At 60.8% G+C, this 57,671-nt stretch carries 51 protein-coding genes and 2 pseudogenes (1 of these 53 running past the window's edge); 28 read left to right on the forward strand and 25 right to left on the reverse strand.

Annotated features, from left to right (window positions below; genetic code table 11):
• The 5 genes from OKW26_RS22585 to OKW26_RS22605 form a co-directional block, all read left to right on the forward strand.
• On the forward strand, positions 1-1,253 hold a 1,253-nt coding region (locus OKW26_RS22585), incomplete at its 5' end, for a class I adenylate-forming enzyme family protein (RefSeq protein WP_429355281.1).
• 560 nt (positions 1,254-1,813) lie between these two features.
• Positions 1,814-3,430: a flavin-containing monooxygenase gene (locus OKW26_RS22590; protein ID WP_429355282.1), complete on the forward strand. Its 1,617-nt coding sequence runs from the start codon at positions 1,814-1,816 to the stop codon at positions 3,428-3,430.
• A gap of 24 nt (positions 3,431-3,454) precedes the next feature.
• On the forward strand, positions 3,455-4,420 hold the full coding sequence (locus tag OKW26_RS22595) for an NAD-dependent epimerase/dehydratase family protein (RefSeq protein ID WP_184063076.1): 966 nt from the start codon (positions 3,455-3,457) through the stop codon (positions 4,418-4,420).
• Positions 4,421-5,014: 594 nt separating this feature from the next.
• Positions 5,015-5,725, forward strand: a complete 711-nt coding sequence (locus OKW26_RS22600; protein ID WP_429355283.1) for a TetR/AcrR family transcriptional regulator — start codon at positions 5,015-5,017, stop codon at positions 5,723-5,725.
• 806 nt (positions 5,726-6,531) lie between these two features.
• Positions 6,532-7,656, forward strand: coding sequence for a porin (locus tag OKW26_RS22605; RefSeq protein WP_429355284.1), 1,125 nt, complete (start codon positions 6,532-6,534; stop codon positions 7,654-7,656).
• A gap of 44 nt (positions 7,657-7,700) precedes the next feature.
• On the opposite strand, the gene OKW26_RS22610 is transcribed toward OKW26_RS22605, so the two are convergent.
• Positions 7,701-7,940, reverse strand: a complete 240-nt coding sequence (locus tag OKW26_RS22610; protein WP_429355285.1) for a hypothetical protein — start codon at positions 7,938-7,940, stop codon at positions 7,701-7,703.
• A 1,180-nt stretch (positions 7,941-9,120) separates the two neighbouring features.
• Here OKW26_RS22610 and OKW26_RS22615 point away from each other — a divergent pair.
• The 12 genes from OKW26_RS22615 to OKW26_RS22670 all read left to right on the forward strand — a co-directional run bounded on the left by OKW26_RS22615 (position 9,121) and on the right by OKW26_RS22670 (position 22,741).
• Complete coding sequence (locus tag OKW26_RS22615) at positions 9,121-9,807, forward strand: GntR family transcriptional regulator (protein ID WP_429355286.1); 687 nt, start codon at positions 9,121-9,123, stop codon at positions 9,805-9,807.
• Between the two features lie 315 nt (positions 9,808-10,122).
• Positions 10,123-11,016, forward strand: coding sequence for an alpha/beta fold hydrolase (locus tag OKW26_RS22620; protein WP_429355287.1), 894 nt, complete (start codon positions 10,123-10,125; stop codon positions 11,014-11,016).
• Entirely contained in the window at positions 11,009-11,965 is a 957-nt protein-coding gene (locus OKW26_RS22625) for a flavin reductase family protein (protein ID WP_429355288.1), read from the forward strand. Before OKW26_RS22620 ends, OKW26_RS22625 begins: the two co-directional genes overlap by 8 nt.
• Positions 11,966-12,203: 238 nt before the next feature.
• Entirely contained in the window at positions 12,204-13,235 is a 1,032-nt protein-coding gene (locus OKW26_RS22630) for an ABC transporter substrate-binding protein (protein WP_429355289.1), read from the forward strand.
• Between the two features lie 80 nt (positions 13,236-13,315).
• On the forward strand, positions 13,316-14,200 hold the full coding sequence (locus tag OKW26_RS22635) for an ABC transporter permease (protein WP_027194702.1): 885 nt from the start codon (positions 13,316-13,318) through the stop codon (positions 14,198-14,200).
• A gap of 1 nt (position 14,201) precedes the next feature.
• Positions 14,202-14,996, forward strand: a complete 795-nt coding sequence (locus tag OKW26_RS22640) for an ABC transporter permease (protein ID WP_429355290.1) — start codon at positions 14,202-14,204, stop codon at positions 14,994-14,996.
• Positions 14,997-15,021: 25 nt separating this feature from the next.
• Positions 15,022-16,110, forward strand: a complete 1,089-nt coding sequence (locus tag OKW26_RS22645; protein WP_184063068.1) for an ABC transporter ATP-binding protein — start codon at positions 15,022-15,024, stop codon at positions 16,108-16,110.
• A gap of 12 nt (positions 16,111-16,122) precedes the next feature.
• Complete coding sequence (locus OKW26_RS22650; protein WP_184063065.1) at positions 16,123-16,830, forward strand: GntR family transcriptional regulator; 708 nt, start codon at positions 16,123-16,125, stop codon at positions 16,828-16,830.
• A gap of 185 nt (positions 16,831-17,015) precedes the next feature.
• Positions 17,016-18,146, forward strand: coding sequence for a porin (locus OKW26_RS22655; protein ID WP_429355291.1), 1,131 nt, complete (start codon positions 17,016-17,018; stop codon positions 18,144-18,146).
• 114 nt (positions 18,147-18,260) lie between these two features.
• Positions 18,261-19,721, forward strand: coding sequence for an NADP-dependent succinate-semialdehyde dehydrogenase (gabD, locus tag OKW26_RS22660; RefSeq protein WP_429355292.1), 1,461 nt, complete (start codon positions 18,261-18,263; stop codon positions 19,719-19,721).
• A 37-nt stretch (positions 19,722-19,758) separates the two neighbouring features.
• Entirely contained in the window at positions 19,759-21,138 is a 1,380-nt protein-coding gene (locus OKW26_RS22665) for an MFS transporter (protein WP_429355293.1), read from the forward strand.
• A gap of 28 nt (positions 21,139-21,166) precedes the next feature.
• Positions 21,167-22,741, forward strand: coding sequence for a methyl-accepting chemotaxis protein (locus OKW26_RS22670; RefSeq protein WP_429355294.1), 1,575 nt, complete (start codon positions 21,167-21,169; stop codon positions 22,739-22,741).
• 86 nt (positions 22,742-22,827) lie between these two features.
• Here the strand turns inward: OKW26_RS22670 and OKW26_RS22675 are convergent, their stop codons facing one another.
• The 6 genes from OKW26_RS22675 to OKW26_RS22700 form a co-directional block, all read right to left on the reverse strand.
• The gene (locus OKW26_RS22675; protein ID WP_429355295.1) at positions 22,828-24,240 is read right to left on the reverse strand and encodes a purine-cytosine permease family protein; all 1,413 of its coding nucleotides are present in this window, start codon (positions 24,238-24,240) and stop codon (positions 22,828-22,830) included.
• 107 nt (positions 24,241-24,347) lie between these two features.
• On the reverse strand, positions 24,348-25,817 hold the full coding sequence (locus OKW26_RS22680) for an aldehyde dehydrogenase (RefSeq protein WP_429355296.1): 1,470 nt from the start codon (positions 25,815-25,817) through the stop codon (positions 24,348-24,350).
• A gap of 12 nt (positions 25,818-25,829) precedes the next feature.
• On the reverse strand, positions 25,830-26,867 hold the full coding sequence (locus OKW26_RS22685; protein WP_102633969.1) for an LLM class flavin-dependent oxidoreductase: 1,038 nt from the start codon (positions 26,865-26,867) through the stop codon (positions 25,830-25,832).
• Between the two features lie 11 nt (positions 26,868-26,878).
• The gene (locus tag OKW26_RS22690) at positions 26,879-27,802 is read right to left on the reverse strand and encodes a flavin reductase (RefSeq protein ID WP_128598349.1); all 924 of its coding nucleotides are present in this window, start codon (positions 27,800-27,802) and stop codon (positions 26,879-26,881) included.
• Position 27,803: 1 nt separating this feature from the next.
• Entirely contained in the window at positions 27,804-28,622 is an 819-nt protein-coding gene (locus OKW26_RS22695; RefSeq protein WP_429355297.1) for an alpha/beta fold hydrolase, read from the reverse strand.
• Positions 28,591-29,193, reverse strand: coding sequence for an amino acid synthesis family protein (locus OKW26_RS22700; RefSeq protein ID WP_184063051.1), 603 nt, complete (start codon positions 29,191-29,193; stop codon positions 28,591-28,593). Before OKW26_RS22700 ends, OKW26_RS22695 begins: the two co-directional genes overlap by 32 nt.
• Before the next feature lie 250 nt (positions 29,194-29,443).
• Here OKW26_RS22700 and OKW26_RS22705 point away from each other — a divergent pair, with 250 nt between their 5' ends.
• A complete protein-coding gene (locus tag OKW26_RS22705) occupies positions 29,444-29,737 on the forward strand; it encodes a DUF1330 domain-containing protein (protein WP_429355298.1) in 294 nt (97 codons plus the stop codon).
• Positions 29,738-29,973: 236 nt separating this feature from the next.
• Here OKW26_RS22705 and OKW26_RS22710 read toward each other — a convergent pair whose 3' ends face one another.
• From OKW26_RS22710 to OKW26_RS22730, 5 genes are read right to left on the reverse strand one after another with little or no spacing between them, the layout of a single operon-like run.
• Entirely contained in the window at positions 29,974-31,641 is a 1,668-nt protein-coding gene (locus OKW26_RS22710) for an electron transfer flavoprotein-ubiquinone oxidoreductase (RefSeq protein ID WP_429355299.1), read from the reverse strand.
• 11 nt (positions 31,642-31,652) lie between these two features.
• Positions 31,653-32,327 carry a HutD/Ves family protein gene (locus tag OKW26_RS22715; protein WP_429355300.1) on the reverse strand — a complete coding sequence of 225 codons (675 nt, stop codon included), beginning with the start codon at positions 32,325-32,327 and terminating at the stop codon, positions 31,653-31,655.
• Positions 32,327-33,259 (reverse strand): electron transfer flavoprotein subunit alpha/FixB family protein, encoded by a 933-nt coding sequence (locus OKW26_RS22720; protein WP_429355301.1) that lies wholly within the window; start codon positions 33,257-33,259, stop codon positions 32,327-32,329. Before OKW26_RS22720 ends, OKW26_RS22715 begins: the two co-directional genes overlap by 1 nt.
• On the reverse strand, positions 33,256-34,029 hold the full coding sequence (locus OKW26_RS22725) for an electron transfer flavoprotein subunit beta/FixA family protein (RefSeq protein WP_429357120.1): 774 nt from the start codon (positions 34,027-34,029) through the stop codon (positions 33,256-33,258). Before OKW26_RS22725 ends, OKW26_RS22720 begins: the two co-directional genes overlap by 4 nt.
• 22 nt (positions 34,030-34,051) lie before the next feature.
• Entirely contained in the window at positions 34,052-35,239 is a 1,188-nt protein-coding gene (locus OKW26_RS22730) for an NAD(P)/FAD-dependent oxidoreductase (RefSeq protein WP_429355302.1), read from the reverse strand.
• Between the two features lie 202 nt (positions 35,240-35,441).
• Between OKW26_RS22730 and OKW26_RS22735 the strand changes: the two genes are divergently transcribed.
• Together OKW26_RS22735 and hutG are read left to right on the forward strand one after the other, a co-directional pair.
• Positions 35,442-36,407, forward strand: coding sequence for a LysR family transcriptional regulator (locus tag OKW26_RS22735; protein ID WP_184063043.1), 966 nt, complete (start codon positions 35,442-35,444; stop codon positions 36,405-36,407).
• A gap of 24 nt (positions 36,408-36,431) precedes the next feature.
• Positions 36,432-37,226 (forward strand): N-formylglutamate deformylase, encoded by a 795-nt coding sequence (gene hutG / locus OKW26_RS22740; RefSeq protein WP_184063041.1) that lies wholly within the window; start codon positions 36,432-36,434, stop codon positions 37,224-37,226.
• A gap of 231 nt (positions 37,227-37,457) precedes the next feature.
• Here hutG and OKW26_RS22745 read toward each other — a convergent pair whose 3' ends face one another.
• A complete protein-coding gene (locus tag OKW26_RS22745) occupies positions 37,458-38,060 on the reverse strand; it encodes a helix-turn-helix domain-containing protein (protein ID WP_184063039.1) in 603 nt (200 codons plus the stop codon).
• Positions 38,061-38,250: 190 nt separating this feature from the next.
• Between OKW26_RS22745 and glnT the strand changes: the two genes are divergently transcribed.
• From glnT to OKW26_RS22770, 5 genes are all read left to right on the forward strand, one after another.
• On the forward strand, positions 38,251-39,639 hold the full coding sequence (gene glnT / locus OKW26_RS22750) for a type III glutamate--ammonia ligase (RefSeq protein ID WP_429355303.1): 1,389 nt from the start codon (positions 38,251-38,253) through the stop codon (positions 39,637-39,639).
• Between the two features lie 11 nt (positions 39,640-39,650).
• Positions 39,651-40,559 carry a class II glutamine amidotransferase gene (locus tag OKW26_RS22755; RefSeq protein WP_429355304.1) on the forward strand — a complete coding sequence of 303 codons (909 nt, stop codon included), beginning with the start codon at positions 39,651-39,653 and terminating at the stop codon, positions 40,557-40,559.
• Entirely contained in the window at positions 40,547-41,236 is a 690-nt protein-coding gene (locus OKW26_RS22760) for a protein glxC (RefSeq protein ID WP_342960322.1), read from the forward strand. The genes OKW26_RS22755 and OKW26_RS22760 overlap by 13 nt, the downstream gene beginning before the upstream one ends.
• Before the next feature lie 49 nt (positions 41,237-41,285).
• Positions 41,286-42,647 (forward strand): FMN-binding glutamate synthase family protein, encoded by a 1,362-nt coding sequence (locus OKW26_RS22765; RefSeq protein ID WP_184063031.1) that lies wholly within the window; start codon positions 41,286-41,288, stop codon positions 42,645-42,647.
• A gap of 291 nt (positions 42,648-42,938) precedes the next feature.
• A complete protein-coding gene (locus tag OKW26_RS22770) occupies positions 42,939-44,300 on the forward strand; it encodes an ammonium transporter (protein ID WP_429357121.1) in 1,362 nt (453 codons plus the stop codon).
• Positions 44,301-44,550: 250 nt separating this feature from the next.
• Here OKW26_RS22770 and OKW26_RS22775 read toward each other — a convergent pair whose 3' ends face one another.
• On the reverse strand, positions 44,551-45,486 hold the full coding sequence (locus OKW26_RS22775; RefSeq protein ID WP_429357122.1) for a tyrosine-type recombinase/integrase: 936 nt from the start codon (positions 45,484-45,486) through the stop codon (positions 44,551-44,553).
• Between the two features lie 227 nt (positions 45,487-45,713).
• On the opposite strand from OKW26_RS22775, the gene OKW26_RS22780 reads away from it, so the two are divergent.
• On the forward strand, positions 45,714-46,040 hold the full coding sequence (locus OKW26_RS22780; protein ID WP_184063025.1) for an integrase core domain-containing protein: 327 nt from the start codon (positions 45,714-45,716) through the stop codon (positions 46,038-46,040).
• Between the two features lie 315 nt (positions 46,041-46,355).
• Here the strand turns inward: OKW26_RS22780 and nodU are convergent, their stop codons facing one another.
• The 3 genes from nodU to OKW26_RS22795 all read right to left on the reverse strand — a co-directional run bounded on the left by nodU (position 46,356) and on the right by OKW26_RS22795 (position 50,925).
• The gene (nodU, locus tag OKW26_RS22785; RefSeq protein WP_429355305.1) at positions 46,356-48,077 is read right to left on the reverse strand and encodes a nodulation protein NodU; all 1,722 of its coding nucleotides are present in this window, start codon (positions 48,075-48,077) and stop codon (positions 46,356-46,358) included.
• A gap of 13 nt (positions 48,078-48,090) precedes the next feature.
• Entirely contained in the window at positions 48,091-48,720 is a 630-nt protein-coding gene (gene nodS / locus OKW26_RS22790; RefSeq protein WP_429355306.1) for a nodulation methyltransferase NodS, read from the reverse strand.
• A gap of 192 nt (positions 48,721-48,912) precedes the next feature.
• Positions 48,913-50,925 (reverse strand): carbamoyltransferase family protein, encoded by a 2,013-nt coding sequence (locus OKW26_RS22795; protein ID WP_429355307.1) that lies wholly within the window; start codon positions 50,923-50,925, stop codon positions 48,913-48,915.
• A 515-nt stretch (positions 50,926-51,440) separates the two neighbouring features.
• Between OKW26_RS22795 and OKW26_RS22800 the strand changes: the two genes are divergently transcribed.
• Positions 51,441-52,388 carry a LysR family transcriptional regulator gene (locus OKW26_RS22800; RefSeq protein WP_429355308.1) on the forward strand — a complete coding sequence of 316 codons (948 nt, stop codon included), beginning with the start codon at positions 51,441-51,443 and terminating at the stop codon, positions 52,386-52,388.
• Positions 52,389-52,446: 58 nt separating this feature from the next.
• On the opposite strand, the pseudogene OKW26_RS22805 reads toward OKW26_RS22800, so the two are convergent.
• The 5 genes and pseudogenes from OKW26_RS22805 to nifV all read right to left on the reverse strand — a co-directional run.
• Positions 52,447-52,634: pseudogene (locus OKW26_RS22805) on the reverse strand (IS3-like element ISBvi4 family transposase); the annotation flags it as partial.
• A 192-nt stretch (positions 52,635-52,826) separates the two neighbouring features.
• Positions 52,827-53,312 carry a hypothetical protein gene (locus OKW26_RS22810; RefSeq protein ID WP_184038138.1) on the reverse strand — a complete coding sequence of 162 codons (486 nt, stop codon included), beginning with the start codon at positions 53,310-53,312 and terminating at the stop codon, positions 52,827-52,829.
• A gap of 172 nt (positions 53,313-53,484) precedes the next feature.
• Positions 53,485-53,971: pseudogene (locus OKW26_RS22815) on the reverse strand (electron transfer flavoprotein subunit alpha/FixB family protein); the annotation flags it as partial.
• Complete coding sequence (gene nifW / locus OKW26_RS22820) at positions 53,968-54,324, reverse strand: nitrogenase-stabilizing/protective protein NifW (protein ID WP_260321329.1); 357 nt, start codon at positions 54,322-54,324, stop codon at positions 53,968-53,970. The gene nifW and the pseudogene OKW26_RS22815, both read right to left, overlap by 4 nt.
• Before the next feature lie 42 nt (positions 54,325-54,366).
• The gene (gene nifV / locus OKW26_RS22825) at positions 54,367-55,503 is read right to left on the reverse strand and encodes a homocitrate synthase (RefSeq protein WP_429355309.1); all 1,137 of its coding nucleotides are present in this window, start codon (positions 55,501-55,503) and stop codon (positions 54,367-54,369) included.
• 139 nt (positions 55,504-55,642) lie between these two features.
• On the opposite strand from nifV, the gene OKW26_RS22830 reads away from it, so the two are divergent.
• A complete protein-coding gene (locus OKW26_RS22830; protein ID WP_429355310.1) occupies positions 55,643-55,954 on the forward strand; it encodes a hypothetical protein in 312 nt (103 codons plus the stop codon).
• Between the two features lie 322 nt (positions 55,955-56,276).
• Here OKW26_RS22830 and OKW26_RS22835 read toward each other — a convergent pair whose 3' ends face one another.
• The 3 genes in view from OKW26_RS22835 to OKW26_RS22845 are tightly spaced (each overlapping or abutting the next) and all read right to left on the reverse strand, a layout consistent with a single transcriptional unit that may run on beyond the window.
• Positions 56,277-56,720: a glycosyltransferase family 2 protein gene (locus OKW26_RS22835; RefSeq protein WP_260321328.1), complete on the reverse strand. Its 444-nt coding sequence runs from the start codon at positions 56,718-56,720 to the stop codon at positions 56,277-56,279.
• A complete protein-coding gene (gene nodB, locus OKW26_RS22840) occupies positions 56,708-57,400 on the reverse strand; it encodes a chitooligosaccharide deacetylase NodB (protein WP_429355311.1) in 693 nt (230 codons plus the stop codon). Before nodB ends, OKW26_RS22835 begins: the two co-directional genes overlap by 13 nt.
• Positions 57,397-57,671: the final stretch of a NodA family N-acyltransferase gene (locus OKW26_RS22845; protein ID WP_187611948.1), read on the reverse strand. It continues 319 nt past the right edge of the window; only the last 275 of its 594 coding nucleotides appear in the window; the start codon falls outside the window, past its right edge; the stop codon is at positions 57,397-57,399. Before OKW26_RS22845 ends, nodB begins: the two co-directional genes overlap by 4 nt.

Consider the following 57,671-nt stretch of genomic DNA (forward strand, 5'->3'; position numbering starts at 1 on the left):
AGCACTCCGATTCCGTGCTGCTGTTCAGCGACGAGTCGTTCGAGGAGTTCGGAGCGCGGATGGCTGAGGTTCTGCCGTCTCTAAAGGAATTCATCCGCTTCGACGACGCGCGGTATGCGGCGATGCTCGAGCACCCGCGTGTTGAGGATGCTTGCGGTGACCTCAATTCGCTAGCCGGGATCTGCTACACAGGGGGGACGACCGGACTGCCCAAGGGAGTGGAGTTGACGCACCTGAACTTCAGCTTCGCCGCGATGAGCCTGCATCGCGAACTCGGGTACAACCGGGACACGGTCTATCTCCATTCGACGCCGATGTTCCATTTGGGAGACCTTGCAAATGGGCTGGCTGTGACGCTTGGCGGCGGCACGCACAGCTTCATAGCGCAATTCAAGCCGGAGATTTTCTATCGGCGCCTGCGCGACGATGGTGTCACGCACGTTCAACTCGTCCCAACGATGGTTGCGATGGTCCTGGACGGGCCCGAGCGCGATGACGAACTTCTATCGCGAATTCGCTCGATCCAGTACGGTGCTGCTCCGATATCGCAGGCGTTGCTTGCTCGAATGCTGCAGGCCTTTCCCAATGCGCGGATCAACCAGTTCTATGGAATGACCGAGGCATGCGGAGGCATTTGTAGCTTGCCCCCCGACCGGCATGTCTTGAGCGGCCCCAAGGCGGGAAAGCTGAAATCGGCAGGGCAGGCGTTGCCCGGCTTTGAGATCCGTATTGCAAACGATCAATCTCGCCCATGCAAACCGGGGGAAGCGGGCGAGATCCTGCTGCGCGGCCCGGCTATCATGCGCGGTTATTGGAAGGCGCCCGAGAAGACTGCCCAGACGCTCGTTGACGGTTGGCTCTATTCCGGTGATGCGGGCTATCTAGACGAGGACGGTTTTCTGTACATCGTCGATCGGATAAAGGACATGATCATCAGTGGTGGCGAGAACATCTATTGCGCCGAAGTCGAGAACGCGTTGGCTTCGCACCCTTCGGTAGACGCCTGCGCAGTCTTGGGTCTGCCCGATGAGCGCTGGGGAGATCGGGTGCATGCCGCGGTTGTTCCGAAACCTGGCGCGAGTTTGAGCATCTCAGAACTGGACGCACATTGCCGGGCGCAGATTGCCGGCTACAAGGTTCCACGCAGCTACGACATCCGCAGCGAGCCGTTACCACTTTCAAGTATCGGCAAAGTTCAAAAGAACCAACTGCGGGAAGCGTGGCTTGCCGCTGAAAAGAGCAGAGCCGGTTAGCCGGAAAACCGCATCGGACGGAATTTCTCCCACTGAAGTTACTTGTCCTCAGACCTTGGTTGGCTGCGGCGTATGACGCATTGCTGATCGACTCCTTCATCTTGAAATAGTAGGACCACCGGGGGGTGAATCCGCCTGCGCCATGACGTCCGCGGCCTTCGCGGCGGCAAAGCCATCGATGTCGCGCGCATGGCGCGCTGCTTGATCGCCTCTCGCTTTGGTCTGCACGCATGGCCGCGTCTCTCCCGCGGTGAAGGGGCGGCATGGTCGGCTAACCAAGCGCCAGTTCGACGAAGCTACCATCACTTCAAATAAGGGTTTCCGATAAATGAATCTGGATTTACTTTTTGTGCGCCATGCATTGTAATACGTTTCATGGGCCGCGCTGGACCCATCACCGCGCACCGAAATCGGAGGATTTCAGGACAGATGTTTAGGCACCGCGTGGGGAGGGCTGCTCGAAGATATCACCGCGCGCGGGCTGCATCGAACGCCCGATGCTCCTGAGGTGCGATCGCAGCGCGCTACTGCTTTGTCAACCTGAATCGGAAGACCCCGGAATGAATGCATCAAATCAACAAAAGTCGCTTGATGTCGTCATCGTCGGGGCCGGCTTCGCCGGCCTCTACCAGTTGCACCGCGCCCGCAAGGCGGGCCTGACTGCCCGCGTGATCGAGGCCGGCGAGGACGTCGGCGGCACCTGGTACTGGAACCGCTACCCCGGCGCGCGGTGCGACGTAGAAAGCCTCGACTACTCATTTTCCTTCGACCAGGAGCTCGAACAGGAATGGACCTGGAGCGAGCGCTACGCGACACAGCCGGAAATTTTGCGTTACATCCACCACGTCGCCGAGCGATTCGACCTGCGGCGGGACATCCAGTTTCGCACGCGTGTGACGCGGGCAGTATTTGACGAACGGGCAAAGCGATGGACCCTGGAGACAGACGCGGGTGAGTCATTCGACGCGCAGTTCTGTGTTATGGCCACTGGATGCCTTTCGATCGCGCAAGCCCCGAATTTCAAGGGCCTGCACAGCTTCGCCGGCACCTGGTATCACAGCGCCGATTGGCCGAAACAGGGCGTGGATTTCGCTGGCAAGCGGGTAGGGGTGATAGGCACCGGTTCTAGCGGTGTGCAGATGATTCCGTTGATCGCGGAGCAGGCCGACCATTTGACAGTCTTCCAGCGCACCGCCAACTTCAGCGTGCCGGCGCAGAACGAGCCGCTCGACGATGAGGCCGTCCGCCATGCCAAGGCCCACTACCGTGAGCGGCGGGCTCGCGCGAGAGACGCCAACAACGGCCTGTATCTGGAGGCAGTCGACAAATCGGCCCTCGAGGTTTCAGAAGAGGAGCGGCTGCGCGAGTTCGAGTTCCGCTGGCACGGTGCCGGTGGTGGATTCCGGATGCTCCGCGCATTCAATGACCTGCTGGTCAATGAAAAAGCCAACGAGTATGTCTCCGACTTCGTGCGCTCCAAGATCCGTGCGATCGTGCGCGATCCGAAGGTGGCCGAGCTGCTTTGCCCCAAGAAGGAGCTGCGCTTCGGCACGAAGCGCCTTTGTGTGGACTCCGGCTACTACGAAACATTCAACCGCCCCAACGTGACGCTGGTCGACGTGAAGGCTGCGCCGATCGAGGAAGTGACACCGCGTGGGCTGCGCACGAGCGCCCAAGCGTATGAGCTGGACATCCTCGTGTTCGCGACCGGTTTCGACGCCATGACGGGTGCGCTGCGTGCCATCGACATCCGCGGAGTCGGAGGCGTGACGCTGGGGGAAAGGTGGCAGCACGGTCCACGCACCTACCTGGGCGTATCGTGCGCGGGCTTTCCGAACATGTTCATCATCGCGGGGCCCGGCAGCCCATCGGTGCTCAGCAACGTCGTGCACTCCATCGAAGAGCACGTCGATTGGGTCACTCGGCTCATTCAGCACGCGCGTGAGACCAAAAGGGCCTACGTCGCTTGCGACCTCGAGGCGGAGAACGAGTGGGTTCACCACGTCAACGAGGTGGCCGATCGCACCCTCTACCCACGCGGCAATTCGTGGTACGTCGGCGCCAATATCCCCGGCAAGCCTCGAATCTTCATGCCCTACGTGGGCGGGGTACCGGCTTATCGCAAGATTCTGAACGAGGTGGCCGGTGCCGGATACCGCGGGTTCGTGCTCTCCTGAAAAACGGATAAAAGGAAGTCCTGAATGAAAACGCTTGTCCTGGGCGGTACTGGCTTCATAGGGATGCATGTCGCGCGCGAGCTTGCCGCGAGGGGCGAAGAGATTGTGATTGCAGGTGCGAGAGCAGAACGCTCGCCTGCGGAACTCAGGGAGTTTTTCGGAGATGCCCCGCAGCAGGAACGAATTGATTTGACGGTCAGCTATGACGTCTTCGATGCGATTGCCCGTATCAAGCCCGATAAGGTATTCGACGCGTCGGGGTATGCCCCAAAATCGATGTCGCCGGCGCGTGAAGTCCATTTACGAACGGCTTGTGCGCTCAATGTGATCGAAGCCTGTCGAATCATGAATGTCGGACAGCTGACGATCACGAGTTCCAGCGACATCTACTGGGGCCTGGACTCAAAATACTATCCGTATAGCGAGGCCGGGCCGATCGCCATCACTGAACAGAAGGACCATCACTATATTCAGGCTGGGCCCAAGAAATTGCTCGAGGCGATCGCCGCCATCTTTCAGCGCCAGACGGACCTCGACATCCGAATCGTGAGAATCGACGGCACATACGGGCCGCTCTACAACAAGATGATCAACGTCGTCGCACGGATGGTTCACGCCGCCGTGCGCGGCGTCCCCATGGATCTGACCTCGGACAAAGGGCGCTTGCCATGCGCGGACATGGCTTGGGACTTCAACTATGTCAAGGACCATGCATACGGCATGGCGCTGGTCCATCAGGCGATTGCCCCGGAGCACAAGGTCTACAACGTGGGCAGTGGCAAAACCACGCGGCTGGACGAATTCGCTGATGCAGTCAACGCGCTGTTCCCAGGCGCGATACCGCCGTTGCCGCTGCACCCTCATGGGCCTTCGAGCGACCAACGCTATCTGGACATAACGCGCGTGCGTGCGCTCGGCTATGAACCACGATGGTCGGTTGCGACCGGCGTTGCTGATTATGTGCAATGGCTGCAATCCCACGACGTCTGATTTTCGTGCTTGAGAGCAGCGCAAGGCGATGAGGTCAGTGGGCCGCCGGCCCACGCGGTGGCGGCCACCGGAGTTTCGGTGGCCGAGTAATCCGCGCCGCGCATGAGGACCTCACGTTCCCGCGGCAGGCCGAGTTTCTCGAGCCCGCCACTTTCGATGGCCTGCCCATCCTGCCGGCAGTTGACCGCACTGAGCACTCCATCACGCGGCTGGCTTTCCCGACGTCCGAGTCAAAGCACCGCACCTCCAAAAGTGAACAGTAAATTCTACGGTGTTCGTCCCCGCCGTTGCCCCGCCAGTCCTGGCTAGATACTCTCGGCAGGCCGAAAGAGCGTGCATGGTTTCGATGCCGGCGAAAGTGAATCTGAATTACAATTACGCGTCCCGGGGACGTCAGCGGAAACTCCCGATCCATGCGGCTCAGGCGGCGCTTTGACACGCACTCGGGCGTTGAATCTGGGGGGGCGGGCGCCCCGGCGTGACCTGGATTCCTCGAGACTGAGTGATGTCGAAAAGCCGTTGAACAGCGGGAAGCCGCAATTGACGAATATTCCGGCCAAGTGCCGGTCAGACTAATGGACGATTGTTCTCGTTATGGACGAACTCATCGAGCCGGCGACCCGGCGGACACCGAAGGGCAATACGACGCGAGAAGCGATCAAGCTTGCGGCGAAGCGCGCGTTGGCAGTAGATGGGTTTTCGAATGCGAAAATCGCCGACATCATGGCGAGCGTCAACCGCTCTCCGGGTGCCTTCTACAAATACTATCCAAGCAAGGAAGCACTGCTGCACGAGCTGCTTGACGAATTTCGCACGCGCCTCAAGGCAGAAGTAAACCGCCCCTTGGATACGCGTGGGGACCCGCTTGAACACCTGAAAGAGCGGTTAGGAGCGTTCTGGAAGATCTATCGCGATGACTGGCCTGTGGCAACTGCAGCATTTCAGATGTCGATGGCGGATCGTGAGTTCGCTCGTGCGTGGCATGGCGTGAGGCAACAGGGCATACGAGGCATGTCGAGCGTGATCAAGCTCCTCCAAAAGGAAGGCTATTGCGCCGGGCTCGATAGCGAACTGATTGCTTCGGCACTATGTTCGATGCTCGAATACACCGGTTACAACTGGACTGCGCGCGCCGGTGACTTCCCAGACCGGCTGATTGATGACGGGGCGGCTATTGAGGTACTGACTCGACTGGTCCTGAACGGTGTGAGAGGAGGCGCCGCTGAGACAACAGCCGCGTCTCCCGCAGACAAGGAACCCGGCCGCGATCCGGTACGGCGTCGTGCAAAATCGGAGCGCCGCTGAGCCGGCGAATCTTATGTAGTGGTTGAGGCCTCGAAATGCATGGGGGGCCGGAGGCCACGCGCGAAGTCGCGTTCAGCGCATGGATGTTTCGGGGACCGGCTGCGCCACCCAGTTGGTGATCCTCTGCTGTCGGCTCGAGAACTCGCGCACCAATTGTCTGGGCGTGCGCCCAGTCTTCACGAACTCCACATCTCCGCCTGGATATCCGTCGCACGAGGCTTTCGATGCTTGCCCGTGCCGACATTCCCCTCATCCAAGAACAGAGTCCGTCTTTCGTGGCTCAACTCAACTTCGACTGACGCCTATCGTTGCGCTTCGTGTATTGCGACGGGCTGCGGTGTCTAACGGTTCACCCCCCGATTCTTCGCGTCTGCGCAGCACAAACTCGCAGGTCGTTACTGGCAGCACAGTTCGGGTAAACCAAAAGTGAATTGCAATTTACTTATTGGCACCGATAGGCTCTAATGGCTACCAATGGGCCGGACTTCCAAACGCCCGCTGCGGTGGCACAGCAAGGTCTCGCTCTTGACCCTCAGCGACTTGCCGAAGAATGCATGGCGTTCTTGCCAGGGAGGGCTAGGAACTGCGCCGCAAGGTGGGCGGTTACGCCCACGCCAAACAATTGAGGCGATGACGAATTGCGCGGAAGCCGGCACGCGCGAACCGCACTGAACGACAGATGTCGCGCCGGATGGCCATAGACCGCAGGGGGCGTCATCGGCTCGTTCAGAACACGGCGGAATGTGAATCCGTCGGCATAGAGACGGTAGTCAGTCTTACTAAATAAATGGAATGGAGACAGACGCGTGAAATCTAAATTGGCCAATCTTCTTGTTGCGTCGGGCCTACTGAGCTTCGCCGGGCTGGCGAGTGCCCAGAGCAGCGTGACCCTCTACGGCTTGATCTCGACGGGCATCGCCTATGCGAATAATCAGAAAGGCGCCTCTTCATGGTACGTGGCAAACGGCCCGATGCAGGCGCCACGCTTCGGACTGAAGGGAACCGAGGACCTCGGCGGCGGGCTGCATGCCATCTTCACGCTGGAGAACGGCTTCAGTATCACCAATGGATCGCTTGGGCAGGGCGGGCGCATGTTCGGGCGGCAGGCGTTCGTCGGCTTGTCGTCCGATAGGATCGGCACGCTCACGATCGGGCGGCAATACGACCTCGGCGCCGCAACCCTCTATGGCTTCGAGTCGGCGTGCCAGTTCGCCGCCTACGGCACGCATATCGGCGACAACGACAACGTGTTCGACACGTTCCGCATCAACAACGCTGTCCAGTTCAAGAGTCTCGACTATCGCGGGTTGCAAGTCGCCGCGCTGTATGGCTTCTCGAACAAGGCTGACGGGTTCTCGGACAACAGCAGCTACAGCGCCGGCGTGTCGTACCACAACGGCGGGCTGTCGCTCGGCGCGGCCTATAACCAGGTCACAAAGCCGAACGATCCGAATAACACCGGCGGCGCCGTTTCCGGCGACTACGGCTTCACTTCGCCATTCATCACTAATCCGGCGACCGGCGCAGGCGTCGCCAAACAGTGGATGTTCGGCGCAGGCGGGGCCTATAAGTTCGGCGCGGCAAGCGCGTCCGTGCTCTATACGAAGTCGCGCTTCGACTACCTCGATACGTCCAGGCTCGACCTGAACAACTTCGAGGTCTCGCTGGTGGACTATGTCTTACCCGACTTGCTCGCCGGCGCGGCCTACATCTACACATCAGGCAGCTATCACCCACAACCTGTCGACCCGAAATGGCATCAGATCAATGTCGGGCTCGATTATTTCCTGAGCAAGCGGACCGACCTCTTTCTCGTCGGCACCTACCAGCGCGCGGCCGGCGATGCAAAGTTCGCACAGATCTATTCGCTGTCGCCTTCCAGCACGAAAACGCAAGTGTTCGGGGTGGTGGGGATGCGGACGAAATTCTGAGGCGAGGGCCCCCGGCTTGCATCGTGGCGATTGCACGAGACAGCTCATAGCTCTTCGGGCAGCGCCTTCGCCTCTCGCAAGTCGGTGGAGTCGAAGCCTTCCGCGAAAGCGCCATAGGTTCCAGCGAGCCGCTGGCGGGCCGCCTCACTCTTGCCTTGTGCTTGCCACAGGCGCAGGAGGTTCAACGTGGCGCGCAGCTCGAGCGACTTCGCGGCTTGATGGCCGGCGACTGCGATCGCGTGTTGAAAGCACGCTTGCGCTAATAACGCCCCCCGTTTTGTCAACCATAGCGAGCGCCTCCGTCAGCGCGCTTGGCCCGGCCTGCGTTTGTCCGCCATGTCCGTAGGCGGTGGACCGCTGCTCAGGCTCATCAACATCGTCTGCCGCTTCTCACTAGAAACGGGCGCGACAGTATTTGCCGCGCATTTCGCGGAAACATCGGCGGGCACGGTAAAGCGGGTTGGCAGAGGATTCGAATGGAGTTATGGGGAGGCCGATCCAGCGATCCGTGACGGGTGAATGCAGCGGATATCCACCATGGCCGATTTGCGGCCACGACCTCATGTGAGCGCATGATCGTTTGACCTTGAAACCGGCCATCGCTGCCAGACGGAGTGAAGCCTACGCAGGTCCGCGGAGTTGTCACCCATTGCAAGACTGGAGTAAGTGAATAAATCTTCCCCTCAAGGACCGAGCCCTGCATCGCGTACTTTTTTTGGCCATCCTGGCAATGCGAAGCTTGGTGGCGCGTCCGGTTTCTCGTCGTCTGGCTGCGGAACTGATCCGCACCAGTCACTCATCGGGATCAAGGTGAACCTCCGCTTTCCGGTATTCACCCCTGGCTCAGTCGAGCTCCAGAGAATCGTCGGTGCCGGGCCAATGTCCAGAGGGATACATGTCAATTCCATGGTCGCCCGCATGGCGGTACCAGACAGCTATCGGCTCATGACCTGGGCGTCTCGGTGTTCGCAGCAGCGGGATGGCCGGGGACTGGGCACAATCAACTCAATGGTTTCGGACCAACGACTCTACCGGGCTCTCAGTCTCCCGCCAAACCTGGCTAAAGCATCGCGTTACCTCGAATGGTTGGTCATCACGCATCATGTAATAAGTCGCACGCCGCAGCTTCGATGAACGCCCAGGCGAGATCCAGGCGATCCAGTAACTCGATTTCCGTTTTCGTGAATACCGCTTCGGGCGTGGCCTGTGGAACTGCGCGGCTGATCATCGTGAGCCAGAAGATGCGCCAGCTCAGGATGCAGAGGACGGAGTCTGCGAAGTCGAGTGCGTCTTCGCGCCGGAGGAGACATGTTTAACGCTTATGGCTGCACTTTGCATACCGGCAATGTGCGATCCGCGCTCCTTACCGCATCTAATCTCTTCCTTTATGGTGGATAATATGGCATTCCACGCTCCGATCACGCCATGGTGTGACCCGAGCTTTATCTGTCCACTTTTCTACTTATGTCAGATCTTAAAGTTGTCCGCGAAACCAAAACCCTTCGTGAACTGACGCTGGACAAGCTGCGCGACGCAATTGTGCAGGGGTATTTCCAGCCGGGCGCACGCCTCGTCGAACGCACGCTGTGCGACGAGTTGGGGGTGAGCCGCACGATTGTGCGCGAAGTATTGCGGCACCTCGAGACCGAGGGGCTGGTGGATGTTATCGCGCGCCAAGGGCCGGTCGTCGCGCAACTGAATGCCGGCCAGGTTAGCGAAATATACGAACTGCGCGGGCTACTGGAGGCGAATGCCGCACGCGCGTGTGCCGAGCAGTCCACACCCGAACTCGTGAGGCGACTGCGGGAGATCCGCAAACAGATCGAAGCAGCGTTCCAGGTCAAAGACTTGCCAGCGGTGCTCGCCTACACGGAACACTTCTACGAGGCGTTGTTCGAGGGCGCGCAACGGACCGTCTCCCTAGCCGTGGTCAAGACGCTCAATGCGCGGATCAATCGATTGCGCGCACTCACGATAGCCACGCCGGGACGCAGCCAGGAGTCGAATCGCGAGATGAACATGATACTTGATGCCATCGAACGGCGCGACGGCGATGCCGCGTCTTCCGCCTCGATCGCGCATATCAGGCGCACGGCGGAGCTTGCGCTTGCGGCGCTTGCTCAACGAAGCGAAGGGGCGGCCGAAGCTTGACGCGAACGGCCTGACGATTCTCTACCGCTTGTCTGCGCCGCGGTTCCGCGGCGCGCTCCGCGCGCTCCTTCCGAGCGCCAGACCACTCCCACTCCACTCCCCATAACGCGCCGTTCGCTCGCGGCGTTGTCTTCGCTCGACCCGGCCGCGAGGCGCTCCTGGTTTTTCAGCGCGAGGCTCCGACCGGCAACCGCGTGCCGTCAGCAACGTCCATGCCAGCCAGTTCTCCGTTCGAAATTATGGTATTCCATAATATTTTGACGCGAAAAGTTTGCTGTAGTATGGCATACCATAATCTTGTGGAGCATGAGCCGAATGAATCCTGACCGGACGCCCAGGCTTGCCGCAGCGCGCGGCGAGATTGCAGGGACGAGCTACAGCGTGCATGCGCCGAAGTCGGGCGAAGCGCCGGCAACAGTTGTCCTGATTCACGGCGTGGGGATGAATCAGAGCGTATGGTCGTCGCAGATCGAGCCGTTGACGGCGGCAAACTACGAAGTCGTGGTCTACGACATGCTCGGTCATGGCGCCAGTGCTCTGCCTCCGGCCGAGCCGACGCTCGATGATTACGCCGCCCAGCTCGAACGCCTGCTCGACGGCCTCGACATCGAGCAGGCGCACGTCGCCGGTCATTCGATGGGCGCACTCGTCGCACTCGAGTTCGCGCTGACTCGTGCGCCGCGTACGCTGAGCGTCGCTGCACTGAACGCGGTCTACGACCGCTCGCCTGCACAACGCGAAGCAGTAATGTCGCGTGCCGCGACGCTCGGCGATACACCGGCCGATACGGGCGCGATTGCGGGCGTCGACGCCACGCTCAAACGCTGGTTCGGTGACCCGGTGCCGGCGCATCTGACGCAGGCGGCGCAAGCGGTGCGGCACCTGCTGCTCTCGGTCGATCCGGTCGGCTATGCGCGGACTTACGGTCTCTTCGCCTGCTCGGACGACGTCCACGTCGGTCGGTTGACGAGCCTCGCTGTGCCGGCCTTGTTCCTGACCGCCGAGCTAGATCTGAACTCGAGTCCGGACATGTCGCGGGCGATGGCAGAGGCCGCGCCGTTCGGTCGGGCCGAGGTGGTTGCGGGTGCGCGTCATATGATGAACGTTAGCCATCCAGAAGAAGTCACCGCACGCCTGCTTGCTTTTTTCGCCGAAGCAGCGCAACGAAACGGGGCAAATGCAACGAACGTGGGGGAAGACCATGTCTGAGCCGATCATCGAACAGACTTTCGACACTCTCGAATTTCGCCGCGCACTCGGCGCATTCGTCACCGGCGTGACTGTTGTCACGACGATCCAGCCGGACGGTTCCCCGCGCGGCTTCACGGCCAACTCGTTCGCCTCGGTTTCGCTCGATCCGCCGCTGATCCTCGTGTGCATCGCGAAGAGCGCGTCGAGCCACGCGGTCTTTGCCACCACGAATCACTTCGCAGTCAGCGTGCTGGCGGGGGAGCAGAAGGCCGTGTCGGGCGTCTTCGCGTCGAAGTCGGTCGACAAGTTCGCGCAGGTCTCATGGCGCGTCCGCGCAACGGGCGCGCCGATCATGGAGGGCGCGGCGGCGACGTTCGATTGCAGGACGCACGACGTCGTGGGTGCCGGCGATCACATCATTCTGATCGGGCGCGTGGTCGACTTCGTGCATACGAATTCTTCGCCGTTGGGTTACTGCCGTGGCGCGTACGTAAACTTCAGTCTCTCGCAGGACGCGCTCGCGGCAACCGGCGCGCGCGCCCAGGTGGGCGCAATTCTCGAACATCGCGACGGCCTGGTGCTGCTTGAAACGAAAAACGGTTTGCAGTTGCCGACCGGCGTCAAGCTCGAACCCGAAAGTGATGCGGGGAGCCTGCGCGGCGTGCTGGCGAAACTCGGTCTCACCGCGCATCTCGATTTCATTTTTGCCGTTTTCGAATCGGGTAGTGGTCCGTCGGCGAGCGTCCACGTCTATTACCGGGGACGCGTGAGCAGCAGCCTCGCCGCAATGATGGACACCGCGATCCACATCGTCCCGCTGCCACGGATTCCATGGAGCGAACTGCGCGACGACGCCGTGCGCTCGATGCTGCAGCGCTATGTGCGCGAGCGCAGCGAAGACGCCTTCGGCATCTACGTCGGCGACACAGAGGCAGGACAGGTCCAGACGCTCGCGACAGCACATTGAGATGCCCGGTGTCGCACGGCTGCCGCCGTCATCCAGATACGCTTTGCGACGACCGGTTTGTCTGGGGTTAATCCACCAAAAAGATCCATCAATCCAGCATCGCAGTGGGGAGACAAAGGAAAAGATGGAAAACAGCAACATGAAGCCAGCGCGTTCTTCGCCGTTGGCCGCAGAGACGACCGATTCGACGACCACGCAGTCAATTTAGCGCGACCAAACCGACTTGAAGGATACCGATATGACCCGCACCCGCAGTCTGATGATTTCTCCGCTGTTCGCGCTGTGCGCAGCAGCGTTCATGGCGACGCCGGCGCTTGCCGCAGATCCCATCGTGTTTACGAGTTGGGGCGGCACGACGCAATCGTCGCAGCAAAAGGACTGGGCGCAGCCTTTCACCCAGGGGAGCGGCATCACCGTGCTGATGGATGGTCCGACCGACTACGGCAAGCTCAAGGCGATGGTGGACAGCGGCAATGTTAGCTGGGACGTCGTCGACGTCGAGGGCGACTTTGCCTATGCCGCGCAAAAGGCAGGGCTGATCGAGCCTATCGACTACACCGTGGTCAAGAAGGGCGAGCTCGATCCACGCTTCTCGAGCGCCGATGCGGTGGGCAGCTTCTATTACTCGTTCGTACTCGGCTATAACAAATCGAGCTTCAAGGGCGCGCAGCCGCAGACGTGGGCCGATCTGTTCGACACGAAGAAATTTCCCGGCAAACGAACGTTCTACAAGTGGTCCGCACCCGGCGTGCTCGAAATTGCGCTGCTTGCCGACGGCGTGCAGCCGGACAAACTCTATCCCCTCGACCTCGACCGCGCATTTAAAAAGCTCGACTCGATCAAGAGCGACATCGTCTGGTGGAGCGGCGGCGCACAGTCGCAGCAACTGCTCGCATCGGGAGAGGCGCCCGTCGGCATGTTCTGGAACGGCCGTCTGCATGCGCTCGAACAGACGGGCGTGCCGGTCGGCGTTTCGTGGAACCAGAACCTGACTGCCGCGGACATGCTCGTGATCCCGAAGGGCGCGAAGCACAAGGCCGAGGCGATGAAGTTCCTCGCCGTCGCGACGAGTCCGCAGGCGCAGGCAAAGTTCGCGCAGGATACGGGCTACGCGCCGATCAACGTGAAGTCGGCGGCGCTGATGCCTGCTGCAGTCGCGAAGACGATGCCGGACCAGTACAAGACCTCCCAGATCGACCTGGACATGAAGTACTGGGCGGACAATCGCGACGCGATTGCGAAGCGCTGGTACGCGTGGCAATCGAAATAAGCGTCAGCGAAAGAGGCGTGCCCCGAAGCGGCGGTCAGGCAGAAGGCGCGTAGCAGCAACTGGAGAATGCAGGAGATACCATGCCCAATGTTCTGAGTACCGCGGCCCATCCGCCGGCGACACCCACGCGTCGGCGTCGCGACTGGCGCAACATTCGCCTGTTGATACCGGGGCTCGTGCTCCTCGTGATCTTCTTCATGCTGCCGGTGCTTTCGCTCCTGCTGCGCAGCGTGCTGGAGCCCACACCGGGGCTGCACAACTACGAGCAGCTTCTCGGCTCTTCCACCTACCTGCGCGTGTTCGGCAACACGTTCCTGGTCGCGACCGTCGTGACCGTGGTGACGGTGGCGATCGGTTTCCCGACCGCATGGCTGCTCGCCATTGCGCCGCGCAGGCTGAGTTCGCTGCTGTTTTCGATCATGCTGCTTTCGATGTGGACCAACCTGCTGGCGCGCACGTTTGCCTGGATGGTTCTGCTTCAGTCGACGGGCCCGATCAACCGCATGTTAATGGCGATCGGCCTCATCCACGAGCCGCTGCCGCTCGTGAACAACCTGATCGGTGTGACGATCGGCATGACGTACATCATGCTGCCATTTCTCGTCATGCCGCTGCACGCGACGCTGCGCAGCATCGACCCCTCGACACTGCGCGCCGCGGCGGTCTGCGGCGCGAGTCGCTGGCAGGCCTTCTGGCGCGTTCTTGTGCCATTGGCGATGCCGGGCATCGCATCGGGCGCATTGATGGTATTTGTCATGGCCCTCGGCTACTTCGTGACCCCAGCATTGCTCGGCGGCGCGCAATACATGATGCTCGCCGAACTGGTGGCCCAGCTCGTGCAGGAGTTGTTGAACTGGGGTCTCGCCGGTGCCGCCGCCTTCGTGCTGCTCGCCGTGACGCTCTCGCTCTACGCGCTTCAACTGCGGTTCACAGGCGGCGCGCGCGCCACTGCTGGAGGCCTTTGACATGTTGCTCGATTTCGACCGTTTAGGTGCGTTGCGCTGGGCGCTGCTTGCAATCGGCGCTGCCGTTGCACTTTTCCTTCTGTTGCCCATCGTGTTCATCGTCGCCTTGTCGTTCGGCGATTCGCAGTGGCTGATCTTTCCGCCGCCGGGCTGGACGCTGCAGTGGTACCGCCAGCTTTTCACCGACCCGGGATGGCTCGACTCGCTGCTCACGAGCGCCAAACTTGCGGTGATCGTGACAGTGCTGTCCGTGCTGATCGGCTTTCTTGCATCGCTTGCGCTCGTTCGCGGCAAGTTTCGCGGCCGCAACGCGGTGAAGGCGTTTTTTCTGACGCCGATGGTGCTGCCCGTGGTGGTGCTGGCTGTGGCGCTCTATGCGTTCTTTCTGCGCATCGGCCTGACCGGCACGATGACCGGCTTCGTGATCGGCCATCTGATCATCGCCTTGCCGTTTTCGATCATTTCAATCAGCAACTCGCTGTCGAGCTTCGATACCGCACTGGAAGACGCAGCGTTGATCTGCGGGGCATCGCCGCTCGAAGTGAAGCTGCGCGTTACATTGCCGGCGATCCGGCTTGGCCTGTTCGCCGCGGCGATCTTCGCGTTCCTTGCGTCGTGGGACGAGGTGGTGGTGTCGATCTTCATGTCGAGTCCGACCTTGCAGACGCTGCCTGTGCGCATCTGGGCGACGCTGCGGCAGGACCTGACTCCCGTCGTCGCGGCAGCATCCTCGCTGCTCGTTGGACTGACGACCGTTTTGATGTTGGCGGGCGCAGTGCTGCGCCGCGCCCGATAACGCCCGAACAATGAGGTGATTAGCCATGACTTCCGCATTCCTGCAAATCCAGCGCCTGCGTAAGACCTACGACGACGTCGTTGCCATCGACCAGGTTTCGCTCGATGTGCGCAAGGGCGAGTTCATGACCTTCCTCGGGCCGTCGGGCTCGGGCAAGAGCACGACGCTCTATATCGTCGCGGGTTTTCAGGAGCCGACTGAGGGTCGCGTGCTGCTCGACGGCAAACCGCTGCTGTCGGTCGCGCCCAATAAACGCAACATTGGCATGGTGTTTCAGCGCTACACGCTGTTTCCGCATCTCACCGTCGGGCAAAACGTGGCTTTCCCCTTGCGGGTGCGCCGCCGCCCCGAGGCGGAGATCAAGAAGAAGGTCGAGCAGATGCTCGCGCTGCTTCATCTCGCGGAGTTCCGCGATCGCATGCCCGGCCAGCTCTCGGGCGGCCAGCAACAGCGGGTGGCGATTGCGCGCGCGCTGGCGTACGACCCGCCTGTGCTGCTGATGGACGAACCGTTGTCCGCGCTCGACAAGAAGCTTCGCGAGGAAATCCAGCTCGAATTGCGCCGCATCCACCAGGAGACCGGCGTGACGATTCTCTACGTGACGCACGACCAGGAAGAGGCGTTGCGTCTTTCGGATCGTATCGCTGTGTTCAACAAGGGCCGCATCGAACAATGCGGAACCGGCGAAGAGCTCTATGAAAATCCGGCTTCGCGCTTCGTCGCCAACTTCATTGGCAATTCGAACTTCCTGCCTGTTCGCATCACCGCGCGCGACGCGGCGCAATCGAGCGCCGTCTTCCCGAGCGGCCATGCAATCGCGGCCACCGGCGATGCCACGCTTTCGGTGGGCGGCGACGGCACGCTGATGGTTCGCCCCGAGCAGATCCGCATTCGCGCTGCCGGGGCGGCCAAAAACACGGCGGGCTTGCCAGTTACCGTGCGAGACATCACCTATCTCGGCGACGCCATGCACTACTCGGTGACGACGCCGTGGGCACAGGACATGTCAGTGCGGATGCCTGCGGGAGATCATCGGGACAGTGGGATCGTCATCGGCACGCAGGCCTGGATCGACTGGGATGCGCGCGACACGAGGCTGTTCGCGCAGGCTTGATCGGATACAGCAATGCACCAACCGATCTCGTCCCTGAAAGTTGAGCGCCGAACGACCACGCTCAGAGCGCTTGCGCTCGAGAAAATGCGTAGCGCCATCCTGGACGCGCGTTTTCAGCCAGGCGCCCGGCTGGTCGAGCGGACCTTGTGTGAAGAGCTGGGCGTGAGCCGCACGGTCGTGCGCGAAGTGCTGCGCCATCTGGAGACGGAGGGGCTCGTCGATACCCTGCCGAATCAGGGGCCCATCGTTGCCGTGCTCGATCTCAAGACCGCAACGGAGATTTACGAAATTCGCGGCCTGCTGGAGGGCGAAGCGGCGTCCGCCTGTGCGCGGCTTGCCGACGCACGCACCGTCGACGATCTGGACGCACTGATCGACAGCATTCAGCTCGCTTTCGATGACCGGGACTATCGCGCAGTGCTGGCGTTCACGACGGCGTTTTACGAGCGCATGTTCACCGCGGGCCACAAACATGTCGCGTGGGAAATCGTCCAGTCGCTGACGGCAAGAATCAACCGTCTGCGAGCGTTGACCATCGCGTCCGACGATCGCGGCAGCCAGGCAGTTCTGGAAATGCGTCAGATCCTGGCCGCGATACGCGCGGGGGACGCGGTCGCCGCGCACAGCGCCGCCGTCACGCACATCAGCGGGGTGGCGGAAATCGCCAGGAAGCTGTTGGTTGAAGGGCAGGGGCTCTTGCTCCTGAAACGCGCGGGGTAATCTTCGGGCCCTTTGCTCCTTGCGCAGAAGCGGCGATAGAAAAGAAAAAACGGCTCGGTACGACGAAGCGTTCAGAAGAAAAAAGCACGTTCACCCACACGCCCCCACGTTTCGTGGCGGGTTAGCAGCGCATTTGACAAGGAGAGAAGAAGGCATGAAACGTCGTGATAAAGAAGAACATTGCTATGTGGTTATTGGCGGGGAGCGCTTTCGTCGCGTTGAACGCGCACGCGCAATCGTCCGTCACGCTGTATGGCGTGATCGACGAGGGCATCGACTACGTCAGCAACAGCGGCGGCCATTCGCTTTGGCGCATGCGCGACGGTACGTATGACGGCGTCTATGGCAGCCGCTGGGGTTTGAAGGGCAGCGAGGATCTCGGCGGCGGTCTGAGCGCGCTGTTCAAGCTGGAATCGGGTTTCAGCACGGAAAACGGCCAAAGCCGCCAGGGCGGACGCCTGTTCGGCCGTCAGGCCTACGTAGGGCTTTCGGATGCGCATCTCGGCACGGTCACGCTCGGGCGCCAGTACGATTCGGTGGTCGATTATCTGCAACCGCTCACCGCGCCCGGACAACTCGGGGGACCGCTCGTTCATGCTGGTGACATCGACAACACGGACAACTCTTTTCGCGTCGACAATTCGATCAAATACGCGAGTCCGAAGATCGGCGGCCTGACCTTTGGCGGCCTCTATTCGTTCACCAATACGAACGCGCCCGGCCGTGGAACGACCGGCTTGTGGAGCCTCGGGGCGAATTACGCTTTTGGCGGGTTCGACATCGCGGGCGCTTACCTGTACGCGAAGCATCCCGCGGCACTTCTGACCGACGGAAATTACGTGAGCAACACCACCGGCGCGGCGATTGGCGCGAGCGGCCCGTTCAGCTACGTGGGCAATCCGGCCAATGAGCAGATCTTCGGTGCGGCGATCAACTACGCGCTGGGTTCGGCGACGCTCGGTCTGGATTACACCGACACGAAGTTCAACGACGCCAACGGCACGCAGGGCACGGTGATTTTTGCGAACTACGAAGCGTGGGGCCGCTACAACCTGACGTCGGCGTGGTACGTCGGTGCGCAGTACGTGTACACGCACGGCAACGTCGGCTACGACCAGTCGATTCCGATTTACCACCAGGTGGGACTCACGACGGCCTATGCCTTGTCAAAGCGCACCTCGCTATACGCGATGGGCGTCTGGCAAAAGGCAGCGGGCGCGGCGTCGAATGCCGACATCTTCGATGGCGCAGTCGCTTCGGCTTCGTCGAACAATCATCAAACCGCTGTGCGCATCGGCATGTATCACCAGTTTTGATCGTGGTGGGCTCCGTCCTCACGCGGAGCACGATGTCGCCCCGAGTATGAATTCGCGCGATCCGGCTTGCAGCGGGTCGCGCGACACTTTTTTGCAACCCCTTTAGGAATGACCATGGAATTGGCAACCCAGTTGAAGGATCCGCTGCTGTTTCGACAACAGGCCTACGTCAACGGCGAATGGCAAAGCGCAGCCAACGCCGAAACATTCGAGGTTCGCGATCCCGCAACGGGCGCGATCGTCGGCAACGTTCCTTTGATGGGCGCGAGCGAAACACGTCAGGCGATCGACGCAGCGAACGCGGCCTCGCCCGCGTGGCGCAAAAAGACCGCGAAAGAACGCGGCGCCATTCTGCGCAAATGGCACGATCTGATGATGGAGAACGCCGATGATCTTGCGCTGATCCTGTCGACGGAGCAGGGCAAGTCGCTTGCGGAAGCGAAGGGCGAAATCGGCTATGCCGCGTCGTTCTTCGAATGGTTTGCGGAAGAAGGCAAGCGCGTGTACGGCGATACGATTCCGACGCCGTCGAGCGACAAGCGCATCGTCGTGGTGAAGGAGCCGGTGGGTGTGTGCGCCGCGATCACGCCGTGGAATTTCCCGGCCGCGATGATTACCCGCAAGGTTGGACCCGCGCTCGCCGCCGGTTGCACCATCGTCGTCAAACCCGCCGAAGCGACGCCGTTCTCGGCGCTGGCGCTGGCCGTGCTGGCCCAGCGTGCGGGCGTGCCGTCCGGTGTGTTCAGCGTGGTGACGGGCGACCCGAAGGCGATTGGTGCGGAGCTGACGTCGAATCCCGTCGTGCGCAAGCTCTCGTTCACGGGATCGACGCCGGTGGGCCGCCTGTTGATGAGCCAGTGCGCGTCGACGGTCAAGAAAGTGTCGCTCGAACTCGGCGGCAACGCGCCGTTCATCGTGTTCGACGATGCCGACGTCGATGCGGCCGTCCAGGGTGCCATCGCATCGAAGTACCGCAACAGCGGGCAGACGTGCGTGTGCACGAACCGCTTCTACGTGCACGACACCGTGTACGACCAGTTCGCGGAAAAGCTCGCCGCAGCGGTCAGCCGCCTGAAGGTCGGACGCGGCACCGAACCCGATGTCGCGCAAGGCCCGCTCATTAACGAGGCAGCGGTGCAGAAAGTTGAAGCCCATATCGCGGATGCACTCGCGAAGGGCGCGTCCGTCGTCACGGGCGGCAAGCGTCATGCGCTCGGCCACGGCTTCTTCGAACCGACGGTGCTCCGGGACGTCACCCCGGCGATGCAAGTCGCGAAAGACGAGACCTTCGGCCCACTCGCGCCGCTCTTCAGATTCAGCAGCGACGACGAGGTGATCGGCTTCGCGAACGACACCGAGTTCGGTCTCGCATCGTACTTCTACAGCCGGGACATCGGCCGCGTCTGGAGGGTTGCGGAAGCGTTGGAGTACGGGATGGTCGGCGTGAACACGGGCCTGATTTCGAACGAAGTCGCGCCGTTCGGTGGCGTGAAGCAGTCGGGCATGGGGCGCGAGGGTTCGCACTACGGCATCGACGATTATGTCGTCATCAAATATCTGTGCATGGCGGTTTGACCTGAAAAAAGCGGGGTGCAAAAGCGGACGCTCGAACATGAATACCTGGTCATCCGGAAACAATGAAGCGGGCGCGGCCCGTTTGCACGACACGGCGCTCGATCGCACCGAACCCGGCGCGGTGAGCATATCGTTGCCGGTAACGATACGCGTCGTCGCGATCTGTCTGGCGATGATCCTCGCCGAAGGTTACGACGTCGCAATTTACGGCGCCGTGCTGCCCATGCTGACGCATGGCACGAACTGGTCGCTCTCGCCATTCCAGTTGGGCGCGATTGCGAGTTGCTCATTAGCGGGCATGATGATCGGCGCGATGTGTGCCGGCACGGTGAGCGACCTGATCGGCCGGCGCTGGGTATTACTCGGCAGCGTGGCGCTGTTCTCGGCCATGATGGCTGCGGCGGCGCTGGCGCCCACGCCCACGGTCTTCGTCGTCGCGCGTGTCGTGGGCGGGTTGGGGCTGGGCGGCGTCGTGCCGACCGCCGCGGCGCTCACCGTCGAATATTCTCCACCGCACCGGCGCTCGTTCAACTACGCGTTGATCTACACCGGCTATTCGCTCGGCGGCATTCTCGTCGCGCTGCTCGCGATCGCCTGGTTGCCGACGCATGGCTGGCGATGGCTGTTCGGCCTGGGCGCGCTGCCTCTGCTGCTGGTGCTCGCGGCGGGGCCTTCGTTGCCGGAGTCGATCGATTTCCTCATTGCACGAAAACGTTTTGACGAAGCGCGGTCGCTGGCGCGTGCGCTGCGGATCCGGCACGCGTGGCTTGAAAACGAGTGCGGCGGCGACGCAGTACGTATCGCTGAAAAAAGCGCCCCCGCGCCTGTGCGTTCGTTGTTCGATCGCTCCTTCATTCATGCCACGCTGGCGTTCTGGCTCGCGATGTTTATGGGCCTGCTTCTCCTGTACGGCCTGAGCACGTGGCTGCCGCAACTCATGCGCAAGGCGGGCTATCCGCTCGGGTCGAGCCTCGCATTGCTCATGACGCTCAATCTTGCCGCCGCGCTGGGCTCGCTGTCCGGCGGTGCGTTGGCCGATCGCATCGGTTCGAAACGCGTGGTCAGCGTGTTGTATCTGCTGGCGGCTGCGAGCCTATGCGCGTTGCCGTTTGCCCATGGCGTGGTGCTCACGTATGTGCTGGTCAGCATCGCGGGGGTTGGCACGATCGGCAACACCATGCTGCTTGGCGCTTATATCACGCAGTACTACCCGCCTCACAGTCGGGCGACGGGAATCGGCTGGGCGCTCGGCATAGGACGCTTCGGCGCGATCGCAGGACCATTGATCGGTGGCGTTCTGGCGCAATGGGACGTCGTGCTCGCGTGGAACTTCTTTGTGTTCGCTGCCGCGGGTCTGCTGGCGGCAATCGCCGTGCTGATGGTACCGGGCAATCGCACAAGGCCGATACGAGACTGAACTACAACCACAACTTGCCAGTTTCAACATGAAAATCATTAAAAGCGTCTCCATCTCCAGCAAGATCTTCATCGCGTTTTCAGGCGCGATTTTCGTTTTTATTGTCAGCGCGTGCGTTTGTCTTTACAGCGTTCGGGCCATTGATCAGAAGCAGAAAGAGATCGAAGCATCGGAACAGATGTTGCGTCTTTTGAAAGACGGGACGGGCGACTATCTCAACATCATCTGGGCGGTTCTGGCGAACAACCTCAACGGGAAGGCGTCACACAGGCAATGGATCGTCGATCACCGCCCAGACTTTGGCGAAAAATTGACGAAGCTCCGCGCGATGGATCCCACGCCCGAAGGTGCGGCACTGGTCAACGAAGGTCAGCGGGAATACGACGCGTGGGTAAGAACGGTCGTCTACCCGCTCGTGGATATGCGCAAGAAGGTGGACGCTTTTTCGGTGAACGTGAGCGACCTCTCCGCGTTGACCGAAAGTTTCGGCTCATATCTGGGAACCGAAAAACTGATTGCGGCGGTCGGAAAGCTGGAAAGCTATGAGCAGCAGAGAGTGGCGGCGAATCGTGCTCAGCTCGATACGCTGCGCACCTCGATTTACGCTAGCGTGCTCTGCGCGTCGTTGATTGCCGTGCTCGCGTCGATTCTCGCAGGACGATGGCTATCGCGCACGATTTCCCGGCCGTTGAAACAGGCCGTATCGGTGGCGACGTGTGTCGCCGAAGGCGATCTGACGAATCGCATCGAAGCGACGTCGACGGACGAAACCGGACAATTGATGCTGGCCATGAAGGCGATGAACCAGAGTCTCGCGGGCATCGTGGGCGGAGTTCGCTCCAGCGCCGATCGCATTGCGTCTGCGTCCAGCGAGATTGCCGTTGGTAATCTCGACCTGTCTTCGCGCACCGAGGAGCAGGCGAGTTCGCTGGAGGAGACGGCCGCGAGCATGACGCAACTGACCGAAACCGTGCGCCAGAATGCGGACAACGCACGTCAGGCCAGTACACTGGCGACGCGCGCGTCCAGCATGGCGGACGCAAGCAATGAAGCGGTGCACGGCATGGTCGAGACGATAGAACGCATCAGCGGCAGCTCGGACCAGATTTCGGAAATCACCGGCGTGATCGAAGGCATCGCTTTCCAGACGAACATCCTGGCCTTGAATGCGGCGGTCGAAGCCGCGCGCGCAGGTGATCAGGGACGCGGGTTTGCCGTCGTGGCGAACGAGGTGCGCGCGCTCGCCCAGCGCTCGGCAACAGCGGCGCGGGAAATCAAGGAACTGATCGGGTCATCGGTGGAGACAATCCAGAGCGGAGCGAGGCGGGCGCATAACGCAGGCGGCACGATGACCGAAGTGAAGCTCGCGATCAGGCAGGTGGCCGACATCGTAAGCGAGATCGCGGCAGCATCCGACGAACAAAGCAGGGGCATCGAGCAGGTGAACCAGGCTGTGAACCTGATGGACAAGGTCACGCAGCAGAATGCGGCGCTCGTCGAGCAGGCTGCCGCGGCGGCCCAGTCGCTGGAAGACCACGCGATGGATCTGAAAAATGCCGTTGCGGTATTCAATCTCGCGGATCACGCTGGGCAACACGCGTAGACCGTAGCGGCAACGCAGAACCGGCTCGTTGCAGCAACGAGCCGGCTGAAGATCGCAAATCAATAAACGCGATTCAACGGGCGCGGTTACTCGGACGCCGTGGCGCCTGCTGGAGCGCGGCGCGGGGAGCGTGAACCGTTGGTCGGCGCGAGCAGGTAGTAGGCAAGCGCCGTCGCAACGAGGCCGACCATCCAGGAAACGTCCGCACCGCCAAGCAGCGACGCCCAAGGGCCGTGGAAGAAGCTCTCTTCCATGAACGGCACCTGAACCGCAATGCCGAAGACGTACAGTGCGATCGCCGTCACATTGAACGAGCCGTACATGCCGCCGTCACTGCTGATGATTTCAGCGACGTGGTAGTGTCGTTTGTTGATGAGGTAGAAGTCGACGAGATTGATCGCAATCCACGGCGCGAGCACGATGCGCATCGCGAAGATTGCATTCAGGAAGATCGCGATGAAGTTGCTCGACGCCCACAACGCGGTGACGGTGGACCCGATCAGCAGGATCGTCGACACGACGACGCGAACGTTGCGGCCAGGCATCCAGTGCGGACGGAACGTTTGCGCGGCGGTGATGAAGGACAGCACAGCGCCGTACAGATTCATGCCGTTATGGCCGATGATGTTGACGAGGAAGAGGAAGATCAGCACATAGCCGAACATGCCCGTCTGCGTGCGGATGGCCTGCATGGCGTCGGTGGTATGGCCGGTACTCACGGCGACCACGCCGAACACGAATGCGAAGATCGTTCCCAGCGACGTGCCGAAGTAGGTGAATGCGAAGGTCTTGACGAACCCGGTGGAGCTCGGCAGGTAGCGCGAATAGTCGGACGTATACGGTGCGAAGCTGATTTGCCACACCGCGCAGAGTCCGAACATCGCGAACCAGCCGGAGAGATCGAAATGGCCCTGCTGGAAGACGTGGGCGTCGAAGCCCGGCGCCATCAGGATCATGCCGATCAGGAGCGCGCTGCCCATGAACCACGCACCAACCTTGTTGAAGCGATGGATGAAGTGATAGCCGATCACGCCGACCAGCGTCGCGAGAACGACGCCCATCACTGTCGCAACCGGCACGGGAACCGACGGGATAGCGGCGTGCAGCGTTTTGCCCGCGAGAATGATGTTCGAAACGAAGAACCCGAGATAGATCAGCGTGGTGAATCCCACCACGAGCAACGACCCATACCGGCCGAATTGCGCACGGCTCTGAATCATCTGCGGCACGCCGACGAGCGGCCCCTGCGCGGAGGTGAGGGCGTGGAAAATCGCGCCGAAGAATTGCCCGACGACGATGGCAAGAATGGCGCTCACCAGATCCAGGTGGAAGATCAGCACTGAGGTAGCGCCGGAAATCACGGCCAGCGGCGCGACATTCGTGCAGAACCACAAGGTGAAGAGATCGACCGGTTTGCCGTGCCGGTTTTCCGGCGCAACATACTCGATCGAGTTGCTTTCGATGGTCAGAACGCTGTTATCGTTCGCCGGGTTTGTCATCATGTCTCCATTTTTATACCAGACTGCGCCGCACCACGAACGCAATGCGTGTGGCGACAGCGCAGCCTTTACGGCTTTGAATCGATACGGCAGGGGAGCGCGCCCGTCTAGCGCATCACGAACGGGTCGCTGATCGGGTCGTCCGAGGTGCGAAGCCACACGGACTTCGTCGTCGTGTATTCGAGCGCAGCGGCGAATCCGCCTTCACGGCCATGCCCCGACAGTCCGAAGCCGCCGAATGGGACGAGCGGCGAAACCGCCCGATACGTGTTGATCCAGACGATGCCCGATCGAACGCGCTTTGAAACGCGATGGGCACGCGTGAGATTGGTAGTAAAGATGCCGGCTGCAAGACCGTAGGCTGTGCTGTTTGCCTTTTCGATTGCTTCCTGTTCGGTGGCGAACGTATCCACCGAAAGCACCGGCCCGAAGAGTTCCGTCGTAATACTGTCCGCGTTCGCGACACCGGTACAGTCCAGAATCGTGGGCGCGTAGTAGAAGCCGGCGCGCTCGATAGCCTTGCCCCCCGTCAACACTTTGGCGCCCTGGCGCACGGAGCTTGCAACGACCGACTCGATATTACGCAGTTGCCGCTCGGTGCAAAGCGGCCCGTATTCCGTTGCCATGTCGTTGGGCAAGCCGACGAGAATGCGCGAGACGCGTTCGACCAGCAACGCAAGAAACTCGTCCTTGACGGATGCTTCGATCAACAGACGCGAGCCCGCGACACAGCTCTGACCGCTGGCAGCGAAAATGGCCGCGACCTGTGCATTCACGGCGCTTTGAATGTCGGTGTCAGCGAATACGATGAACGGCGATTTGCCGCCCAGCTCCAGCGAAACCTTGGCGAGGTTATTCGCCGTGTTCGCGACAATATGCTTCGCGGTTTCGGGGCCGCCCGTGAAGGCGACTTTGTCCACCTTTGGGTGGCTGCTGAGCACGGCGCCGCATTGCGCGCCAAAGCCCGTGACCACGTTGACGACACCCGGAGGGAACCCGGCTTCGTGGACCACGCGAGCGAATTCGAGCAACGGGCCGGGCGCTTCCTCGGATGCCTTGAGCACCACCGTGCAGCCGGCGGAAAGCGCCGGCCCGAGCTTCACTGCGGAGAGGAACAACTGGCTATTCCATGGAACGATCGCGGCCACCACGCCAACGGGTTGGCGGTCGAGCCAGACCTGCATGTCCGGCTTGTCGACGGGAATATGGCTGCCTTCGAGCTTGTCGGCAATGCCCGCGTAATAGCGGTAGTACTCCGCCACGTACGCGATCTGGCTGGACGTCTCGCGGATGATCTTGCCGGTATCGTTGGTTTCAATTTCAGCGAGTCGCGGCGCAGCCTTTTCGAGGAGTTCGGCAAGCCTGTACAGCAGTTTTCCTCTGGCCGACGCGGTGATGCCGGCCCACGCAGGATCGGTCAGCGCACGGCTGGCGGCGTCCACGGCGCGGTTGACCTCGTCGTTCCTGGCCTCGGGCATCTGCGCCCACACTTCGCCCGTAGCCGGGTTCACGCTTCCGAACGTCGCGGCGCCCGATTCGAACTGGCCGTCGATATAAAGCTGAAAATGAAAACTCATGGAATTACGCCCTCACTGAAAGGCCGGCATCACGTCGTTGATCATCCGTTCGAGCGACGCCTTCTTGCGCTCGAAGCTCATGCCGGTGTCGATCCAGAAGGAATACTCGTCGAAGCCGAGCGCTTCGTATGCCTTCAGGCGCGCGATCACCTCATCGGGCGTACCGATGACGTTGTTCTTGCGCATGGCTTCCGGCGTGTAGAACGGGTGAGCGGCGATTTCTTCCTTGCTCAGCGACTTGATCATGCCACGGCTCACCGGACGTTCGTTCTTGAACCATGCGCCGAAGTAGTTATAGAAGACGTTCACTTCGTCGGCCGCCAGTTGCGCGTCGTCCTCGCTGCTCGCGACATAGGTGTGGCGCAGCAACATGATCTGCGGGCGAGGCATGTCGCTGAATTTCTCGCATGCCGCGTTGAAATGGCCGGCGAGCTTCTCGACTTCTTCGTCGCCCATATGCAACGGCGTGACCTGGACGTTGCAGCCGTTCGCCACGGCGAACTCGTGGCTGTTCGGGTCGCGGGCGGCTACCCAGAGTGGCGGGTGCGGCTGCTGGAGCGGTAGCGGAGACGAAGTTGTCGAAGGGAATTTCCAGAACTCGCCTTCGTGCGCGTAATCGCCTTCCCACAGTTTTTTCACTGCCGGGATGAGTTCGCGCATTCTCTGGCCGGCACCCCATGCATCGAGGCCCGGCAGCAGACGTTCGTATTCGAACGAATACGCGCCGCGTGCGATGCCCAATTCCAGACGGCCGTTGGTGATGATGTCGGTCATCGCCGCTTCGCCAGCAAGCTTGATCGGATGCCAGAATGGCGCGATGACCGTGCCGGTGCCCAGCCTGACGTTCTGGGTCTTGTTGGCCAGATCCACGAGGTTGAGGAACGGATTGGGCGCGATCGTGAAGTCCATGCCATGGTGCTCGCCGGTCCAGACGGCGTGCATGCCGCCCCGGTCCGCGATCTGACAAAGCTCGACCATCTCGTCATAAAGCTGTTTCTGACTGGTCTGGTCGGAGACGCGCTCCATGTGCACGAAAAGTGAAAAACGCATGGGGTAACCTTTCAGGAAAGAAGCGGGCGGACGGTGCCCTGGCTATGGTCGCCGTAGTACATGCCGTAGCTCTTCAACTGGCTTTCCTTGCGGTAGCGTTCGAGCATGCTGGCGACGGCGGCGTCCTGGAACTGATTCGAGCCGATCTCGTCGAGGCTCACGAATTCGCCCGCAACAGCGGCCTCATCCGGCGCGCTGCAGAGAAACGAGATGTACTGGTAGTGGGTTTCGGTGTTGTTGTACGCCGAATAGATGAAGCTTGCCGATGCGTCCGGCTGGTACTTCGCGAAGATCTCGGCGAGTGCCTTGTCGGCGCCTTCCTTGCCGATTTCTTTCGAAGGCAGACGCCATCTGTTGTCCGCGTCGCGCGTGAGCAGCACCTTGTCGTCCCGCGCGATGATCGCGCTCACGATGACTTTCGGGCCGGCGATCACTTCGGCCGATACCTTGGCGGGCGTGAAATAGCCGCCGCGGTAATAGCCGAGGCCCGCGTAGCCAGCAGAGTGGAATGCCTCGACCTTGCCGACGATGAGCGCGTGGTCGCCCGCATCGATCACCGTGTGCGTTGTGCAGTCGAACCACGCACTGACGTCGCCGATGAGCGGGTTGTTGTTCGCGCTCAGATGCCAGTTCACGTCGGCGAAGCGATCGTCGCTGGGCCGCGCGAAGGTATTCGACAAATCCTTCTGGCCTTCCGCGAGAATGTTGATGGCGAAGTGTCCCGTCGTGGAAAACGTCTGGTAGTTGCTCGACGTCTTTGCGATGCTCACGAGCAGCAAGGCCGGGTCCAACGAAACTGACGAGAACGAGTTTGCGGTAAAGCCGAGCGGCTTGCCGTCGTCTCCTGCCGTCGTCACAATCGTGACGCCTGTCATGAAGGCGCCGAATGCATCGCGCAGTTCACGAGGATTGATTCTGGCGGTCTCTTGGGTCATATCACACTTCCGATTTCAACGTTTCGGCGAGATGCTCGGTCTGCAGCCAGACGCGCAGGGCGCGATTGACTTCCTCGGGGGCGGTCAGGTTCACCATATGGCGCTCGTTGCGGATTACGACGGCACGACCGTTGTGGGCGGCACTGGCCATCTGTTCTGCCATCTCCGGGGTCGAATTCGCATCATCCGAACCGGTGAGCACGAGAGCAGGGCAGGCAATCGTATGCCAGCCGTCGGCATACACTTCATCGCCACTCGCGAAGGCCGTATAGGCCGTGGCGTAACTTGCCAGATCGACGGATTTCAGCCAGGACTCGACCTTTTGCGCCGCGATGTGCTGCGTTTCCCCGGCATTGAACCAGCGCTTGAGCGGTGTCTCGACGTCAATGGTTCCCGATCGAAGTTCGGCCGCGCGTTGCAGTACGGCGTCGCGGGCCTCCGGTGTTCGACGATACACGCCGTTCAGAACGGCTACGCGCCTGACCAGATCGGGCCGTGTGACGGCCACGCCCGCGGCAATCAATGAACCCATCGAATGACCCGCCAGATTGACGGGGCCTGCGTCCAGTGCTTCGATGAATTCGATGGCCCAATTCACGAATTGCTGCAATCCGGCATTCACGTCCAGCGCGGTGCTCGTGCCGTGCCCGGGCATATCGACCGAAATTACCCTGAATTCGGCCGACAGATCGTCGATCTGCGGGTGCCACGCACGCGCCTGCATGCCCACCCCATGAATCAGGACCAGTGGCTCCCCAGTTCCCTGCTCGAGATAGTGCGCGACGCGATTACTTGACAGATGCAGGATTGTTGAGGTCATTTCCGAGTTCTGCCAGATCTTTGTAACGATCGCCAATGCGGTGATGCGGACGGCCGCCGGTCGATCCGCCAATTGCAATAACCAGTTCGTCCGGCGCCGGCGCATCGGCGATCGCGAACTGTAGCGTCAGGTAATGCGAACGGCGGCCTTCGTCGTTCTTGTCCATCATCGGGATCAGCAGCGGCGCATTTGCCGGGCCGCGCGTGTTGTTGAAAGCCAGATACGACTTGGCGCCGACGGCCGTGCGATAGATGTTGCCGAAGTGCAGCGTGTGGATCAGCGCGGACGCATGCTCGAGCTCACCGTCGAGGCCGACAATCGCGCTCTTGCCGAACGCCTCGACCGCTTCGCCTGACCCCGCCTCGTCAAGGATGAGCTTCGTGAGGTGCTCGCTGAGTTGCGGCGCGATTGCGCGAATCTCGGACGACAGATCTTCGACATAGCCTCGGCCTGCCCACGGGTTTTTGATGACGGCCGCCGCGCCGATCATCTTCAGCGGCTTCGCGGCGGCTTTGTCGCCATCCACGAAGACCGTCTCGACATGGAGAATAGATTTGCGAATCAGGCTCATGGCAAGGTGTCCCAAGGTCAGTTGTTGATGTAAAGTATTGTGGTATGCCATAGTACGGCGTACCATGAGTGTTAACCCTAGCGCACGGATGGCGGCCCAGAAAATGGCGTCGCCCGCGCTCAGGACATCAAATGCACTCGTGCGAGGGTCAATGTGCACTGACGAGCGTCGCGCGAAGGAGCCGGAAATTCGACGTCGGCGTGTCAGGCGGTAATGGCTAAGAGATCTTTGAAGGTGGAAAGGAGGAAAGATGACTGCATACTGGATTGCTCATGTCACCGTGCTCAACCCTGTGAAATACAAGGATTACACCGACATCGCACCGCTGGCATTCAAGAAATTCGGGGCGGTTTTCCTGGCGCGTGGAGGCGCGTCGAAAGTGCTCGAAGGGGAGTCGTTCGAGCGCCACGTGGTTATCCAGTTCAGCGACATGCAAACAGCGCTGAATTGCTACAGTTCACCCGAATATCAGTCGGCCAAGCAGGCGCGAGACGGACACTGCATCGCGCAAGTGTCGATTGTCGAGGGCTTAGACGGCGGATAGGCTTGCGGAGGTCCGTATTGCGCAAGCGAGATCATGAAGGTCTAGTGCCGTTCAAGAGGCTGCTTTGATGTTTATGTCAGTCACTGCCTGCGACCGTCGGCGCGAACCGCTTACTCTCGTTTCTTTGTAATACGTTGAAAAGGCCCTGTGCCATGGTGGTGGCAAATGCTTGTTGATTCGTCAGTGTTTACGAGACAGCGGCTTCAAAGTTGAAGCCGCTTTCTAATTTGACATGGTCACATGTTCGAATAATTGGGGCCGCCGCCACCTTCCGGCACGACCCACACGATATTCTGTGTCGGGTCCTTGATGTCGCAGGTCTTGCAGTGCACGCAGTTCTGCGCATTGATGACGAGCCGCTCGCTGCCATCGTCGTTCTTCACGAACTCGTACACTGCAGCGGGGCAATAACGCGCCTCCGGCCCCGCGTAGGTCTGGCAGTTCACGTTCACCGGCACCGTCGGATCTTTCAGCGTCAGGTGCGCCGGCTGGTTTTCTTCGTGGTTCGTGTTCGAGATGAACACCGAGGAGAGCCGGTCGAACGTCAGCTTGCCGTCCGGCTTCGGATACGTGATCGGCTTGCACTGCGAAGCCGGCTTCAGCATCTCGTGATCGGAATGCTGGTGGTGCAGCGTCCACGGCACGTTGCCGCCGAGCAGCGTCTGCTCCAGACCGACCATCAGCGTGCCAAGGTAGAGACCCTTGCTCATCCACTGCTTGAAGTTACGCGCGCGATACAGTTCGGTGTACAGCCACGACGTCTTGAAGGTTTCCGGGTAGGCGCTCAGTTCGTCGGCCTGACGGCCGGCCTGCACGGCGTCGAACGCGGCATCGGCGGCGAGCATGCCGGTCTTGATCGCGGCGTGCGAACCCTTGATGCGCGACGCGTTCAGGAAGCCCGCGTCGTCGCCGACCAGCGCACCGCCCGGGAACACCAGCTTCGGCAACGACATCAGGCCGCCCGCGGTGATCGCGCGCGCGCCGTAGGACACGCGCTTGCCGCCTTCGAGAATCGCGCGGATCGCCGGATGCGTCTTGTAGCGCTGGAATTCCTCGAACGGCGACAGATACGGATTCGAATAGCCGAGGCCGACCACGAAGCCGACCACGACCTGGTTGTTGTCCATGTGGTAGAGGAACGAGCCGCCGTACGTGTCGTTTTCGAGTGGCCAGCCGGCCGTGTGCATCACCAGACCCGGCTTGTGCCTGGCGGGATCGATCTCCCACAGCTCCTTGATACCGATGCCGTACACCTGCGGATCGACGCCGTCGCGCAGCTTGAACTTCTCGTTCAGCTGGCGGCCGAGGTGGCCGCGCGCGCCTTCGCAGAACAGCGTGTACTTCGCGTGCAGCTCCATGCCGAGCTGGAAGTTTTCGGTCGGTTCGCCGTCCTTGCCGATGCCGAGGTTGCCGGTCGCGACGCCCTTGACCGAGCCGTCGTCGTTGTACAGCACTTCGGCCGCCGGAAAGCCCGGGAATATCTCGACGCCGAGCGCCTCGGCCTGCTGACCCAGCCAGCGCGTCACGTTCGCGAGGCTGATCACGTAGTTGCCGTGGTTCTTGAAATTGTCCGGCAGCGCCCAGGTCGGCACGCTCTTCGCGCCCGTCTCCGAGAGGAACAGGAAGCGGTCTTCGGTCACGTCGACCGTCAGCGGCGCGCCTTTTTCCTTCCAGTCCGGGATCAGCTCGGTCAGCGCGCGCGGGTCCATCACCGCGCCGGACAGAATATGCGCCCCAATCTCTGAGCCTTTTTCGAGGACGCACACGCCAAGCTCGACGCTTTTTTCCGCCGCCAGCTGTTTCAGGCGGATCCCCGCGGACAGCCCAGCCGGGCCGCCGCCGACGATGACGACGTCATATTCCATCGACTCGCGAGGACCGTACTGCTCAATGAGGTTGTGCATGGTCGAATGCCTTATTGCGCGGGCGTCCGGACGTTCGGTTCGATCGCAATCGACACCAGCTTTGCGCCGGGGCCGACATGATGCAGATCCAGCTCCTCGCTTCGGCCTTCGATCCAGATGCCATGCATCGGCGACAGCGTGACGTTCTTCAGCAACTCACTCGACAGGCTCCATCGTCCGGAGAGACTGATCAACAGTTGCACGCTTGCTGGCGTGATCCGCAGCGCGTTCGTCGCTACACTGACTTGCGTGCGGCAGGCTTCGCGCCGGGCCATCACGTTGAGTACCTGAACGGGCTTCGTCGGCAAGCTGACCCATACATGCAGGTCGCCGGAGAACTGCACAGGCTGGCCGGTTCGCGCGAGCAACTGGCCATCCTGCGAATGCAGATCGACTGTGCCGTCGTCGATCAGCAGCAGCGTGCGTTCGAAGCCAGGGAATTGCGAAAACCGCGCGGCGCCCTTAAGGTCCGCCAGACTCACGCGCCAGTCGGCTACGCCCGCCGGATTCGCACCACGAGCGAGGGTGCGGGTCGTACCGCCGCCGTTGACCCATGGTTCGGGCGAGACCGACGTGCAGTCGAGAAAGCGGACCGACGGCAGGTTGTCGTCGGCACGATGCGTTTTCAGATGACCCAGCGCTTCGCCGCTATAGCGCGAGATGGGGTTCGGAAGGTCGAGTTCCATCACGCTGCCCCTGCGCCGGCGTGGGCTTCGAGTTCACTTAATACATCGAACAGATCGCCGACGATGCCGTAATCCGCCACCGAAAAAATCGGCGCGTCCGGATCCTTGTTGACGGCGACGATCACCTTCGAATCCTTCATGCCGGCCAGATGCTGGATCGCGCCGGAAATGCCGAATGCGAAGTACACATCGGGTGCGACGGTTTTGCCGGTCTGTCCCACTTGCGTGGCGTTCGGCGCATAACCCGCATCCACGGCGGCTCGCGATGCGCCGAGTGCGGCACCTATGCGATCGGCGAACTCGCCGAGACGGACCATGTTGTCTTTCGATGCCAGTCCGCGGCCGCCCGAGATGACGACACGTGCCGTGCTCAGATCGCGTCCGGATTGTCCGGATGCCTGGCGCTCCAGTAGCTTCGTTTTCTTGAACGCGGCGACCGGTTCCGTTTCGACAATCGCGGCGGCACCGCCCGATGCCCGCGCCGCAACGAAAGATGAGGTTCGTACCGTGGCAAACGTCACGCGCGCTGTGACCGATACTTTGGCGATGACGCTGCCCGCATAAAGACCTCGCGTGAAGCGGCCTTGCGCGTCGATGCCGGTCACGTCCGCGAGAAACGCGCCATCGGTTAGCGCAGCGGCACGCGGCAACGCACTGCGGCCGAGATTGCGGTGACTCGCGACGATCAGCGTGTAATCGTGAGAGACGGCCTGAAGCTGCATGCCGAGCGTTTCGGGTACCTGAACATGAGCCACATCGCCCGTGATGGCGAGCACGCGCTCCACGCCGGTGATGCTGGCCGCAGCGTGGGCGCCTGCTGCCGGTACCAGGACGTCGACCGGCAAACCACGTTGCAACGCCGCAGTGACGGCGCGCCGCGTCGATTCCGCGAGCTCGCCATGCTCCCATTCCCCTACCACAAGGCTTCTCATACCGGTGCTCCCAGGTTGTCCAACGGACGCTGTGCGGCGAGCGCATCCAGCAGCGCGACGGTATTCGCGACCTTGATGCCGCCCTCGCGCACAGGCGGGTCTCGCAGTTCGACGATCGTCGTGCTCGGCGTCAGATCTACGCCGAGCGATGCGCCGTCGATCGTCACAAGCGGTTTCTGCTTCGCCTTGACGATGCTCGGCAGCGTGACGCGACGCGGCTCGGCCAGACGCAAGTCCGCGCTGATAACGCTCGGACCGTCCAGTTCCCACACGGATGTGCCGCCGTCATCGCCACACGTCACCTGCCAGTGAGCGTCGCGTGCGGACAACGCGCTTGCGTTCAGCGCCTGGGACCAGCCAAGCAACGCCGCGAGCATGGCGGCGACGCCGCCAATGTCGTTGTCGATTGCCTGCTTGCCGCATAGGACGAGGCCGAAGTCGCTCGTTGCCATGTACGCGCGCAGCGAGCGCGCGACGGCCAGCGAGTCCACGGTGGCGCTGGCGGCGCCAGTGTCGATCAGCACGGCGTCGTCGGCGCCCATCGCGAGGGCGGTGCGCAACACGTCCTGGCTGGTGGACTGGCCGCACGTCACCACCGTTACCTGGGAGGCCACGCCTGCCTCCCTGAGTTGCAGCGACTTTTCGACCGCGCATTCGTCGAAGGGGTTGAGCGACATCTTCAAACCGGTTGTGTCGATCGCGCCGCTCGTGCTGACCCGCACGCGCACGTTGGCATCGACGACCCGTTTGACGGGAACGAGAATTCGAATGGTCATGTGGATAGGCTCCGGATCAGGACACGGCGCCCGCGCCGTATTTGCCGACCAGCAGCGCGCCGCTCGCGAACCGGCTCAACGCATAGGGGTCCAGCGAAACGTCAGTGGGCAGTCCGAGCGCATGCTGCGCGAGAATCTTACCGACCCCCGGCGACAGCTTGAAACCGTGTCCCGAGAAACCGAATCCCACCACCAGTCCTTCGATATCGCCAACTGAGCCGAGCACCGGATTCCAGTCGGGCGTGACGTCGTACACACCCGTCCATGACGACGCCAGACCTGCGGTCTCATAAGCGGGAAAGCGTTCGGCGACTTGCGCTCCGACTTCTCCGACGTAATCGAGCGAGATATCGCCTTGCTCGGTCTCCGGCGCATTCAACGTTTCGCCGACCACGCCTTCGGACACGAGCATCTGGCTGCCGCCATAGCTGCGGTAGTAAAGCATCCCGGCTGAGCCAAGATCCTTGAACGCGGGCATCTTGAACGAATAGGCGGCTGCGTCGCATTCCAGTGCAAGCACCGTATGACGTTCAGGCTTGACCGGCAATTCGACGTCCATCCACGCGGCCATCTCCGGCGTCCAGATGTTCTGCGTGCTGATCAGCGCGCCGCAACTGAACGAGCCCGCCGACGTCTGAACCCCAACCACCTTGCGGCCTTCGCGCACTACGCCGGTGACGCTCACGCCCTCCATGATCTTGACGCCTTGCCGGCGCGCCGCGCGAGCGAAGCTGGTCGCAACCAGATACGCGTCGGCGAAGCCCGCTTCCGGCTCGTAGCCGATCAACGCGGCGTCGTCGAATTGCGCGATCGGCAGGCGTTCGCGCGCCTCGGCCCGGTCCAGCAGTTGGACCTCGATACCCATGTCCTGCTGTGCGGTCAACGACGCGCGCAGCGGATCGATCTTGCCGCCGTCCGGTGCGGAAATCATGTAGCCGCATTTGACGAGACCGCACGACGCTTCGTCGTCGCCAACATATTCGGCGAAATTGTTGAAAGCCCACCACGACGAGCGAGCCAGTTCGACGTTCTGTTTCACCGAATAATGGGTGCGCAACAGACCGGACGACTGTGACGTCGTGCCCGCGCCAATGGTGCTGCGTTCAAGCACAAGCACGCCTTTCGCGCCGAGCGCGGCCAGATGATGGGCTACCGAGGCTCCGATCACACCGGCTCCGATCACAACAAAATCGTAATGGCTCATGTGAACCTCTGCGTTGAAGATGGAGCCGATTCTAGGCAACCGAACCCCACGGGACTTTTGTATTAGGCAAACTTATGGTGCAGACCGTGGATTGCTCATGGTCGGCAAGTGCCGGCAGAAAAAAAGCATCATGCACGCTCTTCCGTGACAAAAGAGGGCAAGAAGGCGAAAGGCGCCAGACGCGATAACCAGCGGAGTTTTCATGCGACGAACCCAACCTCCCATCGACCTGCGCGCGTTGCAGGCTTTCATCGCAGTCTGCGAGGCGGGGTCCATGACGGGCGCGGCGAAGCAGTTGGGCGTAAGCCAGAGCGCGATCAGCCAGGCCATTAGCGCGCTGGAGCGCGATCAAGGCGTCGATCTGTTCGATCGCGAAAGCCGGCCGCCACGCCCCAATATCGCTGGACGCGCATTGCTGGAACTGGCCGGTCCGTTGATCGAACATGCGCAGATGGTGAGCGCACGCGTCGGCGATGCGTCGCATGCAGGCAAGCTGCCGGTGCGGCTCGGTTGCGTGGATTCGTTCGCGGCCACCGTGGGGCCCGAACTGATCCGGGCGGTATCGGGCTCGGCGCGGCAGATCTCGCTCTGGTCTGGTCTGACGCCGGGCCTCAGCAAGCAGCTGCACGACCGTGAACTGGACGTGGCGATCTGCACGCAGACGTTATTGAGCGACGCACGGATTGTCGAAGTCCCGCTGTTTTCGGAAGCCTTCGTGGCCGTCGTGGCGCGACGTTATCTCGATCAGCGCAAGAACGTCGACTGGCGCACGCTCGCAGTGGAATTGCCGCTGATCCGCTATACGGCGCGCTCCGTGATCGGCCAGCAGGTTGAGCGGTTCGCGCGGCATCTTGGCATAGAGAGCGCGCGGCGCTATGAATTCGACGCGACCGATCCGCTATTGAGTCTCGTGGCCGCAGGGCTCGGATTCGCCATTTCGACGCCGCTCTGTTTGTGGCAGGCGCGTCATTATCTCGACGACATTGCCGTATTGCCGCTGCCCGATAGCCGTCTTGGGCGTCGTGATTTTTTTCTGCTGCATCGTCAGGGTGAATGGGACGATTTCGCGTCGGAGATCATCACACTCACACGTGGCGTGCTCGATCACAGTATCCGGCCGGCGCTGGCCCGCGTATTGCCGCATTTGCCCGATGGCGCGCTGCGCTGAGAAATAAACTTAAAGGAGTCAACGATGAGCGAGCTTTACAAGCTGCATATCGGCGATGCGCCATTGCTGATTTCGATCCCGCATCTCGGCATGGAGATTCCGTCGTCGTTGAAGCATGGGTATTCGGAGGTGGCACTGAGTGTGGCGGACACCGACTGGCATCTCGACCGTCTCTACGACTTTGCGAAAGCGCTGGGCGCGACCTTGCTGGGTGCGCGACTCTCGCGCTACGTGATCGACCTGAACCGGCCGCCGAACGACGAGAGTCTGTACCCCGGCCAAACGACGACGGGCCTTTGTCCGACGGAAACGTTTCGGGGCGAAGCGGTTTACCGGCCCGGCCAGGAACCCGATCAGGCGGAGAAGCAACGCCGCGTGGCTGCCTATTGGCAGCCATACCACACGGCATTGCAAGCGGAGTTGGCGAGGCTGCGCGAGCGGCATCCGAATGTACTGTTATGGGAAGCACATTCGATCGCGAGCGTACTGCCGCGCCTTTTCGACGCGAAGTTGCCGGATCTCAATCTCGGGACGCAAGACGGCCGCACCGCAAACGCGCTCGTGCAAAACGCAGCCGAACGAGCCGCTGCGGACAGCGCCTATACGTGGGTCGCGAACGGGCGCTTCAAGGGTGGTTATATCACGCGTCACTATGGCGAACCCGAGCGCGGTATCCACGCGGTTCAGCTTGAAATGTGTCAGTGCATCTACATGAATGAAGACGCGCCGTTCTCCTATCACGACGCGCGCGCCGCGGCGCTTCAACCGACGCTGCAACGCATGGTGGGCGGCGCGCTGAATGCGCTCGAGCACCTGTGACCACTTGTATAAGTCATGCTGTTGATGTATCTGAACCCGAGGTGCCGTTCCTGTGCAGCGAGGCACCGCGCAGGTCGGTAAACCGCACTGCTTTGATGCGGTGAGGATCCGCGGAAGTCACCCGTTTCATGCCGTCGGTTCGCCCAAAGTGTTTCCCATCATGAATCTTATGTTCCTGCGGGTAATCATGGCATGGAGGTTGCATAAGAGGTAGCGGCGAATGAAGGCGCATCAGTCCCGGTCACCTTCGCCGTACACGAAGATGGACAGGAACTGAATCGGCATTTTGATCAGCCGCTCGGGACCGTGGGGCACGTCGGCCTGGAAGGTGAGGGTGTCGCCGGGATGCAGGATGTACGTTTGCTGGCCGTGCCGGTACTCGATGACACCCTTGAGCATGTGGATGAACTCGGTGCCCTGGTGTTCGAAGACGGGGAAGGTTTCCGATTCATCGTCCATCGTGATCAGGAACGGCTCGAACAGTTTTTTGGGGCCCTGGTCGTAGGCAAGCAGGTGATAGGTGTGGCCGCGTTTGGTGCCTTTACGGACCACCTCCATGCCTTCGCCCTTCTTCACGAGCTGGGCGCCGCCTTCGGGAACGTCGAAGCGGCGGAACAGGGTGGACATCGACACACCGAGCGCATTGGCGATCCGGTTGAGCACGTCGAGCCCGGTGGAAGTCTGGGCGTTCTCGATCTTCGAGAGCATGCCGCGGCTGATCCCGGCCTGCTCCGACACCTGGGCGATGGTCAGCCCGTGGCGCTGGCGAAGTTCGCGGATCGTGGCACCCAGATAGCGTTCGAGCGAGTTTTTGCTGTCTTCGCCGTTTTGCATGGTTGAACCTCGTTGAAAGGCGTGAGGGTAGCAGATAAGAAAGGCCGCATTGCGCCCTGAATGTTTCTTGTTGGGAACTATTGTTGCACGGTAATAAATTCGTATTGATGCTGCGAACAGGCTCGCAGTGGGGTCGTGCAATGGGGCATGACTCGCCAATCAGCCAGCGATGGTGGTGCAAGGAGTGACGATGAACCTGAACGATGCGAGCAAGCTGCCGGTCAACGAGTTGGGTAGCGTGCCCCGCTTTGGCTCGGCTGAGGAGGCCCAGGACTATCTCACGCAACGCGGCGTGAAATACGTGCTGGCGCAATTCGTGGATATTCACGGGGTCGCGAAGGCCAAGTCGGTCCCGGTCGCGCATCTCAAGGGTGTGCTGAAGGCGGGCGCCGGCTTTGCGGGCTTCGCGATCTGGGGCGTGGGCATCGAGCCGAACGGTCCGGACTACATGGCGGTGGGCGATCTGTCGACGCTCACGCCGGTGCCTTGGCAGGACGGTCTCGCGCGAATCGTCTGCGACGGCCACGTCGACGGGCAGCCGTGGGCATACGACTCGCGCGTCACGCTGAAGAAGCAGGTCGCGCGCATGACACAACGCGGCTGGACGCTTTTCACCGGACTGGAGCCGGAGTTCTCGCTGCTCAAGCGCTCGGTGACGGGCGCGATCGAACCGTGCGACCCGAGCGATACGCTCGCCAAGCCGTGCTACGACTACAAGGGACTGTCGCGTACGCGGGTCTTCCTGGAAAGGCTCACCGAATCGATGCGCTCGGTCGGCATCGACGTCTATCAGATCGATCACGAAGACGCGAACGGCCAGTTCGAAATCAACTACACGTATACCGATTGCCTGACTTCGTGTGATCACTACGTGTTCTTCAAGATGGCCGCCTCCGAGATCGCAAACGAGTTAGGCATGATCTGCTCGTTCATGCCCAAACCGTTCGCGAACCGTCCGGGCAACGGCATGCACATGCATATGTCGATCGGCGATGGCGAGCGCAATCTGTTCTCGGACAAAAGCGACAAGCTCGGCATGGGGTTGTCCACGCTCGGCTACCAGTTCACCGCGGGACTGCTCGCGCATGCGCCGGCACTCGCCGCGCTATGCAATCCGACCGTCAATTCGTACAAGCGTCTCGTGGTGGGCCGCTCGCTGACGGGCGCGACATGGGCGCCGGCCTACATCAGCTATGGCGATAACAACCGCTCGACGATGGTGCGCATGCCCGGCGAGCGCATCGAACTGCGTCTGCCCGACGGCGCATGCAATCCGTATCTCGCGACGGCCGCCGTGATCGCCGCGGGTCTCGACGGCGTCGAACGTGAATTGTCTCCGGGCGCGCCGGCCAATGAAAACCTCTACGACTGGTCGCCCGCGAAGTTGCGCGAGCACCAGATCGGCATCCTGCCGCAGAACCTCGAACAGGCGCTCGACGCACTCGAAAGTGATCGACTGATCTGCGATGCGCTCGGCCCCGTCGCCGACGAATTCGTCAAGCTCAAGCGGATGGAATGGCTCGAGTACATGCGTCATGTCTCGGACTGGGAAATGAAAAGTTATCTGGAATTCTTCTAAGGGGTACGACTATGTGTGGAATTGTAGGCTTGCTGGTCAAGACGCAGGCACTGCGCGCGCAACTCGGTCAATTGATGGTGCCGATGCTGATCGGCATGACCGAGCGCGGCCCGGACTCGGCCGGACTCGCCGTGTTCGGCAGCGCGGTCGACGAAAGCCAGCGCAAGCTGAGCCTGTATGCGGGCTTTACTGACGCGGGAACCGACTTCGACTGGAACGCGTTGATCGATGCGCTCAACGGCGCGATCGAAATGAATGCGCGCGTCGAGACAAAGGGCAATCATGCGGTGCTGACCGTGAACGGCAATGTCGAAACAGTGAAGGCGTGGCTCACCGAGCATTTCCCGAAGCTGTTCCTGTTGTCCACCGGACGCTCGATCGATCTGTACAAGGACATCGGCTCACCAGCCGACGTCGCGCAACGTTACGACTTCTCGAAGCTGACCGGCTCGCATCTCGTCGGCCATACGCGGATGGCGACCGAGTCGGCGGTCACGCCGGATCGCGCGCACCCGTTCACGGCCGGCGAAGACTTCTGCCTCGTGCATAACGGCTCGCTGTCGAATGCGCACGGCGTGCGCCGCAAGCTGGAGCCGCAAGGTATCCGCTTCGAGACGGACAACGATACCGAAGCCGCGTGCCGCTTCCTCGAATGGCGGCTGCGTGAAGGCGATGAACTGCCGGTCGCGTTGCAGAAGGGCTTCGAAGAACTCGACGGCTTCTACACGTTCCTGATGGGCACCTCGACCGAACTCGCGCTGATCCGCGATCCGTTCGCGTGCAAACCCGCGGTGGTCGCGGAAAACGACGACTACGTCGCGATTGCCTCCGAGTTCCGCTCGCTCGCGCACTTGCCGGATATCAAAAACGCCAGGGTATTCGAACCCGCACCCGAGGAGATGTATGTATGGAAAGCATGACGTTTGACCTTGAAGGGTCGTCGGTACGCGCGCTGAACCAGTATCTGCATGGCGAGAAAGAAGCGCTCGAAGGCGTCAAGGTGGATATCACGTCGCCGAACGGCGCGCACAACATCGCGGTGGGCGTCAACGCGCACGTGACGGTCACGGTGCAAGGACACGCGGGTTATTACGTGGGCGGCATGAACCAGCTCGCGACGATCGTCGTCGAGGGCAGCGCCGGCACCGGTGTCGCGGAAAACATGATGAGCGGCAAGGTCCACGTGAAGGGATTTGCATCCAACGGCGCGGGGGCGTCCGCACATGGTGGCCTGCTCGTGATCGACGGCGATGCGGGCTTGCGCTGCGGGATTTCGCTCAAGGGCGGCGACATCGTGGTCGGCGGCTCGGTGGGCAGTTTCTCGGCCTTCATGGCTCAGGCGGGGCGCATGGTGATCTGCGGCGATGCGGGCGATGCCTTGGGCGACTCATTGTACGAAGCCGTGCTGTATGTGCGTGGCGAGGTGAAGTCGCTCGGCGCGGATGCGCAGTACGAACCGATGACCGACGCGGACGTGACGGCGGTCAGCGCATTGCTCGACGCCGCGGGTCTCGGTCACGACCCGCACTCGTTCAAGCGCATTGCATCGGCCCGCACGCTCTACCACTGGAACGCTGACGCGGACCAGGAGTATTGAGCGCTGCCTGCAGCTGCAACCGAACAACCAGTTCACAGAGAAGATTTCCATGGAAGCCAAACCCATCCATTTCGCCCGCTTGCAGCAGGAAGAGTCGCAAGGCTACGACCGCAAGACAATTGACTACATCCACACCGCCGCGCAGCGCGGACTCTATGAAATTCGCGGTCTCGGAGCGAAACGCCGCGTGCCGCATTTCGACGATCTGCTGTTTCTCGGCGCGTCGCTCTCGCGCTATCCGCTCGAAGGATATCGCGAGAAGTGTACGACACAAACGGTGCTCGGCACGCGCTTCGCGAAGAAGCCGGTCGTGCTCGATATTCCGATCACGATTGCGGGCATGAGCTTCGGCGCGCTGTCGGCGAACGTGAAAGAAGCCCTCGGCCAGGCGGCTACCGCGATGGGCACATCCACCACCACCGGCGACGGCGGCATGACGCAGGAAGAAAGACGCTCATCGAAGACGCTCGTGTATCAGTGCCTGCCGTCGCGATACGGCTGGAATCCCGACGACGTGCGCCGCGCCGATGCGATCGAAGTCGTGATCGGACAGGGTGCGAAGCCGGGCGGCGGCGGCATGCTGCTCGGGCAGAAGGTGAACCCGCGCGTGGCCTCGATGCGCACGCTGCCCGCGGGCGTCGACCAGCGCTCGGCGAGCCGTCATCCGGACTGGACCGGCCCCGACGATCTGGCGATCAAGATTCAGGAGCTGCGCGAAATCACCGATTGGGAAAAACCGATCTACGTGAAAGTCGGCGCGACGCGTACGTTCAACGACGTCAAGCTGGCTGTGCATGCCGGTGCGGACGTGGTGGTGATCGACGGCATGCAGGGCGGCACCGCCGCCACCCAGACGTGCTTCATCGAAAACGTCGGCATTCCGACGCTGGCGGCGGTTCGTCAGGCCGTGGACGCGCTTGAAGACCTGAACATGAAGGGCACGGTGCAGCTGATCGTGTCAGGCGGTATCCGCTCCGGTGCGGACGTGGCCAAGGCGCTCGCCATGGGCGCCGACGCGGTCGCAATCGGGCAGGGCATGTTGATGGCGCTCGGCTGCAATAGCGATACGTACTTCCAGAATGGCGCGCTGCATCCGGCGGTGGCGGATTATGCCGCGCTCGGCACGTCGCCAGGGTTCTGTCATCACTGCCACACCGGCAAGTGCCCGGTCGGCGTGACGACACAGGACGCCGTGCTCGAACAGCGCGTGCAGGCGGAAGAAGGATCGCGCCGCGTGCGCAACTACCTGAAGACGCTGAACATGGAACTGACGACGATAGCGCGCGCCTGCGGCAAGCAGAACGTGCATCACCTCGAGCCGGAGGACCTCGTTGCGTTGACGGTGGAAGCCGCTGCCATGGCGCGTATTCCGCTCGCCGGTACGTCGTGGATTCCGGGGCAGACGTACTGATCGGTGCAGGATTCGACGCCCGGTGCGGGGCTCGCAATGCGAGTAACGCCGGGCGTCGGGACTGTCGCGGAGGTTGATGCATTGTGTGCGGCGCTAACGCAGGACCGCGCCGCGGCGGTCGGGTATCGCCGCTGGTTTAGACCAGCGTAGCAGTCGCCATTGGATTCTGTTTTACCCCACACTCATCACGGTCACCGCCTGCTTGCGCATGGTCCATCGCGCACGAGCACGCTTCGACGTTTTCTACAGGATCGCGCAATGAAAAGACTGAACAGGGTTTTTGCGTTACTCATGATGCTGGCGTTCGCTGTGCCGGTGTACTCGCAGAACGCCGCAGCCGCACCAGTGCCGAACAAGGGCGATACCGCCTGGATGATCGTCGCCACTCTGCTCGTCGTGATGATGGCCGCGCCGGGCCTCGGGTTGTTTTACGGCGGCATGGTGCGTGCCAAGAACATGTTGTCCGTGCTGATGCAGACACTCGTGGTGTTCTGCCTGCTTGGCGTATTGTGGGCCGTGTATGGCTACAGCATCGCCTTCACCGAGGGCAATGCCTTCTTCGGCGGTTTGAGCAAGGCGTTTCTTGCCGGCATTACGCCGGACTCGACGGCGTCGACGTTCAGCAAGGGTGTCGTGATTCCGGAATTCATCTATGTGTCATTCCAGTTGACGTTCGCGGCGATTACCCCGGCGTTGATCATCGGCGGCATCGCTGAGCGCGCCAAATTCTCCGCGGTGCTGCTTTTCATGGTGCTGTGGTTCACGTTCTCATATCTTCCGATTGCACATATGGTCTGGTACTGGCCTGGTCCCGATGCCTACACAAGCGCTGCCGCGGGCGAAAAGGCGACCGCGACCGCGGGCTTCCTGTTCCAGAAGGGTGCGATCGATTTTGCGGGCGGCACGGTGGTGCACATTAACGCGGGCATCGCGGCGCTGGTCGGCGCGGTCATGATCGGCAAGCGTACCGGTTTCGGTCGCGAAACGATGGCACCGCATAACCTCACGATGACAATGGTGGGCGGATCGCTGCTGTGGGTCGGCTGGTTCGGTTTTAACGTCGGCTCGAACCTCGAAGCCAGTGGCGCGGCCACGCTGGCGTTCATCACGACCCTGCTCGCCACATGCTCGGCCACCGTATCGTGGACGCTGGTGGAATGGGTGCTGAAGAAGAAGCCGTCGATGCTCGGCGCGGTGTCCGGCGCGATTGCCGGACTCGTCGTGATCACGCCCGCATGCGGCTACGTCGGGCCCATGGGGGCGATCGTGATGGGCTTGATCGCCGGGGGCGTCTGCTACTGGGGCGTGAACGGGCTAAAGCGTCTGCTTGGTGTCGACGACTCGCTCGACGTGTTTGGTGTGCACTGTCTCGGGGGAGTGGTTGGCGCACTGCTGACGGGCGTGTTTGCGTCGACGAGACTCGGTGGCACCGGTGTCTACGATTATGTCGCTAACAAGGTCGGCGACTACGATATGTTCGCCCAGTTGATCGCGCAGTGTTGGGGCGTGGGTATCTCCCTGGTCTGGTCGGCGGTGGTATCGATCGTCGCGTTCAAGCTGGTCGACATGACGGTCGGACTGCGTATCGAACAGGAGGGTGAGCGGGAAGGGCTCGATGTCAGTTCGCATGGGGAATCAGCCTACCATTCCTGACATTCGGCAGCGTGAAGGAGCTGGCTTTGGGGTGCAAAAATTGGCACTACGTGGCCGGTGACAAGGGACATGAAAGGTGCCGGCTCTTATGCTGCATGTCACGAATGTTGATTCGAGCGATAGACGTCGGCAATCAAGCGTAGAGTGAGACACCATCTCGCCAGCAGCTGCAACGAAAATTCCCGTCCTGTGGCCCCAAAATGTCGACCGCACCTTGGACAACCAGGCATGGTCGCATGCATGCTCCACGTTAGCCGGAAACAACCTCCCGCGAGGGCTCCGCGGCTCGGTCGGGTCCGGCGGTGCGAGGTCGCCGTGTTCCGGCTGGCGCCATGCTGATGTAATGGCACCAGGCCTGCATCATTTCGCGCCGCTTCTCAAACATGTCGCTGCGGAAGTAGGCGGCTTCTGCCTTGTTGCTCAGCGTATGCGCAAGCGCTGCTTCGGCGAGCTCGCGAGGGTAGGCAGTCATTTCGGCACACCAGTCGCGGAACGTGGAGCGGAATCCGTGAACCGTCAGTTCCGGATAGCCTGCCTTGCGCAGCAACTGAAGCATGGCCATGTTCGACAGGCCGGTTCCCGCCTTCCATCCCGGGAAAACGAAATCGCTCCTGCGTGCTTTCTTCATCTGCGTCAGAAGTTCGATCGCGCGGCTGGACAGCGGGACCCGGTGTTCGCGCTTCGCCTTCATCCGTGTCTTCGGAATGATCCATACCGCCTCCCGCAGATTGATCTCTTCCCAGGTGGCTGCGATGACCTCGCCGGTGCGCGTCGCAGTAAGAATCGTGAATTCGAGCGCTCGCGCCGTCACGCCGGGCTGCGCATGCAGCCCGGTGACAAACGCGTGGATGTCCTTGAAGGGAAGGGCTGCGTGATGTTTCTGCCGTTGTACCGAGGCGGGACGGGGCAACAGGGTATCAAGATGATTACGCCAGGTCGCCGGGTTGTCGCCGGTGCGCAGGCCGCGGGTTCTGGCCCACGCCAGCACGCGCTCCAGGCGGCCGCGTACGCGGGACGCAGTTTCGTTCTTGCTGACCCAGATCGGTTCCAGGATCTGCACGATATGCTGGGTATCGACAAGCCCGACATCGAGCTTGCCGATGACGGGCATCGCGTAAGTGTCGAGGGTATTGGTCCACTGGTCGGCGTGCTTGGGGTTTTTCCACCCCGGGCTGTGCATGGCAATATATTGACCAGTTGTATTCCTGCGATATCACGTATTTGCCGACGACGATCCGTGGGCATTACTTTTATCTGTACCCGTTTCTGGATGTATTCAGTCGCAAGATAGTGGGTTGACAGATCTATGCGGAGGAAAGCAGCGCGCTGGCCAGCGAGGTTCTCAGGGACCTCTGCCCGCGTGAAGCGATACAGCCTGACCGGGTGATTCTGCATTCGGATAACGGCGGCCCGATGAAAGGCGCGGCGATGCTTGCCACACTCCAGGCGCTGGGTGTCATGCCGTCGTTGAGTCGCCCGGGCGTGAGCAACGACAACCCCTGTTCCGAGTCGCTGTTCAAGCCCATGAAGTACCGGCCCGCTTACCCGCAAGGCGTTCGATACCCGTTCGCCGCGCGCAGCTGGGTGGGCGCACTGGTGTGCGGGTACAACGACGAACATCGTCACAGCGCGATCCAGTTCGTGACGCCGCCGCAGCGTCATGCCAACCTTGATCAGGACATTCTGGATCGGCGCATGGCGCTCTACAAGACTGCCCGGCAGCGCAATCCGCTGCGATGAAAGGCCGCACGCGCAACGGGCAGCGCGTAAGTGCTGAGCATCTGAACCCGGATCGAACTCACAACCTGCCAGGCACTCCGCAGCGCGATCAGCAGGAGCGAAAGGCCGTCTGAACTCAAACGTTGAGGCGACAACTACCTTGAAAATTTCAGAAGATGGCATCGAGGTTCCGCGGGTCGATGAGCAACCTCCGCCCGGGGGATAAGTGCTTGCGAAAATCGAGCCAAGGGAGGCCGGCTGATCGTCTTCGGACCGTAGCGATAGAGCGAGCTGCCGGGACAATGACTGCGTCGTACTGACCACTGAGCTGCAACGTCAGCAATCTTCGAACGGCGACGTAGCGAAAAGTGTTTCGTCGACTGACGGCGAAAGACCAGTCCTGGTCAGTAACAAACCATCGCACCACACACGTTCGACGCGTCCCCACGCACAGGCTGAAGCAGCGTCCGGGAAGAAACCTCGTCCGTGATAGTTGGCGCTCGTGTTGCAGAGCAACGGAATACCCGTCAGCTTTTCGTATTCGACCAGAAGTTGCGCCACCGGATGCTCGGAAGTTCTTGAAATGGTCTGCAATCGGGCAGATCCGTCGAGATGCACGACGGCAGGGATTTTTTCTCGCCACTCCGCGCGCGTCTGATGATCGAACAACATATAGGGATCAGGGCTCCCCGGGCTAAAAATGGTCGGCGCACGATCCTCAAGGCATATTGGCGCCACGGGACGGAAGTGCTCTCGAAACTTGATGTCGTTGAGATGATCCTTCATTGTGGGCAAAGTCGCGGCGGCCAGAATGCTTCTGCCCCCCAATGCTCGTGGTCCGAGCTCGGCTCGGCCGGCAAGGAAAATGACGGGCTTGCTACTGGCGAGTATGCTGGCGAGTTCTGCAATGGAGCAAGTAGACGCCGTCCATCCGGGCGGTACTTGGCAACCTTTTAAGGCCGGTCCGCTATATACCGACCACTCCAGCGGCACGAAGCCCTTCTCGGCTGCCAGCGCGCAACAAGCGGCGCCAATCGCAGACCCGCTATCGTTGGGAAACGGCGGCACCCAGATTGCGTCGAACAAACCGCTCGCGCGCAGGGCGCTGTTCCATTTGATATTGAGTCCGCATCCGCCAGCGATGCACAAATTTTTCGGGCCCGCAATCGAATGGCGCTGCAGCGCGATACCCATTTCATGAACGAGAAGACGCTCGAGGAATACATGAAACGAGGCGAGTACGTCTTCGGGCGGCTTGGCTTCCAGTCGCAGCGCGCTTGCTTCGAAGAACTCTCCTACAGCCGCTAGTGACGCGTCCGCGCTGTGGATGTTCTCGCGATAAGCTTGCGCACACTCCGTGTCGCCAGCAAAGCGTGCCTGATAAAGCTCGCGAAATACCTCAACGATATCTTCGTCAACGGAGCCCAGCGCGATGTAAGCCATCAGCTTGCCGGCCACACCCAGATCCCACCGGGCGCCGCCCGGCTTCTTATAAGGACCAAAGTGATGACCCGCCGCGGCGTAGATGTGACCTATCACGGGGAACAGGCAGTCAACATGGCGGGCGTGGTGGCGTTCTACATGATAGAGGCGTGGGACGATGCCACCATCCCACACCAAACAGAATGCAGGTTGCCCGCTTTGGGCAAAGGGACTGGTGCAGTACGCGGAGGCCACATGGCCTGACACGTGAGGATAGCTTTTATAAGGAAAGGACTGGCCGCCGACAAGCAGTCCGGAGCCGTCGAGCGAAGCGAGAAGATCATCGGCTCGGCGTTCGGCATAAGGGGCCCCTTTCAGGCTGACGGGAATCGACCCACTGAGGACCCGAAACTGCGACTCGACTACTCCGTCCCAGCCGTCGATGACAAACTGGTCGATATCGTGCGCATCGAAACCATGCTCGGCCAATGCGATCGCGATCGCGTCGAGGTCGTCGATCGCCTGATACCGCGGATTGTTGTCTCGCTTTTCCTGCTCCACGCAAAAAACCAGTTTTCCATCCTCGACAAGGGCGATTGCTCCGTCGTGCGTCAGTTTGATCCCACAGATGCGCATAATATCTCCCGGCCTAACGCTGGTAAGTTGGTCCACACGAAGGCGAAGCCGCGTTTCGAAAACATGCGAGCAGACAGTCTTCATTCAACGACTGACCGACGCACCTCAAACGATCGATCTCAACCAGCTCTTCTTCCAGGATGGCTATGACCGTCTCGGCTCCGGCAATGTGGCCCCATCGCCGGCAATTGGCGTCATGTGCCGATCCGAAAACCAGCTGTCCACCGGGCGCAAGCATCCGTGCTAAATTGCGCACAGCCGCACGCACCTCGGCGCTGCCGTCGAGGTAATAGAGAACCTCCGCCACCACGACCAGATCGAACTGTTGCTCAGTCGAAAAATGCTGGACATCGGAGACGATCCAATTGATGTGTGGTGGGTCCATCATCCGTTCGCGTGTCCTGGCAATTGCGTGTGGCACGATATCGATCACGGTGAGCCGTTGGCAGTGCGGTGCCAATTTTTCCGTGAAGGCTCCGCCTGCGCATCCGACTTCGAGCGCATTTGTGACGGATCCCTGCGAAAGTGCCATCCGAAGCATTTGCCTGTGGCGCTCGTGCTCAAAGGGATTGCTGTCGAGCCGCCATGGATCGTCTGCGTCCAATTCCCGACGCAGCAATTCGAAGTTCGTTTGATGTGTCAATTCCGCCTACCTTTATGGTGCGCCGCTGCAAGTGTCCGGACCTTGGGCCGGGACTGGTGCTCCGTTGGACACCGGCGTGTTGGTACAAGAACTGCACGGCGGCCAAACGTTATTGTTTAACGTTCTGGAAAAATAGCTCGCGAGTGCTGTTACCTAGCTTCAGACCTTCAGCAACTCATTGGAGGCGCGTCGTTACCGTGACAACGCCCGTGAGGGATGTAGCCGAACCCGACGCTGTTCCCACAATCCGCGCAGCTCCTTGACGAGGGCTTCACGTCGAGTCTGCTCAGGTGTAATTGAATCGAGAAGATGTCCGAGCACGGCTTCGCCTTCGATCCGCATCAGCAGATCGAACAACTCATGTGAAATACGCACACTGTCATAGTTGGAGCCGCCGGTGCGAATTTCGCACACCGTCTCCTGACGATCCCGCGCTGTGTGAGCGCGGACTCGATAGAGCGATGCATAGGGCGGCAGTGAAACCGCGAGCGCAGTCCAATGTTCCTGTGTTGCGAGCCGCTTTTTGACGAGGAACGGCCCGACCACAAGTCCATCCAGCTCTGTCGTCAGAAATGTGGCAATTGCGTCTGCAACCGAATCTACGATCGGCTCAGCGTTGTTATTAAAGGAAGTATTGAGCAGAATTGGGATTCCTGTCCGCTTCTTGAACGCATTAATAACCTCCCAGTAGGCGGGATTGGTCTTGCGCGATACTGTTTGCAGCCGCGCTGTACCGTCAATGTGCGTGATGGCGCCGAGCAAGGCACGCTTGGAGTCACGCACGCGAACTACAAAATTCATAAAAGGGAATTCGCGGGTGCCCTCTGGGAGGTCAAAAAATTCGCGCGCATCGTCCTCGAGCACTGATGGCGCGAACGGTCGGTAACCCTCACGCTTTTTGACCATGGCGTTGATCCGGTCCTTGTTTGCCACCGGCCTGGGATCGGCAAGAATGCTGCGGTTGCCAAGCGCGCGTGGCCCGAACTCCGAACGACCCTGCACCCAGCCGATCACGGCGCCATTGGCCATCCAGTCCGCTGCTCTGCCTGCCACGTCATCACTGCGTTCAACGTCGAGGTGTCCGGCCCACGCATTCAATTCTTGCTCCACGACCAGATCGCTCCCCAGATCGGGCCCCCAATAAACCTCCTGCAATCGCTCACGCGGCGCGGGCCGACCGAAGTCGTTTGACATCATAAGGGCAGCGCCTAATGCGCAACCGGCGTCATGCGCTGCGGGCTGCACGAAGATGTCTTCGAAAAGTCCCGAATACAGCAGCTTACCGTTCATGGTGCAGTTATGAGCTACTCCTCCGGCTATACACAGCCGCTTCATACCGGTGACCTCGCGATGATGGCGGAGAATGTGAAACACGATCCGCTCCAGCGCTTCCTGCAATGAAGCACCCACATCTCGATGCTGCTGTGTGAATGGCATTCCCTTTCGCCGGACCTGGATGCTGCGGAGCAACATCGGACCGATGCGGTCCAGGTAGACGCGGTACTCACCGTTGGCGGACAGTTGATAGAATTGCTCGAAGAGGCCGCGATAGGGAGCGGGATCACCATAAGGTGCAAGCCCCATGACCTTGTATTCGTCGAACAAGCCGTAACCGAGATACCGGATTGTTTCGAGATAAAACAGCCCTAGAGAATTATGCTCTGCGAAAGTCGCGAGTTGCGTAATTTCGGTTCCAGATCCGAGCGCCAAGAGCCCCGAGAGGAAATCACCGCCGCCATCGACCGCGAGGATCAGACTTTGCTCGAATCCAGACATCGCAAACGCGCTCACGGCATGCGCCAGATGGTGACTCACGAATGAGACTCGCGAAGGATCGACCTCGGTACCGAATTCCCGCATTAGTAAGTTACGCAGAAACAGCTTGGCATCCACCGGAATGGAGATGTTCGGCTGGGACAGGAACAGGCGTTCGAGCATGACGTTGCAATAGGCCTCGGTAGCGTAAAACGCGATGTGGTCGATATCGCTGAGCTGAATCCCGGCGGATGCGAGGCAGTATTGAATTGAACTGCTCGGGAACTTGTTAGAGTGCTTGATCCGGTTGAGGCGCTCCTCTTCGACGGCCGCTATTACGCGTCCGTCCCGGACAAGCACCGCAGCGCCGTCGTGCAGAAATGTGTTCGGCAGTTCGAGTGAATTTTCATGAACTTTGTCTAGCCCGCCGCTCACTCCTAAGCACAGCATGTTTCTCTCCTTCATCGTGGTAGGAAGGCCCTACTGGCAAGACTCGAACCCCTACCACATAAGTAAGGTAGGGTATCGCTCGCCGCTGCGAACACCGGTCAGAGGTCACCAGCCCAAAGAATCTCGCGTAGGGTCCGTCTGCAAAATGGCGCCGCAATTCATGAAAATTCTGTACCGTTTGGTCCAGGGGGCGCGTTTCTTGGCGCTGAAGGATGGCGCGACCAGAAAGCTGAAGCGCTGGAACCCCCGAGGAAATCCCCAATCGTTGCCAAACATGCGGCGGGTTCGCGAGGAGGGCTCCCGATGCATGTGATTGATCGACAACTGCTGCAACGTCATTTCCTCGGCTTCGCTCAGTTCTACGACACACTTCATCCACTATCCCGGCACCACGAAGGCGCCAGCAGGTTGCGAAATTGAAACGGATCTACCAGGAACACTATCCTCCATGCCGTACAATTCGTAAAATCGATTGTTTTGATGGAACACATCTACATTATGGATAACCTGGGATCATGCGTTTCAAGGGCCTCGATCTAAATCTCCTCGTCGCGCTCGATGCTCTGATGACCGAGCGTAATCTCACCGCGGCGGCACGCAGCATCAACCTGAGCCAGCCGGCCATGAGCGCGGCCGTCGCCCGGCTACGCGCCTATTTTTGCGATGAACTATTTACGATGAGGGGCCGGGAATTTGTCCCAACACCGCGTGCAGAAGGGCTCGCTGCTCCAATCCGCGAGGCGCTGGTGCACATCCAGCTCTCCGTTATTTCCCAGGACGTCTTCAACCCAGCCAAATCGGATCGCCGCTTCAGGATCATCCTTTCCGATTTCATGGCAGTCGTATTTTTTCGAAAGATCGTGGAGCGTATTGCACGGGAAGCTCCCGCCGTCAGTTTCGAATTGCTGCCACTTGCCGATGACCCCGATGAGGTTCTCCGGCGCGGCGAAGCCGATTTTCTTATCTTGCCGGAATTGTTCATGACGAGCGCGCACCCTAAAGCGAAGCTGTTCGAGGAGACGCTCGTGTGCGTAGGCTGCCGCACGAACAAGCAGCTATCAGGGCAGCTTACATTCGAGAGATATATGTCGATGGGGCACGTTGTGGTCAAGTTCGGGCGTACGCGGCAGCCCTCCATCGAGGAATGGTTTTTGCGTCAGCACGGTCTCAAGAGACGGGACGAGGTCATCGTGCAGAGCTTTAGCATGATCCCGCCTATGCTATTAAACACTGACCGTATAGGGACGATGCCCTTGAGGCTGGTCAAGTATTTCGAAAAAATGATGCCTCTGCGGATCGTCGAACTTCCGCTGCCACTTCCCCCATTTACCGAGGCCGTCCAATGGTCTGCCCTTCACAACAGTGATCCGGCAAGCAATTGGATGCGGGAGATAATATTGCAGGAGGCGTCACGCATGATTCCTCCGCCTAAGACCACGCGAAGACCAATCCAGCCAAGTTAGGAAATGGGATCTTTCAGCAAGGTTTTTGCGGCATGGATTTGTGGGGTTTCGAGGGTTTTGTGGCGATATAACGTGTATCGCCACACCAGGCCTGATTCGGCGCGGTGACGGCAAACGCCTGATCGAGCAGGTTCGGCGCGACCGGCAAGGCGTGTGTCAATCTGGTTGTTGCCTTGATTTGCGTTTCCGGTTGCAACGCAACCCCTGCTTGCGACGCGGTCTCTTTATCGGATGTACGCCGAATTGTCGGCACCGCTGGGCTACCGGTTTCCACGGCTCGCTGAAAAAACGTCCACGGCATGGCGTGCGCGCCCGCGCGAAGTGAGCGGTGAGCGTCGGCTTTGACTACTGAAACGATCGCCATGAACTGCAATGGAGTTCTGCCATAGCCATGCCGGGGACATATTGTCGATCTGTCAGTTGATCTTCCGGCGGCGATTATCGGGATCCGGACTGTGCGAGCAAGGCTTCCACGACGTCCAAGCCTATGCAATCGATCGGGTCCAGCCTGCGCAGCTTGGCGATCAGCTTCAGTGCAACGGCGCGCTCACCGCGCCGCACGCTGATGAACGCGAGCGCCTTCAGTGTGAAGAGCCAGAAGCGGCCCGGACCAGGAATGGTGAAGTCGGTGTCGCCCGGCTGTACCGCACACCAGTCGCTGTCGAGCGACGCTTGCCGGGCGGCGACCGCCAAGGCCTTGGTCGCGACCTCCTGCGCCTCGCCAAGTTCACCCCGGTTCGCATGGAACTTATACAGCAGATAGTAGGGTGGCAGGCAGCGCGGGTACGACAGGACCGCAGTCCACAACGCGGCGGCCACATCGTCGTTGCTGCCGCCGCGGGTTCTCTCGATCAGCTGTAGCACGGGGGAGGGAACATTGCCGCCGAAGAGAACGGTCGATTCGATACCAGTAATGAGATTCATCAATTTGCTCCGATATGGTGAGTGGTGAGGCGTCCGGCCGCTTTTGCGGCGCTCGGAAGCCGATGTGACGATGGATGTGTTTGTCTACGCGAACCTGAACTGGATGCGATGCTCGCTGCGCGGACACGCCCATTCGAGGTTGTGATGGTCGGTGCACAGAATGCGGCAACTGCGGGTCAATGTTCAGCTCAGTGCAGTCGGCGGTGAGGCCGGTCAAGGGCGTCGTTGCGACAGATCCGGCGAGATCCCGGGCCATCGAGGTTGCACCGAGCAGCAGAATCTCGGAGCGGTACTTGTTGACCGGGTCGGTCAGCCCCTTCCTTCGTGAACGGTTCGTTGCGATAGCCGAGCGACACAGGGTCGTGAATCACGTACGCTTTGTCCGCGCCGAAACTGAACGCCTCACTGGCAAACTGCTCAAGCGGCTCGTCGGTACCGCCGAGCACGGCCACAGCGACACGACTGCCGAGTTTGTCGGCGGGCTTGCCCGCCTCACCGAGCAGCTCCCACGACACGCTATGCACGTGGCCGCGGTCGTGCTCGAGAAAGACCCAGACGCCCTGGTAGGCTTTCAGATCTTCGGGCAGATTGAGGTTACGGCCGGCGGCCCGTTTGACCGGCGCGGCCGGCTTCTTGTCCGAGGCAGCGGGCGAGTTCATGGGGCCCTCTTCATCAACAGGTCCGCCTCCAATGTAGGATGGCGAGCGAATATCTTGTGCACGAGTTTCAGCGACACGTCGCGCAGGCTGGACGCTTTGAAGACCTTTTGCTCCGCGGGCGTGGATACAGCGAAGTCGTTGTAGGCCTTCTGCAGTAAGCATCGATAGACGGCGAGCACGGCCGTCGCGTTGTTACGCGGCAGTTCTTTCTGTTGCTCGATATTCTGAAAGAAGCGCTTGAGGATGTGCAGGCGGCTCACGTTCACCACCTTATCGCCGAATGCGATGTCGAAGAATCGCAGGAAATCCTCGGCCGGCGACAGGTGACGCAGTTGTTCGATAACTTCTTGCATGTCGTTACTTCTATTGGACAAGTTTGGCCGCCATCACCACACTCACGACACTTTCACCCGCGTGCTGTGGGCTTGGCTCAGGAAGCGGCGCAGATCGCTTGCATTCGGCGCCTGCTTGTATTCCGTGACGAAAGAGCGGATGCGCGCAAGCAGGAGCGGGATGAGCCGCTCCGACACCGTCACGCCTAGAGCGTCGTAGGCCTCACGCACACTTTGAGATCCAGAATGTTTCCCGAGTATCGTCGACCGTTGCCGGCCGAGCTCTGCCGGATCGAATCCCTCGTAGGTCGTGGGGTGCTTCGCGAGGCCGTCGGTGTGAATGCCCGACTCGTGAGTAAAGATGCTCCTACCGATGATGCTCTTGTTGAAGGAAACTGCGCGGCCTGAGGCTTGTTCGACCAGCGACGAAATGTCGGGCAGCGCTCTGGTGTCGACGCCAGTGTCTCGTCGCAGCAGGTGCCGCGCGCCCATCACGACTTCTTCCAGCGCTGCATTGCCGGCGCGCTCACCCAACCCGTTGACGGTGGTGCTCGCATGGGTCGCGCCGGCCCTAAGGGCGGCCAGTGTGTTGGCTGTGGCGAGCCCGAGGTCGTCGTGCGCATGGATTTCGATCTCCAGATCGACGGCGACGCGCAGCGCTGCAATGGCGTAGAAGGTCTTAAAGGGGTCCAGGATACCGACAGTGTCGGCAAAGCGCACGCGCTGGGCCCCGTGCTGCTGCGCGCATTGAGCCACTTCTATGAGAAATGAGGGATCCGCGCGCGAGGCGTCTTCCATGCCGAGGGAAATCTTGGGATGGTTTTTCGCTGCCTCGTCGACGACGCGTGCGATCTGCGCCAGTACCCAACTGCGCGACTGCCGCAGCTTGTGTTGCAAATGAATATCCGAAACGGGAACCGAGAGATGAACGATATCGGCATCGCAGCGCAATGCCGCGGTGAGATCCTCGTCGGTGAGGCGCCCCCAAACCATCAGGCGGGCGTCGAGGTTCAGGTCGACGATTGCAGCGATGCACGCCATTTCGTCTTCGCCCATGGCAGGAATTCCGATTTCGAGTTCGGCCACGCCGGCTTGCGACAGTGCGGCGGCAATCGCGCATTTTTCCTCGCTGCAAAACGCGACGCCGGCGGTCTGCTCGCCGTCACGAAGCGTCGTGTCATTGATGATCGGATTGAGCATGTCAGGTCTCTTGAGTTGTCGGCGATGGATCGCAAGCGTTGTGCCAAGCGAGCATCTACAGTCGGAGCACAATTTGCGGGATGTTGACCGGCACAATGTCGGGTTATGGCGGTGCATCGTCCGATTGTTGGTGTCGCGAATGTTACGTTCCGGACAATGCGGCAGCGCTGGAGGTGGCTCGATCGATGCCCGCAAGACCCGCCGCGATCAGGGCCGCAAAAGCGAGATACGGATTCAGATCCGCACCGCCAATGCGGCACTCAACGCGGACGGCGTCCGAGCCTTCGCCGTAAAGGCGGAAACCGACCGTCCGATTGTCTTGGCTCCATGCGACCTTGGTCGGCGCGAACGTACCGATCCGGAATCGCCTGTAGGAGTTGATGTGGGGCGCCAGAAAGAGGGTGATGTCCTTCGAATATTTCTACAGGCCCCCAAGGTAATGGTGCATTAGATTGAGACGTTTATATGCGGATGCGGTACGAACGCTTTGCCGCGCGGCAACGTTTCACAGGGGAATCTTGTCCGTGCAAAATCTGGCGGTGGGCGAGTGCCGAGCTGCTTGCGGTAAGGCTCAGTAGCTCCCAGTTTTCACGGAGTCGACGGATGCACAAATCGTTAGTCGGTAAGGGATTTTAGAAACCAACTGCTAGATTCTCTATTGCTCAATGTACACAGCGCATAGACTTTCAGGGGGAGCAAGAGAAAGAGGTTAATGGGTGTGTGAAGAGAAAAGCCAATAAATCGAATCTGGCGAGCGCGAACCGATGCCCACGCTACAGCGGATCATGGTCAATGATGCGATTATCAGGGCAGTCCACCACGGCACTGTCACTGTCAATGCGAGCTGCGCGAGCCCCCGCTAGAAGCGATAAGGCGAGAAATAGCGAGCCCAGATTCTGTCCGATCACGTCCAGCGTAAGGTAGCGATCTAGACAGGGCAGCAGGCGCAGCGAAAGCAACGTGTCCCGATAAGTACTGCGCGCCCAGCGCAGTTGTTGGCGCAGATACACCCCCAGTCTGTCCGGAACGACTGTCGCCGCAATGGCGTCCGGAACGTACTCGGTCCGATAACCTGCCGTCAGCACGAGAATCGTGAGATGACGGTCCTCGCCGAAGTCGCTCGGCTTCCCGCGAAAAATTTGCGTCTCGTACTGATCTAGCAGCAAAAGGACCGCGGAGCGCATAAGACGAGACAGCGACAGTGCTAGTTGCGCCAAGCATGTTCATAGGGTGTCTGGTTTGTCCGGTTAGGTTGAGGAAGCGATCGGATTGCAAACCCCCGGTCATGCAATGCTGGAATCATGAGGGAAAGCGCCATGAGGGTCTGCTCGCGCCGACCAGCGTGAGTGCATCGTCCCAACTCATCGGGAGGGCATCCGTCGTGCAAGAGCACAATTGCACCCGGCCGGACAGAGGCCAGCACTGCGCTGACAATCGCGTCCACGCCGGGACGAGACCAGTCTCGCGGGTCTACCGACCAGTGGAGGGGCGCCAGCCCAGCGCTCGCTGACGTAGTGAACACTGCTTCGGTCCACATGCCATACGGGGCACGCATATACCGCAGCGAAGCATGGGGGCTCGCCATCCTGATGACCCTGCTTGCCGTTAGTATTTCCTGTTGTACTTCGGTGGGTTCGCATCTGGACAGGTCTGGATGAGTCATCGTGTGGTTTGCGACCTCGTGCCCTTCTGCGATCATCCGTCGGATCAGCTTCGGCTGGTCCGCTGCGTACGCACCGATGACGCAGAAAGTCGCTGGCACCCGGTGTTCCGCCAGCACATCGAGGACGTCCGGTGTGCAAAGTGGATTAGGGCCGTCGTCAAACGTCAAATAGACGTCGCGACGTCCGTTGGTGTCAGCGCACTCGCTGCGCGCTTCGGATAAGCAGTGCCTCACAGCTCTGGCCCGTTCCGGTCAATTATCGTTCCGGTCGGCCAATCGCTCATTGACCGTCCAATCGGTAAGACGACAATGAGTACGTCCTCGATGCGTGTGGGCGGCGTGTCGAGATGCACTTCTCGAAGGGTCGACCTCACGCGAACTCCAGACACAATAGTCGCCAGACCGGGTCGGCCGAGCAGCCTTGCAATGTGTTGCCGCAACGCGTGTCGAACCGTGCCGAAGCCGAATGGAACGTCAAGTTCCTGCAACACGGGATACATCACGC

The organism is Paraburkholderia sp. 32, from assembly GCF_050435345.1.
Lineage (GTDB): Bacteria > Pseudomonadota > Gammaproteobacteria > Burkholderiales > Burkholderiaceae > Paraburkholderia > Paraburkholderia tuberum.

Bases quoted from the DNA above. Each gene is read 5' to 3' on its own strand.
- OKW26_RS22700 (WP_184063051.1), bottom strand. From the start codon at position 29,193: ATGAGCCTGATTCGCAAATCTATTCTCCATGTCGAGACGGTCTTCGTG.
- OKW26_RS22795 (WP_429355307.1), bottom strand. From the start codon at position 50,925: ATGCTGTGCTTAGGAGTGAGCGGCGGGCTAGACAAAGTTCATGAAAAT.
- OKW26_RS22655 (WP_429355291.1), top strand. From the start codon at position 17,016: ATGTGGTTATTGGCGGGGAGCGCTTTCGTCGCGTTGAACGCGCACGCG.
- OKW26_RS22630 (WP_429355289.1), top strand. From the start codon at position 12,204: ATGACCCGCACCCGCAGTCTGATGATTTCTCCGCTGTTCGCGCTGTGC.
- OKW26_RS22645 (WP_184063068.1), top strand. From the start codon at position 15,022: ATGACTTCCGCATTCCTGCAAATCCAGCGCCTGCGTAAGACCTACGAC.
- OKW26_RS22625 (WP_429355288.1), top strand. From the start codon at position 11,009: ATGTCTGAGCCGATCATCGAACAGACTTTCGACACTCTCGAATTTCGC.
- OKW26_RS22670 (WP_429355294.1), top strand. From the start codon at position 21,167: ATGAAAATCATTAAAAGCGTCTCCATCTCCAGCAAGATCTTCATCGCG.
- OKW26_RS22650 (WP_184063065.1), top strand. From the start codon at position 16,123: ATGCACCAACCGATCTCGTCCCTGAAAGTTGAGCGCCGAACGACCACG.
- nodU (WP_429355305.1), bottom strand. From the start codon at position 48,077: ATGCGCATCTGTGGGATCAAACTGACGCACGACGGAGCAATCGCCCTT.
- OKW26_RS22735 (WP_184063043.1), top strand. From the start codon at position 35,442: ATGCGACGAACCCAACCTCCCATCGACCTGCGCGCGTTGCAGGCTTTC.
- OKW26_RS22730 (WP_429355302.1), bottom strand. From the start codon at position 35,239: ATGAGCCATTACGATTTTGTTGTGATCGGAGCCGGTGTGATCGGAGCC.
- nifW (WP_260321329.1), bottom strand. From the start codon at position 54,324: ATGCAAGAAGTTATCGAACAACTGCGTCACCTGTCGCCGGCCGAGGAT.
- OKW26_RS22685 (WP_102633969.1), bottom strand. From the start codon at position 26,867: ATGCGTTTTTCACTTTTCGTGCACATGGAGCGCGTCTCCGACCAGACC.
- glnT (WP_429355303.1), top strand. From the start codon at position 38,251: ATGAACCTGAACGATGCGAGCAAGCTGCCGGTCAACGAGTTGGGTAGC.
- OKW26_RS22690 (WP_128598349.1), bottom strand. From the start codon at position 27,802: ATGACCCAAGAGACCGCCAGAATCAATCCTCGTGAACTGCGCGATGCA.
- OKW26_RS22680 (WP_429355296.1), bottom strand. From the start codon at position 25,817: ATGAGTTTTCATTTTCAGCTTTATATCGACGGCCAGTTCGAATCGGGC.
- OKW26_RS22600 (WP_429355283.1), top strand. From the start codon at position 5,015: ATGGACGAACTCATCGAGCCGGCGACCCGGCGGACACCGAAGGGCAAT.
- OKW26_RS22745 (WP_184063039.1), bottom strand. From the start codon at position 38,060: ATGCAAAACGGCGAAGACAGCAAAAACTCGCTCGAACGCTATCTGGGT.
- OKW26_RS22615 (WP_429355286.1), top strand. From the start codon at position 9,121: ATGTCAGATCTTAAAGTTGTCCGCGAAACCAAAACCCTTCGTGAACTG.
- OKW26_RS22800 (WP_429355308.1), top strand. From the start codon at position 51,441: ATGCGTTTCAAGGGCCTCGATCTAAATCTCCTCGTCGCGCTCGATGCT.
- OKW26_RS22715 (WP_429355300.1), bottom strand. From the start codon at position 32,327: ATGGAACTCGACCTTCCGAACCCCATCTCGCGCTATAGCGGCGAAGCG.
- gabD (WP_429355292.1), top strand. From the start codon at position 18,261: ATGGAATTGGCAACCCAGTTGAAGGATCCGCTGCTGTTTCGACAACAG.
- OKW26_RS22765 (WP_184063031.1), top strand. From the start codon at position 41,286: ATGGAAGCCAAACCCATCCATTTCGCCCGCTTGCAGCAGGAAGAGTCG.
- OKW26_RS22720 (WP_429355301.1), bottom strand. From the start codon at position 33,259: ATGAGAAGCCTTGTGGTAGGGGAATGGGAGCATGGCGAGCTCGCGGAA.
- OKW26_RS22635 (WP_027194702.1), top strand. From the start codon at position 13,316: ATGCCCAATGTTCTGAGTACCGCGGCCCATCCGCCGGCGACACCCACG.
- OKW26_RS22710 (WP_429355299.1), bottom strand. From the start codon at position 31,641: ATGCACAACCTCATTGAGCAGTACGGTCCTCGCGAGTCGATGGAATAT.
- OKW26_RS22830 (WP_429355310.1), top strand. From the start codon at position 55,643: ATGTTACGTTCCGGACAATGCGGCAGCGCTGGAGGTGGCTCGATCGAT.
- OKW26_RS22770 (WP_429357121.1), top strand. From the start codon at position 42,939: ATGATGCTGGCGTTCGCTGTGCCGGTGTACTCGCAGAACGCCGCAGCC.
- OKW26_RS22665 (WP_429355293.1), top strand. From the start codon at position 19,759: ATGAATACCTGGTCATCCGGAAACAATGAAGCGGGCGCGGCCCGTTTG.
- OKW26_RS22755 (WP_429355304.1), top strand. From the start codon at position 39,651: ATGTGTGGAATTGTAGGCTTGCTGGTCAAGACGCAGGCACTGCGCGCG.
- OKW26_RS22620 (WP_429355287.1), top strand. From the start codon at position 10,123: ATGAATCCTGACCGGACGCCCAGGCTTGCCGCAGCGCGCGGCGAGATT.
- OKW26_RS22595 (WP_184063076.1), top strand. From the start codon at position 3,455: ATGAAAACGCTTGTCCTGGGCGGTACTGGCTTCATAGGGATGCATGTC.
- OKW26_RS22695 (WP_429355297.1), bottom strand. From the start codon at position 28,622: ATGACCTCAACAATCCTGCATCTGTCAAGTAATCGCGTCGCGCACTAT.
- OKW26_RS22780 (WP_184063025.1), top strand. From the start codon at position 45,714: ATGAAAGGCGCGGCGATGCTTGCCACACTCCAGGCGCTGGGTGTCATG.
- OKW26_RS22810 (WP_184038138.1), bottom strand. From the start codon at position 53,312: ATGAATCTCATTACTGGTATCGAATCGACCGTTCTCTTCGGCGGCAAT.
- OKW26_RS22760 (WP_342960322.1), top strand. From the start codon at position 40,547: ATGGAAAGCATGACGTTTGACCTTGAAGGGTCGTCGGTACGCGCGCTG.
- OKW26_RS22640 (WP_429355290.1), top strand. From the start codon at position 14,202: ATGTTGCTCGATTTCGACCGTTTAGGTGCGTTGCGCTGGGCGCTGCTT.
- hutG (WP_184063041.1), top strand. From the start codon at position 36,432: ATGAGCGAGCTTTACAAGCTGCATATCGGCGATGCGCCATTGCTGATT.
- nifV (WP_429355309.1), bottom strand. From the start codon at position 55,503: ATGCTCAATCCGATCATCAATGACACGACGCTTCGTGACGGCGAGCAG.
- OKW26_RS22705 (WP_429355298.1), top strand. From the start codon at position 29,444: ATGACTGCATACTGGATTGCTCATGTCACCGTGCTCAACCCTGTGAAA.
- OKW26_RS22675 (WP_429355295.1), bottom strand. From the start codon at position 24,240: ATGACAAACCCGGCGAACGATAACAGCGTTCTGACCATCGAAAGCAAC.
- OKW26_RS22590 (WP_429355282.1), top strand. From the start codon at position 1,814: ATGAATGCATCAAATCAACAAAAGTCGCTTGATGTCGTCATCGTCGGG.